The 54248-nt window shown below is 61.2% G+C and carries 60 protein-coding genes and 2 pseudogenes (1 of these 62 running past the window's edge); 17 read left to right on the forward strand and 45 right to left on the reverse strand.

Annotation, left to right across the window (positions count from 1 at the left end; translation table 11 throughout):
* Positions 1-192, forward strand: a pseudogene (locus ACM6IT_RS12800) (sel1 repeat family protein); the annotation flags it as partial.
* Between the two features lie 345 nt (positions 193-537).
* Here ACM6IT_RS12800 and ACM6IT_RS12805 read toward each other — a convergent pair.
* The 4 genes from ACM6IT_RS12805 to ACM6IT_RS12820 all read right to left on the reverse strand — a co-directional run bounded on the left by ACM6IT_RS12805 (position 538) and on the right by ACM6IT_RS12820 (position 4272).
* On the reverse strand, positions 538-1884 hold the full coding sequence (locus ACM6IT_RS12805; RefSeq protein ID WP_414918122.1) for a glutamine synthetase family protein: 1347 nt from the start codon (positions 1882-1884) through the stop codon (positions 538-540).
* A gap of 20 nt (positions 1885-1904) precedes the next feature.
* On the reverse strand, positions 1905-2459 hold the full coding sequence (locus tag ACM6IT_RS12810) for a helix-turn-helix domain-containing protein (RefSeq protein ID WP_007976194.1): 555 nt from the start codon (positions 2457-2459) through the stop codon (positions 1905-1907).
* 25 nt (positions 2460-2484) lie between these two features.
* Positions 2485-3774 (reverse strand): NAD(P)/FAD-dependent oxidoreductase, encoded by a 1290-nt coding sequence (locus ACM6IT_RS12815; protein WP_056723566.1) that lies wholly within the window; start codon positions 3772-3774, stop codon positions 2485-2487.
* Positions 3775-3936: 162 nt separating this feature from the next.
* The gene (locus ACM6IT_RS12820; protein WP_056723564.1) at positions 3937-4272 is read right to left on the reverse strand and encodes a hypothetical protein; all 336 of its coding nucleotides are present in this window, start codon (positions 4270-4272) and stop codon (positions 3937-3939) included.
* A gap of 252 nt (positions 4273-4524) precedes the next feature.
* Here ACM6IT_RS12820 and ACM6IT_RS12825 point away from each other — a divergent pair, with 252 nt between their 5' ends.
* Both ACM6IT_RS12825 and osmE read left to right on the forward strand, forming a co-directional pair.
* Positions 4525-4764 carry a hypothetical protein gene (locus ACM6IT_RS12825; protein ID WP_046043505.1) on the forward strand — a complete coding sequence of 80 codons (240 nt, stop codon included), beginning with the start codon at positions 4525-4527 and terminating at the stop codon, positions 4762-4764.
* Between the two features lie 13 nt (positions 4765-4777).
* On the forward strand, positions 4778-5128 hold the full coding sequence (osmE, locus tag ACM6IT_RS12830; RefSeq protein WP_414913652.1) for an osmotically-inducible lipoprotein OsmE: 351 nt from the start codon (positions 4778-4780) through the stop codon (positions 5126-5128).
* A 51-nt stretch (positions 5129-5179) separates the two neighbouring features.
* Here the strand turns inward: osmE and ACM6IT_RS12835 are convergent, their stop codons facing one another.
* Positions 5180-5380, reverse strand: coding sequence for an SPOR domain-containing protein (locus tag ACM6IT_RS12835; protein ID WP_414918123.1), 201 nt, complete (start codon positions 5378-5380; stop codon positions 5180-5182).
* A 219-nt stretch (positions 5381-5599) separates the two neighbouring features.
* Between ACM6IT_RS12835 and ACM6IT_RS12840 the strand changes: the two genes are divergently transcribed.
* A complete protein-coding gene (locus ACM6IT_RS12840) occupies positions 5600-5962 on the forward strand; it encodes an NUDIX hydrolase (RefSeq protein ID WP_414918124.1) in 363 nt (120 codons plus the stop codon).
* Between the two features lie 3 nt (positions 5963-5965).
* Here the strand turns inward: ACM6IT_RS12840 and ACM6IT_RS12845 are convergent, their stop codons facing one another.
* The 9 genes from ACM6IT_RS12845 to ACM6IT_RS12885 form a co-directional block, all read right to left on the reverse strand.
* Entirely contained in the window at positions 5966-6664 is a 699-nt protein-coding gene (locus ACM6IT_RS12845) for an alpha/beta hydrolase (RefSeq protein WP_223541495.1), read from the reverse strand.
* Positions 6665-6706: 42 nt separating this feature from the next.
* The gene (locus tag ACM6IT_RS12850; RefSeq protein ID WP_223541494.1) at positions 6707-7480 is read right to left on the reverse strand and encodes a 1,6-dihydroxycyclohexa-2,4-diene-1-carboxylate dehydrogenase; all 774 of its coding nucleotides are present in this window, start codon (positions 7478-7480) and stop codon (positions 6707-6709) included.
* A gap of 145 nt (positions 7481-7625) precedes the next feature.
* The gene (gene benC / locus ACM6IT_RS12855) at positions 7626-8639 is read right to left on the reverse strand and encodes a benzoate 1,2-dioxygenase electron transfer component BenC (protein WP_414918125.1); all 1014 of its coding nucleotides are present in this window, start codon (positions 8637-8639) and stop codon (positions 7626-7628) included.
* A 10-nt stretch (positions 8640-8649) separates the two neighbouring features.
* Positions 8650-9138, reverse strand: a complete 489-nt coding sequence (gene benB / locus ACM6IT_RS12860; RefSeq protein WP_414918126.1) for a benzoate 1,2-dioxygenase small subunit — start codon at positions 9136-9138, stop codon at positions 8650-8652.
* The gene (benA, locus tag ACM6IT_RS12865; protein WP_409079278.1) at positions 9135-10499 is read right to left on the reverse strand and encodes a benzoate 1,2-dioxygenase large subunit; all 1365 of its coding nucleotides are present in this window, start codon (positions 10497-10499) and stop codon (positions 9135-9137) included. Before benA ends, benB begins: the two co-directional genes overlap by 4 nt.
* A 204-nt stretch (positions 10500-10703) precedes the next feature.
* Entirely contained in the window at positions 10704-11663 is a 960-nt protein-coding gene (locus ACM6IT_RS12870; protein WP_414913657.1) for an AraC family transcriptional regulator, read from the reverse strand.
* A 195-nt stretch (positions 11664-11858) separates the two neighbouring features.
* Positions 11859-12788: a catechol 1,2-dioxygenase gene (catA, locus tag ACM6IT_RS12875; protein WP_414918127.1), complete on the reverse strand. Its 930-nt coding sequence runs from the start codon at positions 12786-12788 to the stop codon at positions 11859-11861.
* A 52-nt stretch (positions 12789-12840) separates the two neighbouring features.
* On the reverse strand, positions 12841-13131 hold the full coding sequence (gene catC, locus ACM6IT_RS12880; RefSeq protein ID WP_056723542.1) for a muconolactone Delta-isomerase: 291 nt from the start codon (positions 13129-13131) through the stop codon (positions 12841-12843).
* Positions 13132-13141: 10 nt separating this feature from the next.
* Entirely contained in the window at positions 13142-14281 is a 1140-nt protein-coding gene (locus tag ACM6IT_RS12885) for a muconate cycloisomerase family protein (RefSeq protein ID WP_056723540.1), read from the reverse strand.
* 124 nt (positions 14282-14405) lie between these two features.
* Here ACM6IT_RS12885 and ACM6IT_RS12890 point away from each other — a divergent pair, with 124 nt between their 5' ends.
* Positions 14406-15290, forward strand: a complete 885-nt coding sequence (locus ACM6IT_RS12890) for a LysR family transcriptional regulator (protein ID WP_414918128.1) — start codon at positions 14406-14408, stop codon at positions 15288-15290.
* Positions 15291-15296: 6 nt separating this feature from the next.
* Here ACM6IT_RS12890 and ACM6IT_RS12895 read toward each other — a convergent pair whose 3' ends face one another.
* Together ACM6IT_RS12895 and ACM6IT_RS12900 are read right to left on the reverse strand one after the other, a co-directional pair.
* Positions 15297-15536 carry a DUF1652 domain-containing protein gene (locus ACM6IT_RS12895; RefSeq protein WP_056723537.1) on the reverse strand — a complete coding sequence of 80 codons (240 nt, stop codon included), beginning with the start codon at positions 15534-15536 and terminating at the stop codon, positions 15297-15299.
* 119 nt (positions 15537-15655) lie between these two features.
* Positions 15656-16555 carry a polysaccharide deacetylase family protein gene (locus ACM6IT_RS12900; RefSeq protein WP_414918129.1) on the reverse strand — a complete coding sequence of 300 codons (900 nt, stop codon included), beginning with the start codon at positions 16553-16555 and terminating at the stop codon, positions 15656-15658.
* Positions 16556-16762: 207 nt separating this feature from the next.
* Between ACM6IT_RS12900 and ACM6IT_RS12905 the strand changes: the two genes are divergently transcribed.
* On the forward strand, positions 16763-17443 hold the full coding sequence (locus tag ACM6IT_RS12905) for an SOS response-associated peptidase family protein (protein ID WP_414918130.1): 681 nt from the start codon (positions 16763-16765) through the stop codon (positions 17441-17443).
* 239 nt (positions 17444-17682) lie between these two features.
* Here ACM6IT_RS12905 and ACM6IT_RS12910 read toward each other — a convergent pair whose 3' ends face one another.
* From ACM6IT_RS12910 to ACM6IT_RS12920, 3 genes are read right to left on the reverse strand one after another with little or no spacing between them, the layout of a single operon-like run.
* Positions 17683-17835: a hypothetical protein gene (locus tag ACM6IT_RS12910; protein ID WP_414913678.1), complete on the reverse strand. Its 153-nt coding sequence runs from the start codon at positions 17833-17835 to the stop codon at positions 17683-17685.
* A 58-nt stretch (positions 17836-17893) separates the two neighbouring features.
* Positions 17894-18205, reverse strand: coding sequence for an AzlD domain-containing protein (locus ACM6IT_RS12915; RefSeq protein ID WP_162252411.1), 312 nt, complete (start codon positions 18203-18205; stop codon positions 17894-17896).
* Complete coding sequence (locus tag ACM6IT_RS12920; protein WP_007978998.1) at positions 18205-18903, reverse strand: AzlC family ABC transporter permease; 699 nt, start codon at positions 18901-18903, stop codon at positions 18205-18207. The genes ACM6IT_RS12915 and ACM6IT_RS12920 overlap by 1 nt, the downstream gene beginning before the upstream one ends.
* Positions 18904-19070: 167 nt before the next feature.
* On the opposite strand from ACM6IT_RS12920, the gene ACM6IT_RS12925 reads away from it, so the two are divergent.
* The 3 genes from ACM6IT_RS12925 (at position 19071) to ACM6IT_RS12935 (ending at position 21590) form a co-directional block, all read left to right on the forward strand.
* Positions 19071-20006, forward strand: coding sequence for a diguanylate cyclase domain-containing protein (locus ACM6IT_RS12925; RefSeq protein WP_414918131.1), 936 nt, complete (start codon positions 19071-19073; stop codon positions 20004-20006).
* A 285-nt stretch (positions 20007-20291) separates the two neighbouring features.
* Positions 20292-21167 carry a 4-hydroxy-tetrahydrodipicolinate synthase gene (dapA, locus tag ACM6IT_RS12930; protein WP_414913659.1) on the forward strand — a complete coding sequence of 292 codons (876 nt, stop codon included), beginning with the start codon at positions 20292-20294 and terminating at the stop codon, positions 21165-21167.
* Between the two features lie 60 nt (positions 21168-21227).
* Positions 21228-21590: a DUF2784 domain-containing protein gene (locus ACM6IT_RS12935; RefSeq protein WP_414918132.1), complete on the forward strand. Its 363-nt coding sequence runs from the start codon at positions 21228-21230 to the stop codon at positions 21588-21590.
* Between the two features lie 78 nt (positions 21591-21668).
* On the opposite strand, the gene ACM6IT_RS12940 is transcribed toward ACM6IT_RS12935, so the two are convergent.
* On the reverse strand, positions 21669-23213 hold the full coding sequence (locus ACM6IT_RS12940) for a sensor domain-containing diguanylate cyclase (protein WP_056723521.1): 1545 nt from the start codon (positions 23211-23213) through the stop codon (positions 21669-21671).
* Positions 23214-23296: 83 nt separating this feature from the next.
* A complete protein-coding gene (locus tag ACM6IT_RS12945) occupies positions 23297-23824 on the reverse strand; it encodes a DUF3087 domain-containing protein (RefSeq protein WP_056723518.1) in 528 nt (175 codons plus the stop codon).
* Between the two features lie 226 nt (positions 23825-24050).
* Here ACM6IT_RS12945 and ppnN point away from each other — a divergent pair, with 226 nt between their 5' ends.
* Together ppnN and ACM6IT_RS12955 are read left to right on the forward strand one after the other, a co-directional pair.
* Positions 24051-25424 (forward strand): nucleotide 5'-monophosphate nucleosidase PpnN, encoded by a 1374-nt coding sequence (ppnN, locus tag ACM6IT_RS12950; protein ID WP_056723516.1) that lies wholly within the window; start codon positions 24051-24053, stop codon positions 25422-25424.
* Positions 25425-25512: 88 nt separating this feature from the next.
* Positions 25513-25953 carry an NUDIX hydrolase gene (locus tag ACM6IT_RS12955; RefSeq protein WP_414918133.1) on the forward strand — a complete coding sequence of 147 codons (441 nt, stop codon included), beginning with the start codon at positions 25513-25515 and terminating at the stop codon, positions 25951-25953.
* 800 nt (positions 25954-26753) lie between these two features.
* On the opposite strand, the gene ACM6IT_RS12960 is transcribed toward ACM6IT_RS12955, so the two are convergent.
* The 14 genes and pseudogenes from ACM6IT_RS12960 to ACM6IT_RS13025 all read right to left on the reverse strand — a co-directional run bounded on the left by ACM6IT_RS12960 (position 26754) and on the right by ACM6IT_RS13025 (position 38352).
* Positions 26754-27293, reverse strand: a complete 540-nt coding sequence (locus ACM6IT_RS12960; protein WP_056723512.1) for a type II secretion system protein — start codon at positions 27291-27293, stop codon at positions 26754-26756.
* Positions 27268-27642 carry a type II secretion system protein gene (locus tag ACM6IT_RS12965; RefSeq protein ID WP_056723510.1) on the reverse strand — a complete coding sequence of 125 codons (375 nt, stop codon included), beginning with the start codon at positions 27640-27642 and terminating at the stop codon, positions 27268-27270. Before ACM6IT_RS12965 ends, ACM6IT_RS12960 begins: the two co-directional genes overlap by 26 nt.
* 4 nt (positions 27643-27646) lie before the next feature.
* On the reverse strand, positions 27647-28120 hold the full coding sequence (locus ACM6IT_RS12970) for a type II secretion system protein (protein ID WP_056723508.1): 474 nt from the start codon (positions 28118-28120) through the stop codon (positions 27647-27649).
* 2 nt (positions 28121-28122) lie between these two features.
* Positions 28123-29949 (reverse strand): secretin N-terminal domain-containing protein, encoded by a 1827-nt coding sequence (locus tag ACM6IT_RS12975; protein WP_414913660.1) that lies wholly within the window; start codon positions 29947-29949, stop codon positions 28123-28125.
* Positions 29946-30464, reverse strand: coding sequence for a hypothetical protein (locus ACM6IT_RS12980; protein ID WP_414913661.1), 519 nt, complete (start codon positions 30462-30464; stop codon positions 29946-29948). The genes ACM6IT_RS12975 and ACM6IT_RS12980 overlap by 4 nt, the downstream gene beginning before the upstream one ends.
* On the reverse strand, positions 30464-31012 hold the full coding sequence (locus ACM6IT_RS12985) for a hypothetical protein (RefSeq protein WP_056723501.1): 549 nt from the start codon (positions 31010-31012) through the stop codon (positions 30464-30466). The genes ACM6IT_RS12980 and ACM6IT_RS12985 overlap by 1 nt, the downstream gene beginning before the upstream one ends.
* A complete protein-coding gene (locus ACM6IT_RS12990) occupies positions 30999-31544 on the reverse strand; it encodes a PilN domain-containing protein (protein ID WP_056723500.1) in 546 nt (181 codons plus the stop codon). The genes ACM6IT_RS12985 and ACM6IT_RS12990 overlap by 14 nt, the downstream gene beginning before the upstream one ends.
* A 1-nt stretch (position 31545) precedes the next feature.
* Positions 31546-32349 carry a hypothetical protein gene (locus ACM6IT_RS12995; RefSeq protein ID WP_414918134.1) on the reverse strand — a complete coding sequence of 268 codons (804 nt, stop codon included), beginning with the start codon at positions 32347-32349 and terminating at the stop codon, positions 31546-31548.
* On the reverse strand, positions 32330-34036 hold the full coding sequence (locus tag ACM6IT_RS13000; protein WP_056723496.1) for a GspE/PulE family protein: 1707 nt from the start codon (positions 34034-34036) through the stop codon (positions 32330-32332). Before ACM6IT_RS13000 ends, ACM6IT_RS12995 begins: the two co-directional genes overlap by 20 nt.
* 84 nt (positions 34037-34120) lie before the next feature.
* A complete protein-coding gene (locus ACM6IT_RS13005) occupies positions 34121-34654 on the reverse strand; it encodes a response regulator (protein ID WP_056723493.1) in 534 nt (177 codons plus the stop codon).
* A 364-nt stretch (positions 34655-35018) separates the two neighbouring features.
* Positions 35019-36569, reverse strand: coding sequence for an ABC transporter substrate-binding protein (locus ACM6IT_RS13010; RefSeq protein WP_223541485.1), 1551 nt, complete (start codon positions 36567-36569; stop codon positions 35019-35021).
* Positions 36566-36835, reverse strand: a pseudogene (locus tag ACM6IT_RS13015) (hypothetical protein); the annotation flags it as partial. The pseudogene ACM6IT_RS13015 and the gene ACM6IT_RS13010, both read right to left, overlap by 4 nt.
* Before the next feature lie 50 nt (positions 36836-36885).
* The gene (locus ACM6IT_RS13020; protein WP_414918135.1) at positions 36886-37542 is read right to left on the reverse strand and encodes an SCO family protein; all 657 of its coding nucleotides are present in this window, start codon (positions 37540-37542) and stop codon (positions 36886-36888) included.
* Positions 37543-37743: 201 nt separating this feature from the next.
* A complete protein-coding gene (locus ACM6IT_RS13025) occupies positions 37744-38352 on the reverse strand; it encodes a lytic transglycosylase domain-containing protein (RefSeq protein ID WP_056723487.1) in 609 nt (202 codons plus the stop codon).
* 196 nt (positions 38353-38548) lie between these two features.
* On the opposite strand from ACM6IT_RS13025, the gene gspG reads away from it, so the two are divergent.
* From gspG to ACM6IT_RS13040, 3 genes are all read left to right on the forward strand, one after another.
* The gene (gspG, locus tag ACM6IT_RS13030; protein ID WP_056723485.1) at positions 38549-38983 is read left to right on the forward strand and encodes a type II secretion system major pseudopilin GspG; all 435 of its coding nucleotides are present in this window, start codon (positions 38549-38551) and stop codon (positions 38981-38983) included.
* Positions 38984-38997: 14 nt separating this feature from the next.
* Positions 38998-40185: a type II secretion system F family protein gene (locus tag ACM6IT_RS13035; protein ID WP_223541484.1), complete on the forward strand. Its 1188-nt coding sequence runs from the start codon at positions 38998-39000 to the stop codon at positions 40183-40185.
* Between the two features lie 175 nt (positions 40186-40360).
* Positions 40361-40954 carry a hypothetical protein gene (locus ACM6IT_RS13040; RefSeq protein ID WP_414918136.1) on the forward strand — a complete coding sequence of 198 codons (594 nt, stop codon included), beginning with the start codon at positions 40361-40363 and terminating at the stop codon, positions 40952-40954.
* An 82-nt stretch (positions 40955-41036) separates the two neighbouring features.
* On the opposite strand, the gene ACM6IT_RS13045 is transcribed toward ACM6IT_RS13040, so the two are convergent.
* Positions 41037-41933, reverse strand: a complete 897-nt coding sequence (locus tag ACM6IT_RS13045) for a LysR family transcriptional regulator (protein WP_414918137.1) — start codon at positions 41931-41933, stop codon at positions 41037-41039.
* Between the two features lie 144 nt (positions 41934-42077).
* Between ACM6IT_RS13045 and ACM6IT_RS13050 the strand changes: the two genes are divergently transcribed.
* Entirely contained in the window at positions 42078-43505 is a 1428-nt protein-coding gene (locus ACM6IT_RS13050) for a mechanosensitive ion channel domain-containing protein (RefSeq protein WP_414918138.1), read from the forward strand.
* A gap of 114 nt (positions 43506-43619) precedes the next feature.
* On the opposite strand, the gene ycaC is transcribed toward ACM6IT_RS13050, so the two are convergent.
* The 7 genes from ycaC to ACM6IT_RS13085 form a co-directional block, all read right to left on the reverse strand.
* Positions 43620-44246 (reverse strand): isochorismate family cysteine hydrolase YcaC, encoded by a 627-nt coding sequence (gene ycaC, locus ACM6IT_RS13055; protein ID WP_056723476.1) that lies wholly within the window; start codon positions 44244-44246, stop codon positions 43620-43622.
* Positions 44247-44315: 69 nt separating this feature from the next.
* Positions 44316-46154, reverse strand: a complete 1839-nt coding sequence (locus ACM6IT_RS13060) for an amidohydrolase (RefSeq protein WP_414918139.1) — start codon at positions 46152-46154, stop codon at positions 44316-44318.
* Complete coding sequence (locus tag ACM6IT_RS13065) at positions 46154-46762, reverse strand: antibiotic biosynthesis monooxygenase (RefSeq protein WP_414918140.1); 609 nt, start codon at positions 46760-46762, stop codon at positions 46154-46156. The genes ACM6IT_RS13060 and ACM6IT_RS13065 overlap by 1 nt, the downstream gene beginning before the upstream one ends.
* Positions 46755-47171, reverse strand: a complete 417-nt coding sequence (locus tag ACM6IT_RS13070; RefSeq protein WP_414918141.1) for a DoxX family protein — start codon at positions 47169-47171, stop codon at positions 46755-46757. Before ACM6IT_RS13070 ends, ACM6IT_RS13065 begins: the two co-directional genes overlap by 8 nt.
* A gap of 292 nt (positions 47172-47463) precedes the next feature.
* Positions 47464-47823 carry a DUF6124 family protein gene (locus ACM6IT_RS13075; RefSeq protein ID WP_414913669.1) on the reverse strand — a complete coding sequence of 120 codons (360 nt, stop codon included), beginning with the start codon at positions 47821-47823 and terminating at the stop codon, positions 47464-47466.
* Between the two features lie 892 nt (positions 47824-48715).
* Positions 48716-49633, reverse strand: a complete 918-nt coding sequence (locus tag ACM6IT_RS13080; protein WP_056723466.1) for a LysR family transcriptional regulator — start codon at positions 49631-49633, stop codon at positions 48716-48718.
* Between the two features lie 47 nt (positions 49634-49680).
* Positions 49681-50670 carry an MBL fold metallo-hydrolase gene (locus ACM6IT_RS13085; RefSeq protein WP_056723464.1) on the reverse strand — a complete coding sequence of 330 codons (990 nt, stop codon included), beginning with the start codon at positions 50668-50670 and terminating at the stop codon, positions 49681-49683.
* A 262-nt stretch (positions 50671-50932) separates the two neighbouring features.
* Between ACM6IT_RS13085 and ACM6IT_RS13090 the strand changes: the two genes are divergently transcribed.
* Positions 50933-51388 (forward strand): helix-turn-helix domain-containing protein, encoded by a 456-nt coding sequence (locus tag ACM6IT_RS13090; protein WP_414918142.1) that lies wholly within the window; start codon positions 50933-50935, stop codon positions 51386-51388.
* Positions 51389-51425: 37 nt separating this feature from the next.
* Here the strand turns inward: ACM6IT_RS13090 and ACM6IT_RS13095 are convergent, their stop codons facing one another.
* A complete protein-coding gene (locus ACM6IT_RS13095) occupies positions 51426-52250 on the reverse strand; it encodes an alpha/beta fold hydrolase (protein WP_414913672.1) in 825 nt (274 codons plus the stop codon).
* Positions 52251-52263: 13 nt separating this feature from the next.
* The gene (locus ACM6IT_RS13100) at positions 52264-52860 is read right to left on the reverse strand and encodes a flavodoxin family protein (RefSeq protein ID WP_414918143.1); all 597 of its coding nucleotides are present in this window, start codon (positions 52858-52860) and stop codon (positions 52264-52266) included.
* A gap of 321 nt (positions 52861-53181) precedes the next feature.
* Between ACM6IT_RS13100 and ACM6IT_RS13105 the strand changes: the two genes are divergently transcribed.
* On the forward strand, positions 53182-54248 hold the beginning of the coding sequence (locus ACM6IT_RS13105) for an ATP-binding protein (RefSeq protein WP_414918144.1). The gene runs 1738 nt beyond the window's last position; the window shows 1067 of its 2805 coding nt (coding positions 1-1067); the start codon lies at positions 53182-53184; its stop codon lies beyond the right edge, outside the window.

Genomic DNA, 54248 nt, shown 5'->3' on the forward strand with positions numbered 1-54248 from the left:
GGTTATTGGCTGGCGGAAAGTATCGCCGGTCAATCCTGGTCGCGCCTGGAAAAAGGCGAGCCCCGGCGCTTCGAGAAGGGCGAGATCATGCCGACCCTGAATGTTCAGCATCGTCTTAGCCGCTTCTTGCTCGCCGACCGAATGACCGTCAAAGAGGAAAACATCGAATGGATATTGTTCGGTGAAGCCTGAGTATTTACTGATCTATATATTGGCCGCGGCCTTGATCGGCTGTGACACTTCCTCAGCCAATCGACCGGAGACGGCCAGTGGTCAAGTGCATTGAATCGAGACAAACCCCGCCTGTCCGGCCGCTCGGCTGATAGCCATGAGGGGGCGCCATTGCGGTCTCAAATCTCAGGCAAAAAAAATCCCAGGCAGCTGATGGACGCCCGGGATTTAAAAATGCATAAACCGTGGTGGTGAACGCGGCGCGGATATTACGGAATATTTCGGCCTGTAACAAGATATTTTTATTCACTATCCGGTTACTAATCCTTCTAACCCCTTCAATATCCACATATTTTTTAAGGGCGACTACAAGAACCAACGATACTCCCGCACACTGATGTCATGCAGAAATGCCAGATGATCCTGGCGCTTGTTTTCGCAATAGACGTCCACGAACTCCGCCCCCAAGCCTTCGCGCAGCGATGCATGATTTTGCATGGACTGCACGGCTTCAAGCATTTCCAACGGAAAATCGATGCCACTGCCACGGTCTTCGTTGAGCGGTGCAATCGGCTCGCACTCCCCTTCCAGGCCTTGCTCCAGCCCCACCAGAATCGCCGCCAACGCCAGATAGGGGTTGGCATCGGCGCCCGCCAGGCGATGTTCGATGCGCAGGTTCTTGATGTCCGACTCCGGAATACGCAAGCAGGCATCGCGATCCTCGAAGCCCCAACTGGCGCGGGACGCGACGTTCACCGTGCCGCTCAAGCGGCGCATGGCGTTGTGGTTCGGGGCAAAGATCGGCATGCAGTGCGGCAACACATCCAGGCAACCGGCCACCGCATGGCGCAGCGCCCGCTGGCCGTTCGCCGCCAGCAGGTTGTTGCCGGCCTGGTCATACAGGCTGACATGCACGTGCATGCCGCTGCCGGGGTGCTGCAAGTAGGGTTTGGCCATGAAGCTGGCGCGGTAGTTGTGCTTGAGCGCCACGCCCCGGGTGCTGCGACAGAACAGGGCAGCCCAGTCGGCGGCGCGCAGGCCGTCATCGCAATGGCCGAAGTTGATTTCGAACTGGCCCGGGCCGAGTTCGGCGGTGATCACCGTGGCATCGACGCCTTGGGCTCGCGCGGTCTCGACCATTTCATCGAGCACCGGGGCGAAGCGCGACAGGCGTTCGATGTGCATGTTCGGCTGATCGTCGGCATCGCCACTCAGCTCATCACGGGGAAATTGCGGCAAGCCGTCCTTCAAGCGACTGTCGAACAGGTAGAACTCCAGTTCGAAGGCCACCACCGGGAAAATGCCCTTGCGCTTGAGCCGCTCCAGCACCCGCGCCAGCACTTCGCGGGGTTCGAATTCGATGGGTTTTTCGGTGCCGTCGGAGGTGATCAGCATCTGGCCCAAGGGCTGCTTTTCCCAGCTCACCAACTTCAAGGTGCCAGGCACCAAACGGCGCAGTGCATCCGGGTCACCATCGTTGAAGCAGTAATCGCCGATCTTGAACAGTCCGCCCTGGGTGCCGAGCAGCACGCAGTTCTGCGGCAGCTTCAGGGCACTGCCGGCAGCGACTTTTTCCAGCATCTCGATCGGGTAGCGCTTGCCGTAGAAATGCCCCGGAATGTCCAGGGATATCAGGTCGACGTAACGCACTTCGGGGTTGCAGTGGCGGAAGTTGCGAACCTCGGCCAGCAGTTCAGAGCACACAGCATCCATCGTTTTGGTCCTTGTTGTTATCAGGTGTAAACCCAAAGCACGCGGGTCAGTTGGTCGGACAGGTTGCCGTAGCGGCAGTGCGCATGGCTGGCCAGTTGAAAGCTGTCACCGGGATGCAGGGTCACCGGTTCGTTGTCGTCGAGCCACAGGGTCAGTTGCCCTTCCAGGACATAACCGCCCTGCTCCGAGCTGTCCTTCATGTGCCGGTCGCCGCTGCTGGCGCCGGGTTCGAGCTGGCTTTCGAGCATCGAAAAGGACGCGCGCATCTTTGGCGAAACGAGGATGTCGGTGATGCCGTCGGCGTAGTACAGCGTGCGGCGTTCGTCCGGGCGGGTGACCCAGGACAAGGCCATGGGTTTGGGCAGGCTGTAGAAATAGGTGGTCGGCACCCCCAGGGTTTCGCTGATGGCGGTCAGGTCCGCCACGGTCGGGCGCGACAGGCCACGCTCGACCTGGGATAGAAACCCCACGGAACGACCGATTTTGTCCGCCAGTTCCTTGAGGGTGTATTTCTTGTGCTTGCGCAGGTCCTGGATCAGGATCGCCAGCGCCGAGATTTCTTCTTGCATGTCCATCTAGAGGCTTCCAGAAAGTGTCGCTTCAAATGCTGTCGCGCAGTCGATACCAGGCCTTGCCGATGGCTTCCAGTGGCGCGGCCAGGTATTTGCCGCCGGGAAAACTGCCGTTGTTCAGGCCCTGGTACAGGGATAATTCGTCGGGCTGGCCGAGTACCGCGTCGGACACCGCCCGCGCCGCGGCGAGTGTCGGCAGCACGCCATGCCCGGAATACCCCTGCATCCAGTACAGATCGCCACGCCGGCCGATATCCGGCGTGCGCTTGAGGGTCAGGTCGATGTGGCCGCCCCAGGCAAACTCCAGATCGACGCCGGTGAGTTGCGGGAACACGCGCTCCAGGAACGGCCGGGTCGCGGCGGCGATGTCCTTGGGCATGCCGCCCAGGTAAGTGCAACCACCGCCGAACAGCAGGCGGTTATCCGGGGTGCGACGGAAATAATCGAGTACGAACTGGTTGTCGGTCACGCACACGTTGCTTGGCAGCAGCGCGGTGGCTTGCTCCTTGGAGAGCGGCGCGGTCGCGACTTGATAGGTCCCGACCGGCAACACGCAACTGGCCAGTTGCGGATCGAGTCGATCGAGGTAAGCGTTGCACGCCAGCACCAGCACATCGGCGCGAATACGACCACGCTCGGTGGTCACCACAAACCCGTCGCCCTCCTCGCCATAGCTCAGCGCCTTGCTTAGCTCATGGATGCGGCCACCGGCACGCTCGATCGCATCGGCCAGGCCCAGGGCCAGTTTCAGCGGATTCAAATGCCCGCCTTCGGGATCGAACAGGCCGGCCTGATAACGCTCGCTGGCAACCCACCGGGGCAATTCGCTGCGCTCGATAAATTGCAGTTTGTCGTGGCCCCACTTGTGGCTGGCCTCGTGTTGCCATTCGGTCAGCAGGCCTACCCGACGGGGCATTACCGAGGTCCACAGATGACCGGCGCGGTAGTCGCAATCGAACTCATGGCGGCCAGGCAAGTCACGCAATTCCCGCGCGGCCCAGCGCATGCCGTCCCACAGGCGCCGCGCCCGTTCGTAACCCAGTGCCGCTTCCAGCGGTGGCATGTCGCACGACCAACCAAGAATCGCCTGCCCGCCATTACGCCCGGACGCGGCCCAGGCCACCCGGCTGGCTTCGAGCAAGGTCACGCGCTTGCCGGCCAGCGCCAGGCGCAAAGCCGTGTGCAATCCGCTGAAGCCGGCCCCGATGATCAGCACTTCGGTGTCTTGCTCACCTTCCAGTGCGGCTCGATCGACCAGACGATCGGCGCAGGTATGGGCGTAGTAACTGGCGACATGCCGGGTGGATTGCTGAAACATACGGCCTCGTGAAATTTTGTATTTTTAATTTCATGAAAAAATACACGGTAAATTTCACACAGGCAAATGGCACGCAAAAAAAAACCGGATGCACGCCAGGCATCCGGTTTTTTCTCAATTGAGTCGAAAAACGGTCGGTGACCGATTTTCACCCTCCCGCGCTTACAAACAGTCGCGCACGATTTTGCGCAGGTCGCCTGACTTGGCCCAAGGTGGCCCCTGATAGAGCGAAACCCGGCTGCCGTCCTTGTATTTCACGATATCCAGCACTTCGTCGGCCGTGATCACGCTGGGCGCCGTGATGCGGTATCCATTGGATATCGAAACCTGAGTGGTATTCGATACTTCCTTTTTCCAGGCAGGCAACACACACGCCGCATACTCTTTTGGCGTTTTTTCGCTCTGCTTGCTGACATTTGGCTCGCCCGGTACCAGCGACGCCGGCAACGAACACCCGGCCAGTAATGCCAGCGCGACCCCTCCCATCAACATCCGCATGCTGCTTCCTTTAATTCGAAAAAAGAAAATGTAGCTCGCCATCGTCCCTACAGCCATCCCCAACGATTCGGCGACTTTCATTGATATCACTTTGCCCGTTTAGTTCCTTGCTTTCAGATAAAGCAGGAAAGCGTACTGTCATGTTCACGCTTATTTCCCCGACCAAAGGAAAACCCGCTCAATCAGACGAACATAACATCCGGCCCGGTAAACAGGTCTAGAATTCCTGAATGAAGCACTCAGGAGGTCATTATGTGGCTTAACGAATCGGAACAGGAACTTCGGCGCGATCTGCAGGGGCTTGCGTCAGATTTGCGCTGGTCGGCCGTGGAGCTGTTGCGCATCGAGCAGCAATTGCGCCTGCTTGGCAATGACATCGACGCGCAAGCCGTTCAGAAGCTGTGCGCCTTGTTTCAGGGCGATGAAGCAAAACTGTCCGGCTACGCCGAGGAAGTGAAAGCCAAGGTTATTAGCCGCAACAAGGCTCAATAGCGGGAGCGCTGCCATGAACAGGCCTCTAATTACGCTGGTCGTCGTACTGACCGCGTTGGCAGGCTGCAGCACCAACTCGATCTACCAGGACCAGCCTCTGGTCGCGAAAGTCGACACCGGCATGACCCAGGAGCAAGTCCGTCAAATCGGCGGCCAGCCCCTGACGGTCAGCGACCGTACCGCCGAACCCGGCACGTGCTTTGACTACAGGCTGACTCAGTCCGGCCATCAACAAGCGTTCAATGTCAGCTTCGACGGCCGGGGCATGGTCGACCACAAGAGTTTCATGACCTGCGCGCAATGGAGCAATACGCAGCTTAAGGCCCGGGAGCCCTCCCGCGCCGGTGGAGGTGGTGGCTACTAGCGTCGTAGCATCATGAAAAAGCCCCGGAGAACCGGGGCTTCTGGCCTGATTTCATTTTGTCTGATGGCTGCCCGCAGGCTTGCCAGTACTCGCCCTGTAGCCGGGCAACGAAGCGGCAAACGCCAGTGCTTCTTCTCGACTGGCAAACGAGCCCAGTCGGTCGCCCTGGGTGCACACCCGCCAGGGGCCGTGGTTCACACTGAGTACGTCGTAACCGTTCATGTGCATTTTGTTCAGCATCGGAACACTCATAGTCACCTCCTTTTGGGCAGTGATATCAGGTTGACTTGCTAACCTTACACCCACCCTTGTCCAAAATACCGACCAGCCGTCGCCATGGAAATTCCTTCTTTCGGTTGCACTTTTCGTCGCGTCGGCCGCTCAAATTACCCAGATAGCAGCACAATCGCGGCCCTGGCCCGAATGCTGCATTTGCATGCCTTTTCCATGACAACGGACATCGGGTAATCCATGAAAGTACGCGCAACGATCATCTGCGAGCAAGACAGGCATGTACTGCTGGTACGCAAGCGTGGGGGACGCTGGACGTTGCCCGGCGGCAAGCTTGAACGGGGTGAAAGCGCCGCCGATGCCGCCGTTCGCGAGCTGCTGGAGGAAACCGGCTTGCGGGTCGACGAGTTGGTGTACGTGCTGGAGCTGGAATCGGACGACACCCGACATCACGTATTCGAGGTGTCGGTGCTGAACCTTGAGCAATTGCGGCCGCTGAACGAAATCACCGATTGCATCTGGCACCCTCTGGATGCGGTCCACAACCTGAACATCAGCGACACCATGCGCAGTATTGTCGGCACCTTTGTGCGCCGCCTGTAGGCCCTAGCCTTTGGCCAACGCCGTCGCGGCCCTGTCGATCAAGGCCGCCACTTCGGCGGGCATCGAAGCCAATGATGCGTGGCTGGCATGCAAGGTCAGAATCTCCCGGGCGTTGAGCCGCGCCGCCATCCATTGCTGGTTCTGAGGCGCGATCATCCGGTCTGCGGTCGAAACCTGATACCACGATGGCTTGTTCTTCCAGGCCACCGTGCCAATGGTGTCGCCAAAGGTGCTCGCCAGCGGTGCTTTCTGGGTGAGGCCCATGACCAACCCTTCGGTCGCCGGCAGGTCCTGGCAGAAGCTCTCGTGGTAGAGCTCGGGCTTGACCCACAGGTAACCATCGCTATCCGGGGTCAGGTTTGCCGCTGCCGCAGGCGGGTGCCGTTGCGTGATGCCGCCGGGACTTTCGCCAGCGTCCGGGGCGAACGCGGCGATGTACACCAACCCGACCACGTTCGGCAAATCACCCGCTTCAGTGATGACCGCGCCGCCATAGGAATGCCCCACCAGCAGCACCGGACCGGGCACCTGGGCAACCATCTTGCGCGTGCGCTCGGCATCCTCGGCCAGGGACGTCAGCGGTAACTCGACGGCACGAATGTGCGTGTCACCCCGGCTGAGCAACTTGACGATGACCTTGTTCCAGTGGGCGGCACCGCCCCAGAAACCATGGACCAGCACGATCGTGGGTTTGTCACTCATCACCATGACTCCGTTCGCCGAAGGGGTTGTTCGCCGCTCGCCTCAGCCCTGATCGCCACCGCCCACGGGCATGACCATGCCGGTGATATAGGACGCATCGTCGCTGGCCAGAAACAGAATAGCCCCCGCTTGCTCATCCAGGGTGCCGTAGCGTTTCATCAGACTGCTGTCGAGGGTCTGGTCGACGATCTGCTGGTACCAGAGTTTTTCCTGCTCACTCTGCTCGGCACCGTTGCGGGGTATGCGTCGCGGCGGCGCTTCGGTGCCGCCCGGCGCCGTGGCATTGACACGCACGCCGCGACCGGCGGTTTCGAACGCCAGACAAGCGGTCAAGGCATTGACCCCACCCTTTGCCGCACCGTAGGGCACACGGTTGAGGCTACGGGTGGCGATGGAGGATACGTTGACGATCGCACCACTGCCCTGCTCCAGCATGAACGGCAGCGCGGCATGGCAACACCACAAGGTCGGGAACAGTGAACGACGAACCTCGGCCTCGATCTGCGACGCTTCATAGTGCTCGAACGGCTTGGCCCAGATCGTCCCGCCGACGTTATTGACCAGTACATCGAGGCGACCGAAGCGCTCGACGGCGGCTTGCATCACCCGGCTGCATTCCTCGTATTGCTCGAGGTCGGCGGTCAGGGCCAGTACCTGGGTGGTTGACGCCAACTGCTGCTGGGCTTCGAACACCAGGTCGGAGCGATCCACCAGGATCAGCTTCGCCCCTTCGGCGGCCATGCGCTCGGCCACCCGCCGCCCGATGCCTTGGGCGGCGCCGGTGATCAGTGCGACTTTTTCGTGAAATCGGTTCATGGTCATCCTCGTGCTCACGCCAACGCCTCCCTCTGTAGGAGCTGCCGAAGGCTGCGATCTTTTGATCCTGGATTTTGAAAAGCACAATCAAAAGATCGCAGCCTCGTTTCACTCGGCAGCTCCTACAGGGATCAGCGAAATACGGTTATGCCGCGCTGGCGGCGAATTTCTCGAAGTAGAAGTTGGCCGGCGCGATGCCCTGTTCGCGAATGAACTGGCTGACCGCCTCGACCATCGGCGGCGGGCCGCACAGGTAGACGTCGACGTCGCCATCGTTCAGGTGCTTCGGCTCGATGTGCTGGGTCACATAGCCCTTGAGCGGGTGTTGGCTCTCGGGGCTGGCGACGCAGGCGCTGAAGGTGAAGTTGGGGATGCGCGCGGCAAAGGCTTCGAGGCGGTCGATTTCCACCAGGTCGAAATCGTGGGTCACGCCGTAGATCAAATGCAGCGGGTGATCGCTGCCCTGCTCGGCGATCTTTTCCAGCATCGCGGTGAACGGCGCCAGCCCGGTGCCACCGGCCAGCAGCAACAGCGGCCGACGGATGTCGCGCAGGTAGAAGCTGCCCAAGGGACCGGCCAGGCTCATGCAGTCGCCGGCCTTGGCCATGCCGGTCAGGAAGCTGCTCATCAGGCCGCCGGGCACGTTGCGAATCAGGAAGCTGACCTCGCCATCGCGCTGCAACGAGCTGAACGAATAGGCACGAGTCTGCTCGCTACCAGGAATCCCCAGGTTCACATATTGCCCCGGCAGGAACGCCAGCTTGCTCAGGGCTTCGCCCTTGATCGACAGCGCGATGGTGCTGTCGGACAGCTGGCGCACGGCGCTGATGGTGGCGTCGTAGCTGGCCTGACGGGTGCGGCAGACCTCGGAGGACGTCGGCACCCGCACCACGCAATCGCTCTGCGCACGCATCTGGCAAGTCAGGACAAAACCCTGCGCGGCCTCTTCCGGGCTGAGGGCGTCGTCGATGTACTCCTCGCCCAGATCGTATTGACCGGCTTCGGCAAAACACTTGCAGGTGCCGCAAGCGCCGTCGCGGCAGTCCAGCGGGATGTTGATGCCCTGGCGGTACGCGGCATCGGCCACGGTTTCGCCGACGTTGGCGTCGATGAACCGGGTGACGCCGTCTTCAAAGTTGAACGCAATGGAATGGGTCATGACGGCAGTCTCACAAGTGATAAACATCGATGACCTGGCGAACGTAGTCGTTCTTCAGGATCACTTTCTTGGCCAAGATCCGCGGGTTCTCACCGCGCACATCGAGGGTGTAGAAACTGCTGCCGAAATAGCTGTCGACGGTCTTGTAGCGAAAACTCAAGGTGTGCCAGTTGAAGCGCACCTTGCACACGCCGTCGGCCTGTTCGAGCAGCTCGATGTTGCTGATGTTGTGGGAGGTGCGGGTGTCCGGCACGCTGGCGCTGGAGCGCTCGGTCTTGATGCGGAAGATGCGGTCTTCCAGGCCGGTGCGGTTGCCGTACCAGATCAGCGAGATTTCCCGTTGTGGGTCTTCGGTCAATTCATCGTTGTCGTCCCAGGACGGCATCCAGTACGTCGCGTCGGGGGCGTACATTTCCAGCCATTCGTCCCACTGGCGGTCATCGAGGTAGCGTGCTTCTCGGTAGAGAAAGTCGCGCACGGCATCAAAGGAAATACTCATTGCACGTCCTCCACGGCGATCAGTTTCGACTGCTCGGCCGCCAGGGCCTTGAGCATGGTCTGCTGCCAGTATTTGTGTTGCAGCACGAACAGGCCCTCGTCTTCGGTGCGCACGCCACTGAGCAGCGGATGCAGGTCAATCTCTTTCGCGGCCTCGTCAGCGCCTTCGATCCAGTGCTCGGCACCCCGGGACATGTCGTTCCAGGTGGTGACGCTGCCCTGGTAGCTGGTCTGGCAGGAGCGGAATTCCTCCAGGTCGTCCGGCGTGGCCATGCCGCTGACGTTGAAGAAATCTTCGTACTGGCGAATCCGGCTGGAACGGGCGTGGTCGCTCTCGCCTTTGGGGGCGATGCAGTAGATGGTGATTTCCGTGCGGTTGACCGAGATCGGCCGGGCGATGCGGATCTGCGAGCTGAACTGGTCCATCAGGTACACGTTCGGGTACAGGCACAGGTTGCGCGAATTCTCGATCATCCAGTCGGCGCGGGCCTTGCCGAAGTCTTGCGCCAGTTCATCGCGGCGCTCGTACAGCGGACGGTCCTCGGGGTTGGCCCAACGGGTCCAGAGCAGCATGTGGCCCTTGTCGAAGGAATAGAAACCACCGCCCTGCTTGGCCCAGCTGCCGGCGCTCATGGTCGGATTGCTGTCGCCGGCCTCGCGCTGCTTGCGCTGGTTCTGGGTGGCCGCGTAGTTCCAGTGCACGGAGCTGACGTGGTAGCCGTCGGCGCCATTCTCGGCGGTGAGCTTCCAGTTGCCTTCGTAGATGTAGCTGGAGGAACCGCGCAGCACTTCCAGGCCATCGGCGGACTGGTCGACGATCATGTCGATGATCTTCGCCGATTCGCCCAGGTGCTCGACCAGCGGCAAAACATCAGCCTTGAGACTGCCAAACAGGAAACCGCGATAGGACTCGAAACGCGCGACGCGGGTCAGGTCGTGGGAGCCTTCGCAGTTGAAGCTCGACGGGTAACCGGCGTTGGCCGGATCCTTGACCTTGAGCAGCTTGCCGGAGTTGTTGAAGGTCCAGCCGTGGAACGGGCAGGTGTAGGAGCTCTTGTTGCCGGACTTGTGCCGGCACAAGGTCGCGCCACGGTGGCTGCAGGCGTTGATGAAAGCGTTGAGCACACCGTCCTTGTTGCGCGCGATGAAGACCGACTGGCGCCCCATGGTGGTGGTGTAGAAGTCGTTGATGTTGGGGATCTGGCTTTCGTGGGCCAGGTACAACCAGTTGCCCTCGAAGATGTGTTCCATCTCCAGATCGAACAACCGGGGATCGGTGAACATCTCGCGTTTGCAGCGATAGAGGCCCTGCTCGGGATCGTCTTCAAGCAGGGAATGCACGTATTCGGGTCGCAGGGTCATGGCCACCGCCTCCATTGTTATTGTTCAGGCAGGGGTCATGCTAGGACGGGGAGGCAGGCTGGAATATCCGCGGGGTGCAGACCTTTATCCGTTTTGTGCAGATAAGCCCGTAGGAGCTGCCCAAGGCTGCGATCCGTTGATCTTGTCTTAAAAAACAAAATCAAAAGATCGCAGCCTTCGGCAGCTCCTACAGGGAATATTGATTCAGTGACGGCGCTTGAGGGTATCGGACGGCAATTCGCCGAACTGCTTGCGGTAGCTGTCGGAGAACCGCCCCAAGTGCAGGAAGCCGTAGTCCATCGCCACTTCGGTGACGTTGCGCACGTTGCAGGTCGGGTCGCTCAGGCAGGCGTTGATGCGTTCCAGGCGTTTCTGGCGCAGGTAGTTTTTCGGCGTAAGGCCGGCATTGCGCTCGAACAGGCCATACAGCGAGCGCAGGCTCATGTGCGCCTGGCGCGCCAGCTCTTCGCTGTCGATGTCCTGCTTGAGGTTATTGGCGATGTAATCGGCAATCGCTTCGAACGTGGCCGTCTGCGAGCCCAGTTCCAGGCGAGAGACATTGGTTTTCATCAGGCTGAGCATCTTGCTGACGATGATCTGCGTGTAATGCTCCTGCACCCTGGGGATCTGCTCGGTGGACTCGGCCTCTTGGCAAATCATCCCCAACAGGTTGACGAAACCTTCCAGTTCATTGAGCTGATAACGGTTTTCCAGAAACCGCACGCCCTGCCCCGGATAGCGCCAGCGCTGCTCATCGCAGACCGATTCAAACAAACGGGTCGGGACCTTGAGGATGAATTTTTCGCAATCGTCGGAGTACGTCAGGTCCACCGGATCGTCGGGATTGATCAGCAGCAACTCGCCGGGGGCGAAGTAATGCTCCTGGCCGTGGCCGCGCCACAGGCAATTGCCGCGCAGCAGCACTTGCAGGTGATAAATGCTGTCCAGCGCACCGGACGTCACGCGCACACTGGCACCGTAGCTGATGCGGCACAGGTCGAGGCTGGCGAACTTGCGATGATCGAGACTGGCCAGCGGGCTGCCGGCGCGAGGCATGAGAATGCAGTGGTTACCGACATGCTGATTGACGTAGCCCGACACCGCGTACGGGTCGGCATGGTCGAATACTCTGCTGCGCTGACTCAACAGTTGAGCTTGCATCATCGGGTCACTCTCATTGTTGTTATAGGTTGCGTCGGGGCATTCTAGAACAGTGCGTCAGTCCCTTGAGGTTTTCCAGACAGTTAACCAAAACCCCTTGTGGGAGCGGGCTTGCTCGCGAAGGGGGCGTCCGATTCAACATCAACGTTGACTGACACTCCGCTTTCGCGAGCAAGCTGCTCCCACATGGATTTGCGATTAATCCTCGAGTGCGCGAACCCGCTCGTGGCGCTGCTGTTCTTCAGGCTGGGCCGAGGACTGCAGGGTGAAATCGAATTCTATTTCGGCAAAGCGCCCGCTCACACCGTGGGCCGCCGCACGCTGCTGATCATCGCTGAAGGTGATCTTGGCGATCAGCTCATCACGGGTGGCGTAGGCGAAATCGTCATGCAGATACTTCTCGCCATCCAGGTTGATCTGGGTGGTCAGGTGGCGATGATCCGGCGCGGAAATGAAGAAGTGTACGTGCGCCGGGCGCTGGCCATGACGGCCCAGTTGATCGAGCAGTTGCTGGGTCGGACCGTCCGGTGGGCAGCCGTAGCCCGACGGCACGATGCTGCGAAAACGGTAGCGGCCTTCGGCGTCGGTAACGATGCGGCGACGCAGGTTGAATTCCGACTGCGTGGTATCGAAGTACGAGTAGGTACCGCCTGTGTTGGCGTGCCAGACGTCTACCACGGCGCCGGCCAAAGGTTCGCCAGCGGTGTTGAATACGCGGCCTTGCATGAACAGGGTCACACCCGGATCGACGCCGTCATCCAGACGTGCTTCGCCTTCCGACAGCGGCGCGCTCGCCACATACAGTGGACCTTCGATGGTACGCGGCGTGCCGCCGGACTTGCCGGCCTGCTCGTCTTCGGCGTCCATCAGCAGGTCGAGGTAGTGCTCCAGACCGAGACCGGCCACCACCAGCCCGGCTTCCTGGCGCGCGCCCAGCACGTTGAGGTAGTTGACGGCTTTCCAGAACTCTTCCGGGGTCACCGCCAGGTCTTCGATGATGTTCACCGAATCACGCAGGATGCGGTAGACCAGTGCCTTGGTCCGTGGGTCGCCGGCGTCGTTGAGCAGGCCGCTGGCCTCTTCGAGAAATTTCTGGACTTCGGCAGTGTGGGAAATCTTGACGTTCATTCTGGGTTCCTCATCTTGTAATTATTAGCGTAGCGCGCTGAACAGGCTGGGCTCAGCGGTCATCGTCACGGATGGAAGAAGGATGCCGGCACATCGCATCGATCTCGATGGCCATGTACGGAAACAGTGGCAATTGCATCAGCAGGTCATGCAGTTCCTGAACGCTGTCGACATCGAACACGCTGTAGTTGGCGTAATGCCCGGCGATGCGCCACAGGTGGCGCCACTTGCCCTGCTCTTGCAGACGCTGGGCCAGGGCTTTTTCGTCAGCCTTGAGTTTGGTTGCCGCTTCGGGATTCATGTCGACCGGCAGGTTCACGGTCATTTTTACGTGGAACAGCATAATGCTCTCCTCAGGCTTGATGAATGGTCTTGTCGCGGCGGAAGAACGCCAGGCGCTCTTCATCCAGGCTCAGGCCCAGACCCGGGGTGTTCGGCACGTGCAGTTCAAAATCGCGATACACCAGCGGTTCGCTGAGAATGTCTTCGGTCAGCAACAGCGGGCCGAACAGTTCGGTGTCCCACGCCAGTTTGTTCAGGGTGACGAAGGCATGAGCCGAGGCCATGGTGCCCAGGCCGCCTTCAAGCATGGTGCCGCCATACAGGGCGATGCCGGCCGCTTCGGCGATCGAGGCGGTGCGCAATACGGCACGGGGGCCACCATTCTTGGCGATCTTCAGGGCGAACACCGAAGCCGCGCCTTCGCGGGCCAGGTTGAACGCATCTTCCACGCATTCGATGGATTCGTCGGCCATGATCGGCGCCGGGCTCATGGCGTTGAGGCGAGCCATGCCGGCGCGGTTGTTGCGCGAGATCGGTTGTTCGATCAGGTCGATGCCGTTGGTGCCGAGAATCCGGCAGGCCCGCAGCGCGACCGCTTCGTCCCAGGCCTGATTGACGTCAACCCGCACACTGGCGCGGTCACCCAAGGCTTTCTTGATGGCGATGACGTGGGCCAGGTCGCGGTTGACCTCACCGGCACCGATCTTCAGTTTGAAGATGCGGTGGCGACGCAGGTCGAGCATTTTTTCCGCTTCGGCGATGTCTTTTTCGGTGTCGCCGCTGGCCAGGGTCCAGGCCACCGGCAGTGCATCACGAACACGGCCGCCGAGCAATTCGCTGACCGGCAGACCGAGGCGTTTGCCCAAGGCATCGAGCAGTGCGGTTTCGATACCGGATTTGGCGAAGGTGTTGCCGCGAATGCTGCGCTCCAGGCGCAACATGGCCGCGTTGACGTTGTTGCTGTCCTGGCCGATCAACAGCGGTGCGAAATGCGTGTCGATGTTGGTCTTGATGCTGTCCGGGCTTTCATTGCCGTAGGCCAGGCCACCGATGGTGGTGGATTCGCCGATGCCTTCGATGCCGTCGGCGCAACGCACGCGGATGATCACCAGGGTCTGGTTCTGCATGGTGTGCATCGCCAGCTTGTGTGGGCGGATGGTCGGCAGATCGACGATGATCGTCTCGATCGACTCAATGGCTGTTGCAAGCATTTCGATACCCGTCAGGTTCTTGAAGTTCTGGAATCGATTCTCGTACGGCTTTTTTCCTGAAGCCAATATAGAATTGGTCTGACTTGATACCTTAAAGGTATGCAACTGATTGGCTGGAGGCTCCATGGAACTGCGGCACCTGCGTTACTTCCAGGTATTGGCTCAAACCCTCAACTTCACCCGCGCGGCCGAGTTGCTGCACATCGCCCAGCCGCCCTTGAGCCGGCAGATCCAGCAGCTGGAGGACGAATTGGGGGTGATGCTGCTCGAGCGCGGCCGGCCGCTGAAGCTGACCGACGCCGGGCGGTTTTTCCATGAACACTCCACCGCCCTGCTCGAACAACTGAACAAGGTCTGCGACAACACACGCCGCATCGGGTTGGGTGAGAAAACCTGGCTGGGTATCGGTTTTGCGCCGTCGACACTGTATGGCGTGCTGCCGGAACTGATCCGGCGGTTACGCAGTGGCGAACCGCTGGAGCTGGAGCTGGGGCTTTCGGAAATGACCACCCTGCAACAGGTGCAGGCGTTGAAGGCCGGGCGCATCGACATCGGTTTCGGCCGGATCCGTATTGACGACCCGGCCATCATCCAGACCGTGCTCACCGAGGACCGCCTGGTCGCCGCCCTGCCCGCCGGTCATCCATTACTTGCAGGGCCCATCAGCCTGCGGGATCTGGCCAGGGAACCCTTTGTGCTGTACCCCGGCAATCCACGGCCGAGTTACGCCGACCATGTGATTGCCCTGTTCGAATCCTACGGCGTGAGCATCCACGTCGCGCAATGGACCAACGAACTGCAAACGGCGATCGGGCTGGTGGGGGCAGGAATCGGGGTCACGCTGGTACCGGCCTCGGTGCAGTTGCTGCACCGCGACGACATCGGCTTCACCCCGCTGCTGGAGGACAACGCCACCTCGCCGATCATTCTCAGCCAACGGGTGGGCGATGTCTCGCCGGGGTTGAACCATTGTTTGCGGATGATTGATGAGCTGCTACCGCGAAGCTGACAACAATCAGCCGGCAAACGCCCGGCGCCCCGCCTTCATCTCGGTACGCAATTCGCCGACAAAGTCAGAAATGGCGCGCACGCTGGTCAGCTCCGCCGTCGAAACGCCGCTGATCAACAGCTCCACTCGCTTGGTGACGGGGTCACAGACTTCGATGCGCAGCAGTCCGAGATTCTCCGTGCACTCGCACGACAGCGGCTCAAAACCGGACTCTACGATGTTGCAAAGCACTGAAATCGGAAGCATGGCCGGTCCCTCGGGCGACAGTCAATTCGATTGGAGCCGTTTCAGCATAGTTACACTTTGCCGATTTTGCGCCAGTAAATTGCCGTCAATTTTGTTATACCCCTCGCATTTCCGGCCTTTCAGTGGGAATTACCCCCCCAGATCCAGTTCCAGAACCCTGGCAATTCGACCGGCTGCGAACCGTCGCGCACGGTTCGTGCCATGGCCGCCCGCTGTAGCGCGGCCTGATCGTCGTAAAACGGCTTGTCGGCGGTTTTCACCCCGGTCTCCCGGGCGCTGTCGAGCAGAATCTGCAGGTACTCACGGGTATGCCGGGCGGTATAGCGGTTGAGGTCGTGGAAGGTCACCACCACCGGAATCACGCCATCGACCACCGGCAATTCACCGCGGGCAATGCGTTCGCGAACTTCGGACATCGAACGCAGCATGTGCGACCGGCGCCGGGGGCTGGCGTTGAAGCCCCAGATCTTGCCGTCATTGGCGCTCAAATCTGTGAGCAGTACATGCAGGCCATGCTGCTGATAAGCGGCGAAGGTACGCTTGTCGTAGTTCCAGAATGGCGGGCGCAGCAGGGTTGGCCGGGCGCCGGTAATCGCGGCGATGTCGGCGCTGCCATCGGTGAGGGCCTGCTCCAACGCTGGCGGATCAAGGGAGCGATGATTGGTGTGCCAGGGTGTCGCCGTGTGAAAGCCCAGGATATGACCTTCGGCATGTTCACGACGCATGATGTCCCGGCCCAATTCGCTGCCACCGGCTCGCGGAGCGCGGGTTTGCACGAAGAACACGGCCTTGATGTCCGGCTGCTGCGGATTTCGCGCCAGGCTCTCCAATACCGTGACGGTCGGGTTCCACCAGCTCGATGCACTGGGACCGTCATCGAAGGTCAGCAGAAACCGGATGGGGGGTTGCACCTGCAAACGCTGTTCGGTCCGGGGAGTCATTTCGATCGGTGCGGCGATACAGCCCAGCAGACCCACTGCCAGGGCACACACCGTTAAACACTTGAACAATGGTTTCATCTTTTGCCTTGGGCCAGACCATCACGGTCGATACTTCAAAGGGCAAGGATCCTTCGATCGCTCATCCGTCGTCGGCCCGTATCGAGACGACCGGCCGAGGTTGGATAGGGTACACAGGGTTTGGTTCCGGTGCTTGCCAGGCCCGTTTCGTCACGAGCTACTAAACTCAAAGCTTCGGTCGGAGCGTCTTAACCGGAGTGTCAGGCCATGTGCGGACGACTGTCGCAATACCGTGGAATCCACGACTTCGTAGCGGTGCTGAGCATCCCCGACGCGCTGATCAATCACGTCGGCAACGAACCCCTGGGGCACTATAACGCCGCCCCCACCACGCAACTCGCCCTGCTGCACCTGGAGAACGAGCGGCTGCACGCTGACGCCGTGCGCTGGGGTTGGCGACCGCACTGGGCAACGGATCGCACGGGGCCGGTCAATGCCCGGGTCGAGAAAGTCGCCCACGGCCCGTACTTCCGGGCGATCTGGCCCCATCGCGCGATCTGCCCGATTGATAACTGGTTCGAATGGGTCGACGCCGGCGACGGCAACAAACAACCGTGGTTGATTCGACGACGCAATCGCGCCCCGGCTTTCTGCGCGGCCATCGGCCAGTACCCCATCGGCGGAGCGCCTCACAGGGAGCACGACGGTTTCGTCATCCTGACGGCCGACAGCGCAGGCGGCCTGCTTGACGTGCATGACCGCCGACCGGTGGTGTTCTCGCCCGAGCTGGCGCGGGAATGGCTGGACCCTGCCACGCCCAAGGAACGAGCCGAGGAAATGGCGTTATCCCAGGGCGAGGTCAGTGATGTGTTCGAGTGGTACAAGGTTGACAGGGCCGTTGGCAATGTCAGGAACCAGGGCGCCGCGCTGATCAAGGAAGTTCCATGAACCTGTCAATAACGACAAAGCCCCGCTCAATGGCGTAATGCTGCTCACTTAAGAGATAGAGCAAACAATAAGCAACCTGTGGCGAGGGAGCTTGCTCCCGTTGGACTGCGCAGCAGTCCTATTTTTATGGCCGCTTCGCGCCCCAGCGGGAGCAAGCTCCCTCGCCACAGATACAGTGTTCGTCCTTAAGTGAGCAGCATTACGCTCAATGGCGGGGCTTCATTGTATTCCCGTGCCGGTCAGAACTTGCGATCAGGCTCTGACAGTTCCTTACCGTCGTCAGGATGCTTCCAGTCCGGTATCGAACGCTTCTGTTGCTCAATCTCTTCTTCCGTGGGTTCGTCCTCGTCTTCTTCCAGGTCCGGTTGCTTGGGTTCATTGGCCATGTTCACCTCTCTTCCTGAAGGGATCGGTCATCAACTTAAGCTTAGATCAGTTCCCCTGCCCCGCTCAAAGCCACCAGCGCAGCAAAAAGAAGAAGCCCATGCTCAACAGCATGCTGAGCAACGTATTACGGGTGTAGAGCACCAGGACGACAGCCACCAGCGAGCTGATCAGATAGGGATTGTCCCAGTGCAGATTCAGCTGTTTTTCCGGCATGAACACAATCGGCCCGCAGATGGCGGTCAACATGCCCGGTACGGCAAACCCCAGGAACTGCCGGGCATTGCTACTCAAGCGTAGCGGCAGTCGCGGTTCCAGAAAAACATAGCGGTTGAGGAACACCAACACGCCCATTCCGATAATCACTGCCCAGACCATCATGTGCGGCCACCGTAGAATTTATTGCAGACAAACCCGGCGGTCATGCCCGCCAGTCCCGACAGCACCAGCGCCGAGCCCCATTGCCAGTAGCTGAACAGTACCGAACAGAACAGCGACACCGCCACACACACCACGGTCGGCACATTGCGCACCACCGGGGTGATCAGGGCGATGAAGGTCGCCGCGATGGAGAAGTCCAGGCCCAGGTGTTCAAGGCCGGGAATACTGCTGCCAAGCACAATGCCCGCCAGGGTGAACAGGTTCCAGGCGATGTAGAACGTCAGGCCCACACCCAGGGCGTACCAGCGGTTGAACTGCTGTTTGTCGTGCTGGCTGGTCAGGGCGAACAACTCATCGGTGAGCAAGAACCCCAGGCCCGCGCGCCAGCGCCCCGGCAAGGGCGAAATGACCGAGCGCATGCTCATTCCGTAGAGCAAATGCTGCGAAGTCAGCAGCAACGTGGTCAGCAGGATCGAAAAGATCCCGGCCCCGCCCTTGAGCATGCCGATGGCCACCAGTTGCGCCGCACCGGCAAACACAATGCTCGACAGGCCCTGGCCTTGCAGGGGCGTGAGATTGGCTTCGATGGCCATGGAACCGGCCAGCAAACCCCAGGGCGCGGTGGCCAGGGACAACGGCATGATCGCCGCTGCGCCACGCAAAAATGCACTGCGCGGCATGATTGAGTTGGACATAACATTCTACAGACAGGGAAAGACCCCGGACTGTGCCAGCAGTCGCTGCCGAAGGCTTGAACAATCTTGCTCACTGATACGCGGCGTGCCATTCATCGGCTGCCCGCTTGATTCGCCAAAGTGCTAGCAACATGATGGCCCTGCATTTTCCTCGAGGCAGGCCCTTCATGAGTTCAGTGGAAACCGACAGCGACGTTTATAAAACCCTGCTGGAGTCAACCCGGGCGATTCCCTGGCGCATCGACTGGAAAACCATGACGTTCAGCTACATCGGGCCACAGATCGAAGAGCTGCTGGGCTGGAAGCAGCACAGCTGGGCCTCGGTCAATGACTGGGTCGAGCGCATGCACCCGGATGACCGCGACTACGTGATGGACTTCTGTGTCTCGCAGTCGCGCGCCGGTATCGATCACGAGGCCGACTATCGCGCACTCACCGAAAGCGGCGAGTACGTCTGGATCCGCGATGTGGTGCATGTGGTGCGCAAGGACGGCGAAGTCGAGGCGCTGGTGGGTTTCATGTTCGATATCAGCGAGCGCAAGAAAACCGAAGAGCACCTGATCCGCCTGCAAAAGCAGCTTGAGGAGTACTCCTTCCAGGACGGCCTGACCGGCATCGCCAACCGGCGCATGTTCGACACAGTGCTCGAGCGCGAGTGGAACACGGCCCAGCGCACCGGCTTGCCGTTGTCGGTGATCGTGCTGGATATCGACTACTTCAAGCAGTACAACGACCATTACGGCCACATCAAGGGCGACGAATGCCTGCGCCGCGTCGCGCAAACCTTGTCCCTGGCGGCCAACCGGCCACGGGACTTCATCGCGCGGATCGGCGGTGAAGAATTTGTCTGGCTGCTGCCGGAAACCGATGCCGAGTCTGCGCGGCTGGTGGCGCACAAATGCCTGCACCTGATTCGCCAGCAACAGATCCCCCATGAATTCTCGAACGTGTCGAAGCTGCTGAGTATCAGCCTCGGCGTCGGCACCACCCTGGCGTCGATGCATGCGACGGCCCTGGAATTCGTCGAACAGGTCGATCATCTGCTCTACAGGGCCAAGCACAATGGCCGGATGCGCGCCGAGTACGCTGATTTTCGTGATTGACAAATGGCGCTCCGGCTTTTAAAACTGGGCGCCTCACTCAGGGTGTAAGCAAGTATGTCCGCAACCTTCAATCTCGACTCTTCCGTCATTGGCTTGATTGCCAAGGCGCAAGGTTGCGTTGCGCACGCCCTCAAATCGAAGAAACAGTCGCTCATGTGACCGGGGCGCGCTGTCCCGTCAGATGAGCTGACAGGACATTGAGCGCGACGGACCACCCTCCCCTTGCTTACTCTCCTTCCATGCCCCTGACGGTGACGAAATCGGTCAACCATCAGGAGAAAGTGCATGTCAGCGTTTCAAGGTATCTGGGTTCCACTGGTCACCCCCTTTCACAACGGCGCCATCGATTTCGTCGGCTTGCGCCGGCTGGTCAGCCATCTGCTGGAAAAAGGCGTCGACGGCCTCATCGTTTGTGGCACCACCGGCGAACCGGCGGCGATGGGCAAGCATGAGCAACTGGCCGTGCTCGATGCGGTGCTGGAGCTGGTGCCGGCGCAACAGGTGGTCATGGGCCTGGCCGGTAACAACCTGACCGAGTTGTTGCAGTTCCAGAGCGAGATCCTCAAGCGCCCGGTGGCTGGCCTGCTGGTGCCGGCGCCGTATTACATCCGCCCCTCCCAGGCCGGCCTCGAGGCGTTTTTCCGCACGGTCGCCGATGCCTCCAGCGTTGCGCTGATTCTCTACGACATCCCCTACCGCACCGGCGTGGCCTTCGAACAGGCGACCCTGCTCAACATCGTCGCCCACGAACGGATCGTCGCCATCAAGGATTGCGGCGGCAATTTTTCGAACACCCTCGCCCTGCTCAAAAGCGGCCTTGTCGACGTGCTGTGCGGCGAAGACAACCAGATCTTCAACGCCCTGTGCCTGGGCGCCAAAGGCGCGATTGCCGCGTCGGCGCATGTCCATCCGGAACTGTTCGTGCAGTTGTACCGGCAGATCCGCGACAACCAATTGGCTGAGGGCCGCGCCACGTTTTTCCGTTTGCTGGCGCTGATCAATAGCCTGTTCCTGGAGCCCAACCCGGCCCCGGTGAAAACCGCCCTGGCCCTGCAAGGCTTGATCGGAGACGAACTGCGCGCGCCCATGCAACGCAGCAGTGAATCGATGACCGAGCATTTGAAGGACGTGCTCAGGGCATTGGATCGCGACCATCGATAGAGCGCCGGCCTGCGGCCCGAGTACCATGGAACGATTCGTTCAGCCTTCAGGGGCACCGACATGCTGTACAGAATCGCCGCCGATGGGCTGATGCTGTTCCACTTGCTGTTCATTGTGTTCGTGTTGTTCGGCGGGTTGCTGGTGCTCAAATGGCGCCACCTGATCTGGTGGCATCCGCCCGCTGCGTTGTGGGGTATGGCGGTGGAATTCTTCCACCTGCCCTGCCCGCTGACCGACTGGGAAAACCACATGCGCCATGAAGCCGGGCAAACCGGCTATGGCGGTGGGTTCGTCGAGCATTACATTTGGCCGGTGATTTACCCGGCGGGACTGACCCCCGACATTCAGTTGGGATTGGGCGCCGTGGTGTTGCTGATCAATATGCTGGTCTATCTTCGATTGATCAAGCGATGGGCCGCCTGAATCTTCAACCACCCGACGGTCGCGTCCTGGGCTGGTGGCTGGTCCAGGGAACGGACCGGTTTGACTGGCGCCCGCCCCTCAGTTGGCAATCACGCTCATGTTGCGCCCACTGGCCTTGGCCACATACAGCGCCTTGTCTGCCGCACCGATCAGGTCTTCGGGGCGGATCTGGGACGCGGCATTGCTGGCACATACGCCGACGCTGACGGTTACGCTGCCTTCCGGGCTGTCACTGTGGGCAATATCGGCCTGCAGTACCGCGCGGCGGATTTTCTCCGCCACCAGAAATGCCCCCACGTAGTCGGTGCCGGGCAGCACCACGGCGAACTCTTCGCCACCATAGCGGGCGGCCAGGTCACCGGGGCGCTTGATGTTTTCCGTGATGATCGCACTGACCTTGCGCAGACACTCATCACCGACCAGGTGGCCGTAGCGGTCGTTGAAGGGTTTGAAATGATCGACATCAATCATCAGCAAAGCCAATTCGGACTGGTTGCGTCGGGCACGGCCCATTTCGGCATCGATGAAAGCGTCGAGCTGACGACGGTTGGCCAGCCCCGTCAGTGCGTCCTTGAGGGCCAGGCCTTCGAGGTTGCGATTGACCTCCAGCAGCTTGTCCTGGGTGTCCAGCAACTCGACCTGCACCAGGTTCTGCTGCCTCATCAGCTTGATCAGCCGAAACCCCAGTACCCCGATAAAACCCAGCAACAGCGTGACGATGCCGGTGCTGAGCAGCGTCTCCTTGCGCCAGCTGCCGAGCACTTCATCCTTGTTCAACGCGGTAAAAACGATCAGCGGATAACCCTCGACCCGGCGATACCCTATTACCCGCTCGACACCGTCGATGATCGACTTGATCGTGGCCGTACCCGCGTCGCCCTTTGGCAACAACTGGGTGAACAACGGACTTTTGGCGAGGCTGGTGCCGATGTCCGCCTCCTTGAAGGGTCGGCGAATGACAACGCTGGCATTGTCGGCGATCAGGTTGATCACGCCGTTACTGCCCATGTCGATGCTGTCGTAGAGCTGCAGGAAATGGCTGAGGTAGATTGACGCCAGCGCCACCCCGGCAAAGCTGCCGTCGGGATGATTGACCCGGCGCGAAACCGTCACGATCCATTCACCGCTCGAACGGCTCTTGATCGACGGCCCGATGTGCGGCCCCCGGCTGGGGTTATCGCGATGGAAGATGAAGTATTCGCGGTCGGAATTGTTGACACCGGTCTGGCCGGCGCCATTGGAATTGGCGACCCACTGCCCATTTTCGTCGAAAACAAAGACACCATGGAGTTGGCTCAACTCACTGCGCTGGGCGTTGAGCAATAGCGGCAGCCGGGATTTATCCACGCCGTCGTGTTCCAGACGATCAACCAGGGTGAACAGCAGCGTGTCGGCCTGCTTGATCGTGGCCTGCGCTTGCGATGCCAGGGTCTGCGCAAGGTTGGACATCGCCACTTCCTTGTCATGCAGGCGGTACTGGCGAGAGCTCCAGGCTTCCCAGATCACGATAACCACCATCGACAGGCACACCGCCACCAGCAGGATCACCGCCGAGCGGACCTTGAGACGGGGCACGACTGGCCGGAGCATTTCAATATGATCGTGGATCGATGGTTGTCCCATGTTGCTCCCTGAGGGTCTATGACGGGCGAGCCTTCCTGATCGCCGCGTTTGCTTACTATGCCTGATCCAGGCTCGTCATGATGTTAGCCCCTGGCCGGCTTTACCGCCTCCAGCCATGCCGGATCCAGGCGCGTCTGTTCGGTATCGATACCCAGCGCTTGCATTCGTTCCCTGTGCTGATCCATTTCGCGGAGCAGCTGGCCATGGTCGCTGGAGTTGCCATCGAGCTGATGCATCTGGTTCAACCCCAAATGGTAGAAACGCAACAGCTTCATCGCCACCGGATCACCCTTTTCCACGGCCGCCGTTACATGATGCATGACATTGGTAACGCTCATCAGGCTACGCTTGAGTTGCCAACTGTAGACCGCCGGCGCCATCCACTCCTGGCGCCAGAACACTTTGCGCATCAACGCCGCCATTGCCAGCACCGCAACAAACACGCCACCAATGTTGAAGCGCAGGTTGTCGCCCCCCGGCGTGCCGAACAGGGCCACCGCCGCCGTGGACAGCACCATCGCCAGCGCCAGAAAGATCAGGGCAATGATGAGCGTGCTACGCCGTGTCTGTTGCCGGTAGGTCTGGGCGTTCATCGGCTGGATTTCGAACATTGCGTCGGGTTTCCTGAGCTTGAAAGGGGTCTGAGGCAAAAAGACAGCGGGCCATTATCGCCTCTGCGCGGGATTTAGCTATGCTGGGGCGCCTTTTCATCTTTTCATCGTCAAGCGGGGGACGTGGCAAGACCGCGCAGTTCGTGCCATCTTCTTTCATGAATACACATTATTCGGATGCCATTCGTAGTTGCTGTGTGAATGACATCGTTTTAAGGATCATTGAATGACCCAACGCCAAGTTATCAACGCCTCCGTCAGTCCCAAAGGCAGCCTGGAAACGCTCTCGCAACGGGAAGTCCAGCAATTGAGCGAAGCCGGTTCCGGCAGCACCTACACCCTCTTCCGCCAGTGCGCCCTGGCCATCCTCAACACCGGCGCCCATGTCGACAACGCCAAGACCATCCTTGAAGCCTACAAGGATTTTGAAATCCGCATTCACCAGCAGGACCGCGGCGTGCGCCTGGAATTGCTGAACGCCCCGGCCGACGCCTTCGTCGACGGCGAAATGATCGCCAGCACCCGGGAAATGCTGTTCAGCGCCCTGCGCGACATCGTCTACACCGAAAATGAACTCGACAGCCAACGCATCGATTTGAGCACCTCCCAGGGCATCAGCGACTACGTCTTCCACCTGCTGCGCAACGCCCGCACCCTGCGTCCCGGGGTCGAGCCGAGGATCGTGGTGTGCTGGGGCGGGCACTCGATCAACACCGAAGAATACAAATACACCAAGAAAGTCGGCCACGAACTGGGCCTGCGCAGCCTGGACATCTGCACCGGTTGCGGCCCCGGCGTGATGAAAGGCCCGATGAAAGGCGCGACCATCGCCCACGCCAAGCAACGCATCCACGGCGGCCGCTACCTGGGCCTGACGGAACCCGGGATCATCGCCGCCGAAGCGCCGAACCCGATCGTCAACGAACTGGTGATCCTGCCGGACATCGAAAAGCGCCTGGAAGCCTTCGTCCGCGTCGGCCACGGCATCATCATCTTCCCCGGCGGCGCTGGTACGGCCGAAGAGTTCCTGTACCTGCTGGGCATCCTGATGCATCCGGGCAATGAAGGCCTGCCCTTCCCGGTCATCCTCACCGGGCCGAAACACGCTGCGCCGTACCTGGAACAACTGGACGCGTTCGTCGGTGCGACCCTGGGCGACGCCGCCAAGCAGCACTACCAGATCATCATCGATGACCCGGCCGAAGTGGCGCGGCAGATGACCCAGGGCCTCAAGGCGGTCAAGCAGTTCCGGCGCGAGCGCAACGATGCGTTCCACTTCAACTGGCTGCTGAAAATCGACGAAGGCTTCCAGCGCCCGTTCGACCCGACCCACGAAAACATGGCCAACCTGAAACTGAGCCTCGACCTGCCCGCCCACGAACTGGCGGCCAACCTGCGCCGTGCGTTCTCCGGCATCGTCGCCGGTAACGTCAAGGACAAGGGCATCCGCCTGATCGAAGACCACGGGCCGTACCAGATCCGTGGCGACGCGGCGATCATGCAACCGCTGGACCTGCTGCTCAAAGCCTTCGTCGCCCAGCACCGCATGAAACTGCCGGGCGGCGCGGCTTATGTGCCGTGTTATCGAGTCGTTGCGTAACTAATTCGGTGTAGAAATGCCGACATGAGCTTTACCGTCGCGAACCGCAGTGAAAGCTGCGATTCGCGGCACTCTATGGAAAGAAAAAATGCGCCAGCGCAATTCCGCCAGACTGCTGGTGATCAATCCCTCGCAACAGGTTCTGCTGTTTCACTTCCAACACAAAAACGATGCCCTCGCTGGCCAAAGCCACTGGGCGACACCCGGTGGAGGTCTTGAGCAAGGAGAATCCTTCGAGGCTGCGGCGGTTCGTGAACTGTTTGAAGAAACCGGACTGAATGTCGCTGCCGTGGGAGCCAGCGTTGCAGAGCGGCGTTTTCCGATGATGCTGCCCAGTGGTGAAACGGTGCTGTCGGTTGAACGGTATTTTGTGGTTCATACCGACAGTGAACGCCTGTCCCGTGAGGGATGGACGGCTAACGAAGTCCGGGTAATGGCGGACCATAAATGGTGGTCCGTAGCCGAACTGCGAGAGACCCGAGAAACGGTGTGGCCGGAGCAGTTGATCACGATGCTGAAAAACGCCTGAAGGGCGTACACAAATCCTGTGGCGAGGGAGCTTGCTCCCGCTGGGCTGCGAAGCGGCCCCGAGATCAGACAGTGCGGTTTGCGAGTCAGCCCCCGCTGAATGGATTTGCGACTGCTGCGCAGCCGAGCGGGAGCAAGCTCCCTCGCCACATTGGTGGTATGAACCAAAGGATTATCATTGGTTGTAAGGCCGCCATCGCGAGCAAGCTCGCTCCCACAGTTGATCCGGGTATGACTGCAAGAGGTTGGTCGGCTGTCAGGCCGCCTTCGTCGGAACGCCGCCCGGACCAAGCTCGGTCCCACAGAAGAGCAAAGGCAGAGCGGCGTACACCACGCTTTTCACCACTCATCAGGCCGAGCGTTAGCTCGCCTGCAGCTCTTGATCTTGATCCACCCGCCCCCTCGGAAGGCTGAGTGGAGGTGTTTATCCGGGGATTGGCGCGCAGCGCCGTTCGACGCAGTCGAACTCATTGCATGTAGGTCGAAGCGAAGCCGACCGGAGGGCAATGCCCCCGGATGAATACCGCAGCGAAGGAACCCCGAGCCTTAGCGAGGGGCCGTACGTTCGGGGCGAGCGTTTTTTTGGTTACTTTTTTAGGCGCTTGTAAAAAAAGTGACTCGCCGTAAGGGCGAAACCATAAGCCGCCGTTACCGCAGCAATGGATATGTACACGGTCAACAAAAGACAGGTCGGCTGTCAGGCCGCCTTCGTCGGAACGCCGCCCGGAGCAAGCCCGCTCCCACAATTGGACCGGGTACATTTGGCGGAAATGTGTTGCCTGTCAAACCCGCTCCCGAGGTTCAAGGCTGCAACGCCTGGGGCCCCGTGGACTGTTCTTTCGGCGGCCCGTCGGTGCCATCGAGAACGACTTTCTCGGCCACGAACTGCCAGTCCTTGTAACTGGCCATGCCCTTGAAGTCCGCCCACTGGCTGGGAAAGTTCTCTTGCTTGAGCGGCTTCTGCTCGGACGGGCAATACACACCGCTGATCCGCCCGTCCAAATCGCGCATCAGCTCCCACTCGCCACCCGTCATCGGCTCCGGGTACAACTGCCGCAGGTGATGCCTGGCCGTCGGGAAACGCTCGTCCTGCAACAGGTCCTTGAGCTCTTTCGGATACTGGGCCATACCGGGCGAACTGCGGTGATAGCTGCGCAACGCCTGGGCATACTGCGTACCGGCCCAGAGCAACTGCATTTCCCGATCACGGCGAGAAGCGGTGGCCCACAACTCGCCGGCACTGGCCAGGCCCATGCCCAGCACGACGATCAGAAACAGCACACCCAGGTAGGTAAAGCCATCCTGGTTCGCAGGTTTACCACTCGGAATAAAGGCTGCCATCGCGCGCCCTCCCGCTGGCCCCACTCTTGATATCGGACACCCCGCCCGCCACGCCATCCGGTGGCGCGACCATGACCCAGGTGTCCTTGCGCTCGGCAATCGGATCCAGCGGCTGGTTGCGCAGGTAGCGCAGTTCGACCAGCTGTTCGATGGAGTCGGGATAACGCCCGGTGTCCCCGTAATAGTGATCCAGTGCCTCGCGCATGGACGACAGACTCTGGCGCAGGGTGGTCTCCTTGGAGGCCTCCAGGCTGCCGAAGTAGCGTGGCAAGGCGATCGTCATCAAGGTCGCGATGATCGCCATGACCACCATCAGTTCAATCAGGGTAAAGCCCTTTTGCCGACGCATATGCTCACCACTCTCGGTAGGCGATGCCATTGAGACCCTTGCCGCGTGCCTTGGAGTAAACGTCAAAGACGTCCTGGCCCTCCCGCGGGTTCTCAGCCGAACTGTCATAAGAACGCAGGCCCCAGCCGCCCTCGTCGTCACGCTTGACGACTGCCAGCGGGTCACGGGGGATGCGCCGCAGGAAGTAGAACTTGGCGCCCTTGGGGCTGCGCGTGTCACGCACACCCTCGACCAACACTTGCAGGTTCGGCGGGTAGCCGCTGCTGTCGATCGACTTCTCGATGTAGCCGGCGTCGAAGGCCTGCTTGTAAGCATCGATGGCATCGCGGATCTGGTACAGCGCGGTTCGCAGGTCCTGCTCTTTGCCCCGGCGCACCACGGTCTCGGTCAGCGGTGCGGCCATGCCGGCCAGCAGGCCGACCAAGGCGAGCGTCACCACCACTTCGACCAGGGTAAAACCGCGTTGCGAGGCGTTCATGATCAAGGCTTCCCAACGGTAACGGTGGTGGCGATCGGTGCGTTCATGGGGTTGGTCTGAACCGTCGTGCTCATCGAACGGTCCGGTGCCTGGATGTGCATGCTGGTTTCGGTACCGGTCTGGAATTCCATGTCCGACGGGCTCTGGTACGGCAGGTTGCGCACGATCCGTGGGGTGATCGACAACACCAGTTCGGATTTGCTGACGTCGTCCTTGTTGCTGCCGAACAGGCGACCCAGGCCGGGAATGTCACCCAGGCCGGGGATCTTGTTGCCGGTGCTGCCATGGTCGTTGCGCACCAGCCCGGCGAGGATCTGGGTTTCTCCGTCATGCAGGCGCAGAGTGGTCTGGGCGTTGCGGGTATCGACCTGGACCGGAATGGTGCCCTGAGCGGTCGGCGTCAGCGGCGTGGCGTTACTGACTTCCAGCGCGATCTTGATCGCCACTTCGTTGTTCAGGTGCACGATGGGTTGCACTTCGAGCTTCAGACCGACGTCGAGGTAGGTCACGCTTTCGGTGATCACCGGGCCCTGGGTCGAAGGCACCGAGGTGGCGCTGATGATCGGCACGCGCTGACCGATGTGGATGCGCGCCTGTTCGCGGTTGCTGACCCGGATCACAGGGCTGGCCAGGGTGTTGATGTCCTTGTCCTGGGCATTGATCTTGGCCTGGGGCGATGGCGAGATCGTGATGCGGCCGGAGTTGATGCCCTTGAGCTGATCGAGAAGGGTCACCGCCGAGCCGTCGCTGTTGACCACGCCAAAGGTGTTGGGCCATTGCAGGCCAAGGTCGAGAATGCGCTGGCGGGCGACTTCCATCACTTCCACTTCCAGCACCACTTCCGGGTTGGACTGGTCCTGCGATTGCAGGAGTTTTTCCGCCATGCGCACCGCGTCGCCGGTATCGCGCATGGTCAGGGTGTTGAGGCGCTCATCGACGAACACGTCGCGGGTCTTGAGCATGGTCTTGATCATGTTCAACGCCGTGTTGGCATCGATGCTGGTCAGGTAGAAGGTACGCATCACCAGTTCCTGGTAATCCTTGATCTTCTGCGGCGAGTCCGGGTAGATCAGCACGGTGTTTTCATTCACCACTTTCTGATGCAGCTGGTTCTGTTGCAGCAGCAGATCCACGGCGTCTTCGATACGCACGTCACGTACGAAGATCGTGGCTTTCATGTCCGGGCGCAGGTCCTTGTCGAAGATGAAGTTCAGGCCGGCGACCTGGGACAGCACTTCGAAAATGGTCTTGAGGTTGGCATCGCGAAATTCCAGGGTCACCGGCCGGTCAAGGCGCGTACGCAGTTGCGGGTACTGCACCACGTTGCGGCTCTGCACCAGGCGGATGCTGTCTTGCAGTTCCAGGGCGCCTTCGTTCTTCGGGTCCAGTTCGAGAATCTGCTTGACCTGGCGGTCGGCACCGTAGATGTCACCGCGACGCAGGTCGCCACGGGCCAGTTCGAGTTTCTCATCCATGCTGCGCAGGTAGTCGAGCTGGCGCAGGGAGTCCTGGGCGCGACGGTTGTTCGGCTCGATATTCAAGACCCGGCTGTAAGTCATGCGGGCCCCGGCGAAATTACGCTGGGCGCGGTCCATGTCGGCCTGGCTCAGCAGCGACTTCACGGCGAGGGCCCGTCCGTTGTTGAGGGCCATGTGCAAATCGGTATCGCGAGGGTTTTCCCGCAATCCCTCTTCGATGCGGGCCAGACCGGCTTCGTACTGGCCCGATTCGATCAGGGCCGAAGCTTCATCCTTGGCGAGCTGCGCGGAACTGCATGCGGCCAGCCCAGCGCAGAGACAAAGGCTCATCAACAAACGGGATTTGTTCATTCCGTACTCCCCACAGACAAAGTCTGCGCCAAACGCAGAGGCAGGTAGACCAGGCTCAGTTCCTTCTCGGAAATCCGCTCGATCCGCCAGGTTTCGTCGATGACATCCCCCTTGCGCACGACGTATATTTTTTCGCCGCTCTGCAAGAACACCTGCAGATCGGAATGGTCATGCAGCCTGCCGACAAACTGGAAGGGCAACGGTGGTGCCGTGGGGACTTGCACCACCGGAGTAACGACTACCGGTTGTTCAGTGACGGTGCCAGGGGCCGGCGCCGCTATCCAGCTGCGGGCGGCGAACAGGTCGCCTGCCGGGCTCAGGTCCTTGATCGGCGCCAGCGCAGCGGCACTCGATGCAGCCGTCGGTGCGCCCGGGGTCTTGCCCTTGACTGGGGTAGCCACGGTGGCCACCGCAAGGTCGCTGTCGTCGGCCTGATTGAAGTATTCGGGGAGCCAGGCGAGCGCTGCCGCTACACCGAAGAACGCCACCCAACCCGCCACGCGTTTGGTATTCATCATGACCTCGACAGGTAAAGGGTCATGCGGATCCGCCCGGTCAGGTCGGTATCGGCGATATTCTTGCGCGAAAGCTCCACATCCTCGAGCACCACTGCTGGCAACTGGCCGAGCAAGGCGTGCAGGAAACGCCGCAGTTGCGGGTAGCTGCCACGTACCGGCAGCAGAATCTGATAACGGGCCAGGTGCGTCTTGGGGTCCACGCCCAGGGAGTATTCACCCCGGGACAAGGTGATGCGCTCCTGGGCGGCCAGGGCATAGATCTTGTCGATGGCCACGGTCGCCTGGGGCTGGGATGGCAACTTGCTGCGGAAGTCGTCGAGCTGGCGCTGCGGCACCACCGGTGCGGCCACGCTGCCGTCTTCGACCTTGGCCAGGTACTCGGTGGCTTCGCGAGTCTGCTGGCTGAGACTTTGCAGCGACTCCCAGTCCGGCAGCAAACCTACCAGGCCATAGCTCAGCGCCAGCACCAGCATGGTCATCCCCGCCAGCCCCGGAACGCCCAGGCCTTGCAGGTATTCGTGGACGATCAATTTATGGATTTGCATCGCCGATCTCCCAGGTAGCCGACAGGTTGAACTGCACCGGGTGTTCCGGCACGTTGGCGACAATTTCGTGGCTCAGCAGCGACACGTCGGACAGCTCGTCGCTGGCTTCGAGGCGACGGTGGAAATCGAGCATGGCTTCCAGGTCCAGCGCCTCGGCGCTGATACGCACCTGGCCCTTGCGGGCGTCCGGGGTCAGGGTCAGCAGCGCAATGTTGTCCCGCGGCATGGCTTCAAGGGTGGCGAACAGGCGCTCCCAGGGGCGGCGCAACTGCTGGGAGACCTTGCGCATTTCCGCCAGGTTATGCGCCTGCTCGCGAATTTGCGCCGGGGTCAGGCTGAGTTTGCTGCCGGTATCGCCGGTGAGCACTCGCTGCGTGGTTTGCAGATGCCCCTGCTGCTGTTCGGCCTCGTTGCTCAGGTGCTGTTGCACCATCAGGCAAGTCAATGTCAGCACCACGCCACCGGCCAGCAGGCTCCAGCCCAAGGGGCCTGCACGGCGGCGCGGCTGAAAGTCGAGCATCAGGGGGCGCATGTCAGGCCACCGCCCGAGACATGAGGTACAGGCAATCGCGTGCGGCTGTCCGGTCTTCTTCGAGGCTGCGCAGCTGCACGCCGGGCACGTCGGGAGGCGAATCGATGCGCGCCGGTGCATGCAGGTAGACATTCAACGGCCGTTCGCTGGTGGAAGCCTGCAACTGGTTTTCACGACCGATCAGCGCGGTCAGCGCGGCATCGCTGTCGCTGCTGCCCACCGAACGCACCGAGGTCCAGCGTCCTTCCCGGGCCAGCAGCAACACGCTGCGCACCGGTTCGGCGACCACGAACAGGAAGTCCCCGGCTTCAAAGCTTTTATCGAAATGGTTGAACGCCGCCATCAGATACGGCTGCACCGAACGCAGGCGCAAACCGCGAGCACGGACCAGGGCGCGCAGGCGTTCGAGCAAGTCCTGTGGCAGCGCGGTGGCGATGCGATCGTAACCGGCGGGTTCGGCCGAGAGCACCAGGCTCCAGGGCTGCGTCGGGGCACCGTAGAGGTCTTCGAAACACAGGTGGGCGAAGCCGAGCAATTCGGCCGGGCTGCTGATCTGCTCACTCCAGGGCACCAGGCAATAGCGGCTGAAGTGCCCGGAGATCACCACGGTCAGTTCCGCCCTGGCAACGCTGTGTTCGGCCAGCAAGCGGTCAAGGGTATCGAGGGCCACCGTCCAGGCCTGGAAGCCTTCGTCGATGTAGCCGACGCTGCCCAGCCAGTGGGTTGCAGCACCCTGCCGTTGCCCCAGGCCAACACCGTTGGCGCCGAGCACGGCGACAAATTGCTCACGAGATGAAAGTGACACGATTGATCTCCTCGAGCGTCGTCCGGCCTTGTTCCACCATCTCCAGCGCCGACTCGCGCAACAGTCGCAAGCCACGCTTGCAGGCGTGCGCCTTGATTTTCGAAATGGGCTGGCGCTCGACGATCATTTGCCGCAATTCGTCGTCCAGATGCAGCAATTCGGCAATCGCGCTACGCCCGCGATAACCGGTGCCCCGGCAATGCCCGCAGCCCTTGCCGTGGACGAACTGGTAGTGAGCGACCTTTTGCGGATCGAGCCCCGAGACCTCCAGTTCTTCTTGGGTCGGGCTGTAGGGGCTGCTGCAGCTGGTGCAGACCAGGCGGATCAAACGCTGGGCCAGCACGGCATTGAGAGCCGAGACCAGGCTGTAGGGATCGATTTCCATCTGGGTGAAACGGCCGATCACGTCGAACACGTTGTTGGCATGAATGGTGGTGAACACCAGGTGACCGGTGAGCGCCGATTGCACGGCGATCTGTGCGGTGTCCGGGTCGCGGATTTCACCGACCATGATCTTGTCCGGGTCATGGCGCAGGATCGAGCGCAGGCCCCGGGCAAAGGTCAGGCCTTTCTTCTCGTTGACGGGGATCTGCAGCACGCCCGGCAGTTGATACTCCACCGGGTCTTCAATGGTGATGATCTTGTCCACGCCGTGGTTGATCTCGGTGATCATCGCGTACAGGGTGGTGGTCTTGCCGCTACCGGTCGGCCCGGTCACCAGCACCATGCCATAGGGTTCGGCGGCCAGCCGTCGCAACTGGCGCAAGGTTTCTTCTTCAAAACCCAGGGCCTGCAATTGCACACCGCAGACCTTGTCCGCCAGGTCCTGTTTATCGAGGACCCGCAGCACCGCGTCTTCCCCAAAAATGCTCGGCATGATCGACACCCGGAAGTCGATCTGCCGGCCGCTGATGCCGATCTTGAAGCGGCCATCCTGAGGCACGCGTTTTTCGCCGATGTCCAGTTCGGCCATGACCTTGACCCGGGAAATCACTTGTTCGGCGAATTCGTTGCCCTGGATCTTGCTGATGTTGTTGAGCACACCGTCGATCCGGTACTTGATCACCAGGCCGCTGCCGGTGGTGCCGAGGTGGATGTCGCTGGCGTGCATTTTCAGCGCGTCGTACAGGGTCGAGTTGACCAGTTTGACGACAACGCTGGAATCTTCGCTGATGCTGGTCAGGGACAGGCTTTGCAGGTTATCGATCTCGGCGCCGGCGTCGCTCTGGGCGTTGAGCGACTCCACCGCATGGAAGCTTTCTTCGTGACGCGCCAGGTAGGCCTTCAGGTCATCGGCATGCACCAGATACAGCGGCGCGCCTTGCAGGCATTCATCGATCCAGGCCAGGCGCGCACTGTCGAAAGGGTCGGCGAACACACCGATGACCGCATCGTTATGACGCAGCAGAGTGAATTCGCGCTTGAGGCATTGGGCCAGGGTGACCCGGTCGAACACCGGGGTGGAATTGAACAGGCTATCGGTGTCGAGCACCGGGTAGTGCAGGGTTACGCCGAGGCATTGAATGAAGGGCATGGGAGCCAGTTCGCACAGTCCCCCCAGGGCGTCCAGCATCCGCTCGCCGGAACTGGTGGCAAGGGCCCGGGCCTGGGCCAGTTGCTCACTGCTGAAACGAGTCGGTGCACATTCCGGTTGCGCCGGTTCTACGGCAAGGGATAGACGGTCCATGGCTTGCTCTCCAACGCCCGGGGCTTTGGGCCCTGTCGGCGCGGCGAGCCATTTCGGCGCAGGCCGAAACGTCTTGTCGCGCCACTACTCCCCGGTGAGCAATTGTTCGTCGTCTGGAGCCTTGGTGGCCGATGTACTTTTTCGGCGATCTGCCAGCACCCAACTACCGTCGTACAACTGCAACGGGAAACTCTCGGTCCTGCTCTGGCGTCGTTCGACAAAGCCTTCGCAAGTGCTCACTCCCGCTTTGGGTTCGCGTTGCCTGCCCAGAAGATCAAGCACTGCACGGGCCAATTCCGCCAATGGAAACGGCTTGAACAGGATATGGCTGACGCCCAGTTGCCGGGCCCGCTCACAAACTTCCGCGGTGGGGTGCCCTGTGATCAGCACGAAATGACACTTCCTGTTCTGGCGGACGGCATCGAGCAACTGAAAGCCTTCCATATCGGGCAAGCGGTAATCGAACACCATCACATCGGGCGCGAAATCGTCAGCTTCAGCGATTCCTTGCGCACCGTCGTGGGCAATCCGGACTTCCAGTGCTTGCGCCTGCAGGTAACCCTGGAGGTTCTCCGCCAGCAACTGTTCGTCATCAACAACCAGTACTTTGTTTAACAAGGTGGACTCCTTGAAACCGCAGGTCCGGGATTTGAACCTGACGGAGTGCGCGCCCTGACAGGACTAACGCATACTTCATGCCAGGCTGGGCGCCGGTAATTTTAGGACTTCATGTCCTTGAATTTAAAAAACAATGCCTTTTCGTACCGTAACTCCATCCCCCAGAAACGGGGAAAGCGACCTGATTGGCACTGATTTATTTCCCCCACTGTTGGGGAAACCCCCTATTGATCGTCAATCCGTTCGATTCGATTGCGCGAGCGCAATGGCGCCGACGCCCTCTTCCCGGTTAAGCGTAGCCCTGCGATTTCGACAGTGAAAGCGTCTGCACCGGGTGGTATCGAGTTTCATGATCGGCCTCCGGTCAGGGCTTGGCAGCAATGGGTTTATAGGGCGCGACCAGGAAGAAACGCTGATCCGGCAGATCCACCGTGACGATATGGGCACCGCTCAGGCCCAGGCGTCGGCCCGGGCCAAAGCTCATCAGTGGCGTCAGCCCGGTATCGAAGTCACGCAGGCCTTCCAGAGCACTGACCAGCTTCTCGCGACTGGCATTGCGCCCGGCCTGCTTCATGCCTTCACTGAGCAGCATCATCGAACTGAACGCGCCCACTTGCAGCACCGCGTGCTGGCCACCGAGGCCCTGATGTTCGCGCAGTTGGGTCAGGGCCAGGCGCCCGGCCAGGGTCCAGTCGCTGGGCACGAACGGATAGGCCAGGAACACCCGCCGGGAAAATCCGCTGGGCATCTGCGTCAGATTGCCCGCCACCTGGTTCGAGGCTGCGAACAGGTAAGGCACCTGTCCCGCTGTTTGCAAGCGCTCGGCCAGGCGACTGAAGCCGCTGCTGCTGCCCAGGTAAAATACCGAGCGCGACCCCAAGGGAAAATCATCCCCGGCCGGGTCGTAGGCTTGCAGGCTGACCTTTTGCCAGGCGTGCCCCTGCAAGTATTTGCTGAGGTCTTGCGCCGCCAGACGTTGGCCGGGTTCGTCCGGGTAGGCGATCAGCGTCGGCCCCTGAAGCACCCGCAGGCTGGCCCTGGCGTAGTCGGCCAGGGCGATCAATTGCTCGCGAAGGCCCGGCAGCGGTTCGAATATCTGCGGGCTGGTATAGGGCGTGCCTTGCAAGGACAGCGGCCCGATCAGGGGAATGCCGGCCCGTTCCAGACGTACGGCGAAGCTCCCGTCCAATGCCGGCGCCAGCGGTGCGATCAGGGCAAACACCTGCTCTTCGTCGATCAACCGATCCAGCGCCTTTTCGGCACTGGCGCGGTCGGCACCGGGGTCGAGGATGGTCAGGCGCAACTGCCGGCCATGAATTCCGCCCGCCTCGTTGATGCGCGCCACGCAGCCGTTGAGCACCGCCGCCACCGTGATGCCCTCCTCGCCCAAGGGTCCGGAACCCGGCAACAACGTGCCCAGGTGCAGACTGTCTGGGGCCAGGCCCGGGTCGCTGTCGGCGGCCAGGTGCTTGAGGTACGCCGTGAGGTTGCGTTGATCGATCATCGACAACACGAACCGTGGCATCGTTGGATCGAGCTGGTTGTTGCCCGGATCGCGCCCCTCCTGCACCGCCCGCGCCAGGGTGGTTTCACTGTAGGCCGGGTAACTGCGGCCGTTGATGTGCTGTTGGCCCTGGCTGCTGGCCAGTCTCGACCAGCGCAGGTCTGGCGGGCGCACCTCGCCTTCCGGGCGCCCGAGGCCATCTTCACCATGACAACTGGCGCACGGCAGGCGGCTGGCCGGCAGCAGCATGCCCGCTGCGCCGACCCGGACCATGACCGGATCGCCGTTGGCCGACACGCCTTCGTGGTACAACCGTTTCCCGGCACTTTCGCTGAGGCTCAGCGGCAGTGCCTGGGCGGTGAACGCGATGCCGCCGAAGAGCAGCAGGCCAAGGACGAGGGCAGTATTCATGGCCGTGGCTCCGCGACCGGGGCAACGGGACGGATTTTGCTCCAGCGTCTGTTCGCCGCGTCACCGACGATCCACCGGGTGGAGTGTTGCGCGGGGGTCGGCAGGATCTGGTCGATGCGCCCCCATACAAGGTCCATTTGCACCTTGTCTTCGGTAAGAAAAAACCAGTGGGGCCCATCGATGCCCTGTTTCAAGGTGCAAGCCTTGAGTACCGCCGCAGTGTTACGCAGCGGATCACTGGCAAGGGAGATAAAGGTGCTGCCGTTCTGGCCCTGCAAGGGTGTGCAGGGCAAGCAGGTTTTCCTGTCGAGGGCGCTCATGGCTGATGCTCCATGGCGATGGCGGTGTGCTTGGCGTGGGCGTTTCGTTCGCCTCTGAGCCTCTCGACGGCCCGGGCCAGCTCCGTCGGGTCGGTGAGACCGTAGTAGCGGGTCCAGGAACGGTTGTTGCCGTCCCCCACCAGAATCAGCGGCGAGTGGTTCTCGAAGCCACCGCTGTAGGCGCCAAGGCCCTTGAGGGTGGCATCGACCGACTGCGGCGAACCGGTCAGCCAGCTCCAGCCTGGCCCCTTCTGGAAGGTGCGGGCGTAGTCATTCAGCCGTTGGGGATCATCACGCTGCGGGTCGATGCTGATCGACACCAGTTGCACCTCGGTGCCGACCCGCGCGCCCAACTGTTTTTGCACCCTGCCCATGATCGAGGACACCACCGGGCAGACCGTGGTGCAGTTGGTGTAGATGAAACCCATGACCACGATCTTGTTGCTCACCAGGTCTTTTTCCAGGCTGACGACCTTGCCGTTCTGGTCCAGCAGGGTCACGTCGGCAAACCTGATCCGGGCGGTCTGCGGGTTGGCGGTGCTGGCCGACATATCGTGCCCGGTGTGCTCGTCCACCGAGTGTGCCGGCGCCTGGTCGATACCGAAGACCAACAGGCAGAACGTCAGCAGGCCGCGATGCGCGAATCGGTCCATGTCTGTTTCCTCTTGGTGGTGTATCGCGACTTCTCGACAAATCGACCGGAGCAATCCGCATGCCACAAAAAAATACGTTATTAATCAGCTTGTTATAATTACGACTTGATAGGTCGGGGGATTTACCCCACCCAATCCCCCCACTTTTTCGCCGGGGCCATCATTCCCCACTATTGGGGAAAAATCCCCCGGGGGTTTCGATCACAGCGGCGCATCCGCGGGCAACCCCTGCAAACGCCGATACTGGTTCAGCACGCTGGGCACATAACGCTGGGTCTCGGCGAACGGAGGGACCACGTTGCCCCGGCTGAGCACCGCTTGCGGGCCGGCGTTATAGGCCGCCACGGCGAGGCGGATATCGTTGTCGAACATCGTCATCAGGCGCTTGAGATAGCGGGCGCCGCCCTGGATGTTGGCCTTGGGGTCGTAGACATTGGTCACACCCATTTCGCGGGCAGTGTCGGGCATCAACTGCATAAGCCCGCGAGCACCCTTGGGTGAGGTGGCGCGGGCGTTGTAGCTCGATTCGGTCTTGATCACTGCGTGAATCAGCGCCGCCGGCAGTTCGTTGGCCGTGGCTGCCGCCGCCACCAGCTCGGCATAGGGTTGCGCGGCGATCATCTGCGGTTGCTGATCGAGGCTGACCACCGCCGCATCGGGCTCACGAATCACCCGTTCATAGTGGCGTCCGGGGCGGTGGACGTTGGACAGGACGTAGCTGCCATTGGCGTCCACGGAAACAAACACATCGGCCTGTGCGGCGCCGGCCAGTACAAGCAGACCCAGTAATCCGGTAGTGAGTGTTTTCATTGTTATACCTCCCCTTCCGGCCCCGAAAATTGGGGCAATTGCCCCAATGGCCAGTCGTGCACCAGCCATACGCAAGCACTGTGCCGTAAGCGAGAAGGCCCGTAGTACGGGGGGGGCGCGCCAGGGTCAGCAATCGTGAGCATGGCAATTGCATGCAACTACATGGCAACTCTGCTGCCGACTGAGTGAGGTCATCATGAATCAGCGACTGTCTTATGCCCGGCGACCCCAAGGCGGGTTCACCTTGCTCGAACTGTTGGTAGTGCTGGTGGTACTGGGGCTGTTGGCCGGCATCGTGGCGCCGAAGTATTTCGCCCAACTGGGCCGTTCCGAAGTGAAAGTGGCCAAGGCGCAAATAGAGGGCTTGAGCAAAGCCCTGGACCTTTACCGCCTGGAAGTCGGCCATTACCCATCGACCGAACAAGGCTTGCAGGCGCTGGTCACCGCCCCCGCCGACGAACCGCGCTGGACCGGCCCGTACCTGCAGAAAAAACTCCCGCAAGACCCCTGGGGCCGCAACTACGCCTATCGCTATCCCGGTGAAAACAGCGAGTACGACCTGTTGTCCATGGGCAAGGACGGGCAGCCCGGTGGCGAAGGCGAGAACGCCGAAGTCACCAACTGGAACTGACGGGAATGGCGACCATGCGCTTTCATCTCAAGGCCGTTGGCAAGGCCGGTGTCGTCTCGATGACCGTCGAAGCACCGGGGCACAGCGAAGCCAGGCGCATCGTCGAAGACCAGGGCCTGCGGGTGGTCAGCCTGCACGCCGAGCGACATTGGCGCGCGTTGCGCCTGCACAAGCGCGAGACGTTCAACCTGGTGTTGTTCAGCCAGGAACTGACCACCCTGCTCAACGCAGGCCTGCCGTTGATCGATGCACTGGAAAGCCTGGCGGAAAAGGAAAACGCGCCACAGGCTCGCAAGACCTTGAACGAGTTGGTTCGCCTGCTTTACGAGGGTAAATCGTTTTCCCAGGCCCTGAGCCAGTTGTCGGCGGTTTTTCCTCCGCTGTACGTGGCGCTGGTGCAGTCCAGCGAGAAGACCGGCGCCGTGGGCGATGCCCTGGGCCGCTATGTCAGCTATCGCCAGCGCATGGACGAGGTTCGCCAGAAGATCATCAGCGCTTCGATCTACCCCTTGCTGTTGCTGGTGGTGGGCGGTGGCGTGGTTTTGTTTTTGATGGGGTATGTCGTACCGCGCTTCAGCCTGGTGTTTGAAGGGCTGGGGTCGAACCTGCCGTGGATGTCGCAGATCCTGATGAGCAGCGGCATGTTCCTGCACGCCCACCAGGGTGAATTCTTCGGTGGCTTGCTGGCCATCATCGTCGCCCTCACCCTGCTCCAGCGCCAGCCGGCGTTTCGTCGGGGGCTGGACCGACTGATCGAAAAACTCCCCGCGGTGCACCAGCGCATCTTCATGTATGAACTGGCGCGCTTCTACCGTTCGCTGGGGATTCTGCTACAAGGTGGCATCCCTCTGGTCACTGCCATGGGCATGGTCCGTGGCCTGCTCAGCGTCGCCTCCCGCACGCGCCTGGATCAGGCCTGCGACCGGGTGCGCGAAGGGCAATCACTCTCTGCCGCGCTGGAACTCAATCACCTGGTGACCCCCGTGTCCCTGCGCCTGCTGCGTGCCGGCGAACAGTCCGGCAACCTCGGGCAAATGATGGAGCGCAGCGCCGACTTCTACGACGAAGAAATCAGCCGCTGGATCGAATGGTTCGTGCGGCTGTTCGAACCCTTGCTGATGACCTTCATCGGCCTGCTGATCGGGGTGATCGTGATCCTGATGTACATCCCGATTTTCGAACTGGCCTCGAGCATTCACTGACCCTTTGGAGTTGACCCTTTAGAAGCAGGTCCGGCCGTGCATCGCATTCTTTTTCAACGTTCCAGCCGAATAAATCGGTGCGTTGAACTGTTCATCTAGTTCCCATGGGGAAAAAAGGCAGCACATTGCAATGTTCATCAACGTTCCAATCTGAATAAAAAAGACGGAGAACGACATGCTCATCAATAAGCTTTTACTGGCAGTAGCTATTGGCGCGGTTCTGTCGGCGTCTACCGTATTGATTCCGGACAGCCTGTCCGGAGTTTCCAGTGCTCAGGCCAAGGATGGGGGGGGTAGTGGCGGCGGCGGTGGTGGTGGCGGAAGTGGTGGTGGTGGCGGAGGAAGTGGTGGTGGCGGTGGAGGCGGCAGTGGTGGTGGCGGCGGCGGCAGTGGCGGTGGTGGCGGCGGCAGTGGTGGTGGCGGTAGTCACGGTGGAAGCGGCAGTGGCGGCAACAGCGGCAGCGGCCACAGTGGCGATCATGGCAGCAACAGCGGCCATGGCAGTGCCAACAGCGGTTCGAGTCACTCCGGAACGGCCTCGTCCTCAGGTCGCAGCGGCACCCATGATGAGCCCGGCGATGACCATGGGGTTCATGCCAATGGCGAGCCCGGTGATGACCGTGGCGTGCATGCCAATGGCGAGCCCGGTGATGACCGTGGCGTGCATGCCAATGGCGAGCCCGGTGATGACCGTGGCGTGCATGCCAATGGCGAGCCCGGCGATGACCGCGGTGTCCATGCCGAACCCGGTGATGACAAAAGGAGCTGATCCCAGCTGATTCCCATACAACACAAAACCCTGTGGGAGCGCCGCACCGCCGCTCCCACAATAGATTGTGTGAACCATCTCATTACAACCCACCCTCAGACTGATCCAGTTCCTCGCGCAAGAACTCAACCAGCGCCTGCACCGGCCGCGAACTCTGCCGGTGTTGCGGATAGACCGCCGATAACGTCAGCGGCTCGGGGCGCAAATCCTCCAGCACCTCCACCAGTCGCCCATCCTTCAACGCCGAGCCGACAATGAACGTAGGCAAATACGTGATCCCCAGCCCGGCGATCGCCGCATCCTTGAGCAGTTCACCGTTGTTGACGCGCATCCGCCCGCTGACATTGACACTCAATGATTTGCCCTGCCCCGCAAACCGCCATTGCACCTGTCGACCATGGCCATACGGCAGGCAGTCGTGACCGTGCAAGTCTTCAGGCTTGAGCGGTGTACCGCGCTCGGCCAGGTACGCCGGGCTTGCGCAGTACACCCGCTCAATGGAGGCAATGCGACGGGCGATCAGTGTCGAGTCCTCCAGTGTGCCGATGCGCAGCGCGAGGTCGTAGCCCTCACCGAGCAAATCCACGGGGCGATCGCTCAAATCCATCTCCACCGTCACGTCGCGATAGCGCTGCAAAAACACTGGCAACAGGCAGCCCAGATGGGCCAGTGCGAACGACAGCGGCGCACTCACCCGAATGGTCCCGCGTGGCTCGGTGGTCTGGCCGGCGATGCCCTGCTCCACTTGTTCGACTTCGCTGAGCAGGCGCAAGGCTGATTCGTAATAGCTCTGCCCCAGGGGTGTAACGTCCAGGCGCCGGGTCGAGCGATTGAGCAAGCGCACGCCCAGGCGCTCTTCGAGTTGCATCAAGCGGCGGCTGACAAACTGCTTGGACAGCCCCAATTGATCGGCGGCCGCCGTGAAGCTGCCGGAGTCCATGACCTGGCAAAAAATGCGCATATCTTCGAAGGGGTTCATTGTCACTTCCCGGTTGACAGTCAAACACTTTATAGCCGCTTTTTCCCTTCATGGCACACCATTAATCTTCGTTCACCGCACTGAAATCACCTTCCCCGAAGGATCTGCGATCTGTTTGCCGCAAGCATTTAAATGGAGTTCCCCATGTCCTTGCTCCTTGAGCATTTGCTTTCCCTGAGCGCACTGCTGTTGGTAGTCGACGCCCTGCTCTGGCACCTCGCGCCATTCAAGCATCGCGTCAGCCGGGTCGGTGTGCGCCTGGCGCTGTTTGTGCTGTTCAGCGCGGTGCTCATCAACGCCGGTGTCAGCCCGTTGCAGGCACCCTTGTTTGCCGAAGATCCCGTGGCACAACTGGGGGCCACGGCACTGGGGATTCTCTGGTGGCTGTACGCCGCGCGGGTGCTCACCGAAGTGATCGGCCTGGCCCTGATGCAGCGCATCGGCCACAGCGGCCGGCTGTTGCAGGATGTCATCGGCGCACTGGTGTTCCTGATTGCCGTGGTGGCCGCCGCCGGCTACGTGCTGGAGTTGCCGGTGAAAGGCTTGATGGCGACCTCCGGCGTCGTCGCCATCGTGGTGGGCCTGGCATTGCAGAGCACCTTGAGCGACGTGTTCTCCGGCATCGTGCTCAACACCACCAAGCCGTATCAGGTCGATGACCGGGTTTCCATCGACGGAATTGAAGGCAAGGTGCTGGACATCGACTGGCGTGCCACCCACCTGCTGACCAGCGCCGGCAGCACCGCGGTGGTGCCGAACTCGGTGGCGGCCAAGGCGAAGATCGTCAACCTCAGCCGCCCGTTCAACCTGCACGGCGTGTCCATCAGCATTCAAGTGCCCAACCACATCCGCCCGCGTCGGGTACTCGACGCCCTGGACCGCACTCTGCAAGGCAGCAGCAGCCTGCTGCTCGATCCGGCGCCGAAAGCCGTGCTCAAGGAAGCCGGCGAAACCATGTCCGAATACGTGGCCAGCGGCTTTATCGCCGAGTTGGGCAAAAAAGGTGAAGTGCGCAATCAACTGTTCGACCTGGCCCATCGGCACCTCGAAGCGGCAGGCATTTCCCGGCAACCCGATGGCGTGATCGAACCGTCGACCCGCGCACGGGCTTTGCTCGATGAAGTGAAAATCTTCCGTTCCCTGAGCGCCGAGGAGCGTGATCGCTTGGCCCAGAACATGGTGGCGCAACAATACACGGCCGGTGAAGTGGTGCTGGATCTGGAAGAAGTACCGGACAGCCTGTTCGTCATCGCCACTGGCGTGGTCAGCGCCACCGTCCCCGACGGCAGCACGCAGATCGAAGCCGGGCGCATGGGGCCGAGCGAAGTCATGGGCGAACAAAGCATCCTCGCCGACACGCCATCCCAGGCACGGTTCACCGCCATGACTTCAAGCATCATTTACCGCCTCGACAAATCCCTGACCCGCAGTTGCATGGCGCAACGACGGGAAGTCGACCGGGCGTTGAACAAGCTGCAAGCAGTGCGCCAGCAGAACAGCCGGATGGCGTTGATGACCAAGCCGGTGGCGGTCAGGAAAGGTGGGTTTTTGAGTTGGCTACAAAACCGTTGAAAGAAAAAAGATCGCAGCCTTCGGCAGCTCCTACAGGGAAACACATTCCGAAGTAGGAGCTGCCGAAGGCTGCGATCTTTTAAAGGCTGCTGGCCAAGCCAGCAGCCACAACCATTACTGCGCAGTAAATTTCATGTAGCTGTTGATCAGGTTGCGATAGTTCGGCAGGCGCTCGGACAGCAGGTTGGCCAGGCCTTCCATGTCGTTGCGCCAGTCGCCTTGCAGCTCGCAGGCGACCGAGAACCAGTTCAGCAGGTGCGCACCGGCAGCCGACATGCGTGCCCAGGCCGCTTGTTGCACGGTGGTGTTGAAGGTGCCGGAAGCGTCGGTCACCACAAACACCTCAAAGCCCTCGGCAATGGCCGACAGGGTCGGGAACGCCACGCACACGTCGGTCACCACACCGGCGATGATCAGTTGCTTGCGACCGGTGGCCTTGATCGCCTTGACGAAGTCTTCGTTGTCCCAGGCGTTGATCTGGCCCGGGCGAGCAATGAACGGCGCGTCCGGGAACTGCGCCTTGAGCTCCGGCACGATCGGGCCGTTCGGACCGCTGTCGAAACTGGTGGTGAGGATGGTCGGCAGCTTGAAGAACCTGGCGATGTCGCCCAGCGCCAGCACGTTGTTCTTGAACTCGTTGGGCGAGAAATCCTGTACCAGCGAGATCAGACCGGTCTGGTGGTCGACCAGCAAAACCACGGCATCGTCTTTGTTCAGGCGTTTGTACGGAACGTTGCTCATTGGAAACTCCTTGATGGATGGTTGTCGCAGTCAGCGCCGACCTGTTGGGCCGGCGCTTTTTTAAAAGAGTCAGAAGGCAAAACACGAGCAGCCAAAGGCGCCCCAGAAACCGGCAAAATCGCTGACCGGCGCGTTCGACAGGCGCGCCCGTTCATGACTGTGGGAATGCACCGCGCACGGGCCGCTGCAATGGTGAACCTGGGCCTGCATCGGCGACGTCGGGCGCCAGTGACCGGGCACCTTCACCACCGGCGACCAGTCCGGCAGTACCGGCACGCTGGCCGGCCCGAGTTTCTCGAAGTCACCGGCGCCGTAGACCACCTTGCCGCCGACCACGGTCAACACCGACTCGATCCACTTGATCGCCTCTTCATCGACGCTGAAAAAATCCGCGCTGAGGGCGGCGACATCGGCCAGTTGCCCGACCTTGATCTGGCCCTTCTTGCCTTGCTCCGACGAGAACCAGGCGCTGCCGTGGGTGAACAGTTCCAGCGCCGTCAGGCGTGAAAGGCCTTCGGCGTGCAACTCCATACCGCCGACGGTGCGGCCGCTGACCATCCAGTACAGCGAGGTCCACGGGTTGTAGCTCGACACCCGCGTCGCGTCGGTACCGGCGCCGACCGGCACACCTTCGGCCAGCATGCGTTTGATCGGTGGCGTGGCTTCGGCCGCTTTCGCGCCGTAACGCTCGACGAAATATTCACCCTGGAACGCCATGCGATCCTGGATCGCAATGCCGCCACCCAGCGCCCTCACCCGCTCGATGTTCTGCGGGGTGATGGTTTCGGCGTGGTCGAAAAACCACGGCAAGCCATTGAACGGAATGTCGCGATTGACCTTCTCGAACACATCGAGCATGCGGCTGATGGATTCGTTGTAGGTGGCGTGCAAACGGAACGGCCAGCGTTGCTCGACGAGGTGGCGCACCACCGGCTCCAGCTCGGCTTCCATGGTTTGCGGCAGGTCCGGGCGCGGTTCGAGGAAGTCTTCGAAGTCCGCCGCCGAGAACACCAGCATTTCCCCGGCGCCGTTGTGCCGCAGGAAATCGTCGCCCTGGTGCAGCTTCACGCTGCCGGTCCAGTTCTTGAAATCGGCCAACTCTTCCTTGGGCTTCTGGGTGAAGAGGTTGTAGGCGATGCGCACGGTCAGTTGCTCGTCCTTCGCCAACTGCTCGATCACCTGGTAATCATCCGGGTAATTCTGGAAACCGCCGCCGGCATCGATGGCGCTGGTCAGGCCCAGGCGATTGAGCTCGCGCATGAACTGGCGGGTCGAGTTGACCTGATACTCCAGCGGCAACTTCGGCCCCTTGGCCAGGGTCGAGTATAGAATCATCGCGTTGGGCCGCGCCACCAGCATGCCGGTCGGCTCGCCGTTGGCGTCACGCACGATCTCGCCCCCCGGCGGGTTCGGTGTGTCGCGGGTATAACCGGCGACGCGCAACGCGGCACGGTTGAGCAAGGCGCGGTCGTACAGGTGCAGCACAAACACCGGCGTATCCGGTGCCGCCTGATTGAGCTCCGCCAAGGTCGGCATGCGCTTCTCGGCGAACTGGAATTCGTTCCAGCCACCGACCACCCGCACCCATTGCGGCGTCGGCGTACGGTCGGCCTGCTCCTTGAGCATGCGCAAGGCATCGGCCAGGGACGGCACACCTTCCCAGCGCAGTTCCAGGTTGTAGTTCAAGCCGCCACGGATCAGGTGCAAGTGCGAGTCGTTGAGCCCGGGGATCACGCAGCGGCCCTTGAGGTCGATCACTTGTGTGCCCGAACCACGCAGGGCCATGGCTTGGGCATCGCTGCCGACCGCGACAAAACGCCCGTCGCTGATCGCCACGGCGCTGGCGAGCGGTTTCTCACGGTCAACGGTATGGAATTGACCATTGAACAGAATCAGATCGGCGTTCATCACGGTTCCTCGTGCAAAGTAGCGGGAGACAGCCAGGGCGCGAACAGACGCGTCGCCATGGGCATGAAGAGGTAAACCACCGACAGCACGATGGTCAGGGTGATCAGGAACGTGGCCACCACGTAGTTGGAGAGCAAGGCGTTGAGCCGTAGCAGCGGCCCCCAGAGCAGCGGTACCAGCAGGGTGTGCGGCAGGATCACCAGCAGCGTTACCACGGCCTGCTTCCAGCGCGGCGGTGGCGTACCGGCCTCGGCCTGGGGCGAGAACCAGAACTCGTTGACCGGATTGACCTCGGTCTGGTCGCCATCGGCCAGCATCGGCGCGGCTTCGTTGACCAGTTCCTGGCGTTGCGGTGAATCGAGCCAGCTCTGCATTGCCTCGGTCGAGCAAAAGCGCAGCACGCAGGTGTAGGTATCGAGGCCGGCATTCTTGCCGCGCACCACATCCACGCCCAGATGCCCGACGTTCTGCGCGGCCACCTTGACGATATTGCGCAGCCAGGCTTCATAAGGCACTTCGAAACCGGCCTTGACCCGGTGCTTGACGATCAGGGTCACCACCTCATCAGGTCCGGGACTGGCCGGCTCACGGCGATTGAGATCAGACATAACGCAAGGCTCCGACGAAACGGACATTGAGCGCCAGCCGTCCCGGCCCGGCGATGAAAATACTGGTGAACACGATCAACAACAGCCAGCCGAACTGGCCTTCGAAGAGGGTCCACTCTGGATGCACGATCAACATCGACACCCACAGCAAAAACAGAATAGGCAAACACGCCATACGCGCCAGCAACCCGGCAACGATCAGCAGCGGGCACACGACCTCGGCGAAAATCGCCAGCAGCAGCGTCAGGTTCGCGCCCAGATGGAAAGGGTCTTCAATGTTTTGCAGCTCGGCACTGTAGTGAAACAGCTTGGGCAAACCGTGTACCCACAACAGGAACAACCCGCCGCTGACCCGCAGGAACAGCAGCCCCCAGTCTTGCGCCCGATCATCGCGTCGCGAAGCGTCCATGGCCTACCCGCACAAATAAAAAACCACCGGCGTCGATACGCCGGGACAGGACTTGATAGTGCCGGGACGGGGGGAGGAAAAATTGAATGTACGTGCTCTGTTTGCGGGTGCGACAAAGATGCGCAATTCACCTGCAAAGCGCAGTCCCTGTGGCGAGGGGGCTTGCCCCCGCTGGGCTGCGAAGCGGCCCTAAATCCAGCAACCGTGATGCTTCAGGCAAACCGTGTTAACCGGTTCTACGACTGCTGCGCAGCCGAACGGGGGCAAGCCCCCTCGCCACAGGGATCAGTGGTTAGTCTTGCGGGTCGATATTATCCAGCGCCCGGTTCACCGCCAGCTCACCCAACATGATGATCTGCGCAATTCCCAGCAGTGAATTGCGATGAGGGCTTTGCAGAAATCCCGCAAGGTCGCTGGCCATGATGCTGGCCGAGGCCAGGGATTCGCAGGCGTGGGCCAATAGCGTTTCGGTGTTGATGTCGGGGGCGATGACAAACATCGTGCTGGGTTTATGCGATGGAGCCGGATCTTTTGCGGGGTTGAGGTAGTGATCCAGTGCGCGGTCGGCGGCTTCGTGGAGTTTTCTGGAGTCGAGCGAATCGTAGGGGGAAACGTCGTCGGATTGCGGGGGATTCGGGGTTGGTTTGAACATGGCGGAGCTCCTTTATACCTGGTGAAACCACCAAAACCCGTCGCTAAACAAGTAAGGGTGGCAGCTGTACGCAGGTTAGCGAACCGGGAGGTATAAGACCCGGCAGACCCGAAGGCCTCCCGCGCACAGCCACCATGTCGAAAATTGCAAACACACGAATATGTGCAATAGAGACTGGAGCCTTGTTGCGCTTATACCTGGTCGGGTCGCTAAACCCGGCCGCTGAATTTGCAGCGACAGGTAAACGATAAAGACCGGGTACAAGACTCACAAGCCGGCGGATTCTGGCGTAGTTGTAGGCAACGACGCAAGGCGGTGTGGCTTTCAGGAATAGAGGCTGACGGCTTTTAAACAGGGCTGTCAGAACACTGCATATTCCCTGTGTGCGAGCTTGCTCGCGATGGCGGCATTACATCCGGCATTGGTGTTGACTGATCCACCGCTATCGCGAGCAGGCTCGCTCCCACAGAAAAGCAAAGGCAGAGCGGCGTACACCCACGCTTCTCACCACTCATCAGGCCGAGCGTTAGCTCGCCTGCAGCTCTTGATCTTGATCCACCCGCCCCCTCGGAAGGCTGAGCGCAGGTGTTTAACCGGGGATGGGCGCGCAGCGCCGTTCGACGCAGTCGAACACATTGCATGTAGGTCGAAGCGAAGCCGACCGGAGGGCAATGCCCCCGGATGAATGCCGGAGCGAAGGAACCCCGAGCCTTAGCGAGGGGCCGTACGTAAGGGGCGAGACCTTTGGTTACTTTGGGCTGGGCCGGCACTCCGGCGTTTGCCAAAGTGACCCGCTGTAAGAGCGGAACCATAAGTGGCCGTGACCGCAGAAACGGATATGTACTCAATCACCCAAGAACCTGGTCGGCCCAGAGGCCGCCAAGGTCAACAACTAGGGAATATCCAAAGCCAAAGACATGAACTGACCAATCCGCGACCGCAACCACCGCTCCGCCGGATCATTGTCATGCACCCCGCTCCAGGCCATCGACAACTGCGCCGCCTCAATCTCGAACGGCGGATCCTCAGCCCGCAACCCACACCCCTCGACCAAAGCACACGCCGCATAATCCGGCACAGTGGCAATCATCTCGGTCCCGGCAAGCAATGCCCGCAACCCACTGAACTGCGGCACCCCCAGCACCACACGACGACTGCGCCCGACCTTCGCCAGATCCAGGTCGATATTGCCGCTCAAATCCCCCGAGAACGACACCATCGCATGGGGCCGCTCGCAGTACTCATCCAGGGTCAGCGTCCCGGGACGGGTGTCACCGCGCAGCACCTTGCAGGGAATATCGCGCAGCTTCTTGCGCTTGGCATTGGCCGGCAGATCCGTGGTGTAACTCACGCCCACCGAGATTTCCCCCGACGCCAGCAGCGTCGGCATCAACAGGTAATTGGCCCGCCGCACGACCACGACGATGCCCGGCGCTTCCTCCTGCAACTGACGCAGCAACGGCGGAAACAAACCGAACTCGGCATCGTCCGACAGCCCAATGCGAAACACATCGCAACTGGTCGCCGGATCGAACTCCTTGGCCCGGCTGACCGCACCGGAAATGGTGTCCATCGCCGGTTGCAACTCCTTGAGAATCGCCAGCGCCCGCGCCGTCGGCTCCATGCCACGACCGTTGCGCAGCAGCAACGGGTCGTCGAACAGGTCGCGCAAACGCCCCAGCGCGGCGCTCACCGCCGGCTGCCCCATGAACAGTTTTTCCGCGACGCGGGTCAGGTTCTTTTCGAACATCAGGGCCTCGAAAATCACCAGCAGGTTCATGTCGACGCGACGCAGATCGTTACGGTTCATAGGCTCGGGTTCCTTGTATGTTCGGCCAGGCGCGAGAGCTGTCGACTTTACTCGATCAACGGTACGTTTGCCGCTCGTTTGTACGGCCCGTACTCCACCGGCACCCACTGGAAATGCTTGCCTTCGGCGGTGATATGACCGATACCGGGAAATGGCAGGTGCGCCGCCGTCACCCAGGTCTTGCTGGCGGCAGCGGCACTGAACACCTGGTTGCGGCTTTTGATCGCATGCTGGCTGTCGACGTCGAAACCGATCGATACCTCAGGATGCAGGAACTGCACGGCGAGGTTGTGCACCAGGTCGCCCATGAACAGAATGCTTTGCCCTTGAGACGTGAAACGGTACGTGGTGCTGCCCGGCGTGTGCCCGGCTTCCAGTTGCGCCTCGACCACGCCCGGTAGCGGTGACTGGCCGGGGGTGAAGGTCTTGAAACGGCCGGCGGCCACGTAAGGCGCGGTGGAATCCTGGGCGATTTTGAAGTAGCCCTTGGCCGCTTCCGGTGCCTTGGCCAATGCCTGCGGATCGAGCCAGTAGTCGGCCTCGGCCTTGGCGGCATACACCGTGGCGTTGGCGAACAGCGGTTGCTGTTGGCCGTCCACCAGGCCGCAGACATGATCAAGGTGCAGGTGGGTGATCAGGATGGCGTCCACTTGCTCCGGTTTGTAGCCGGCCGCTTGCAGGTTGGCCGGCAACTGGCCGGCGGTAGGGCCGATGCACTGCCCTGCCCCAGTGTCGATCAGGATCAGCTGTTTACCGGTGTTGACCAGAAAGGCGTTGAAGGCGGTCTGTACCCCCGGGGTTTCAATCGAACGACGGGCCAGCAGTGCGCGGATCCGGTCCTGGCTCATGCCCTGCAACAGCTTGGGCGACAGATCGTTGTAGCCGTCGAACAGCGCCGTCACTTCGTAATCCCCCAGCGCCAGGCGGAAGTATCCGGGTACTTGCGTGCCCACCTGCGCGGGCGCCTGGGCCTGTGCGCCGGCAGATATCAGCGCCAGGCCGATGGCGCCGAGCGTTCCCTGCAATGTCCGTTTCATCTGATTACCTTTCCAGGCCAAGCGGCGGTCCGTTATAGCCCGCTCCATTGTGCGCATCTTGTGCCAATCGCCGCTGCCCGCACTTGCAACGATGTGCTGTGTTCACACCCTCGGGCATGGAATTAACAACGTTTAACTCGTCAGCCGCATCGGCCGCCTCCAACAATGAAGCCCTCAGCGCAGAACTGTTTTTTTCCAGAGTAACGGTGCTGATCGCTCGAACCGGGCGCCAGCGCTTTTCCTCCCCGACCGGACAATGGCCATGGCTTACCCACAGCACACCACCGCCCGCGCACCTGCCAGCGAACCGCGCAAGCCCCACACCGGCGGCCTCAGCCCACAACGCGAAAAACTGGTTAAACAACTGATCCTCGAGCGTCTGGGCGACAGCCTGGAAGTCACTGAACTGGCACAGGCTTGCGCCCTGTCGCGCAGTCACTTCTCGCGCGCGTTCAAGTGCAGCACAGGCCTCTCGCCACAGGACTGGATTCGTCAGCAGCGCATTTCCCTGGCCAAGCAATTGATCCAATACACCGGCCTGAGCCTCACGCAGATCAGTCTCGAATGCGGTTTCTGCGATCAGGCGCACTTCTGCCACATCTTCACCCGCAGCGAAGGCATCAATCCGTTTGCCTGGCGCTGTCAGGTGGTGCATGGCCTTAAAAGCAAAAGATCGCAGCCTTCGGCAGCTCCTACGGGTATACACGCTGGCGTGTAGGCGCTGGCGAAGCCTGCGATCTCTTGATCTGTGCTTTTTAACCTTTCAAGAACGCCAACAGGTCAGCATTGAGCTGGTCCTTGTGGGTGTCCGTCAAACCGTGAGGGGCGCCCGGGTAAATCTTCAGGGTCGAGCCCTTCACCAGCCTGGCGGAGGAGACGCCCGCCGCTTCGTACGGCACAACCTGATCCGCGTCGCCATGCACCACCAGGGTCGGCACGTCGAACTTCTTCAAATCTTCGGTGAAGTCGGTTTCCGAGAACGCCTTGATGCAGTCATAGGCGTTCTTGTGGCCGGCCATCATGCCTTGCATCCAGAACCAGTCGATCATGCCCTGGGACGGTTTCGCGTCGGGTTTGTTGAAACCGAAGAACGGGCCGCTGGCGAGGTCGATGTACAGCTGCGAGCGGTCGGCCAGCGAGGCCTGGCGAATGCCGTCGAACACTTCCAGCGGCAGGCCGTCGGGGTTGGCTTCGGTCTTGAGCATCTGCGGCGGTACCGCGGAAATCAGCCCGGCCTTGGCCACGCGGCCGGTGCCATGGCGACCGATGTAACGCGCCACCTCGCCACCGCCGGTGGAGAAGCCGAACAGCACGGCGTTTTGCAGGTCCAGCAGTTCGATCAACTGCGCCAGGTCGTCGGCGTAATGGTCCATGTCATTGCCCGACCACGGCTGGCTGGAGCGCCCATGACCACGACGGTCGTGGGCGATGACCCGGAAGCCTTTGGAGGCCAGGAAGATCATCTGCGATTCCCAGCTGTCGGCGTTGAGCGGCCAGCCGTGACTAAAGATAATCGGCTGACCGGTGCCCCAGTCCTTGTAGTAGATCTCGACGCCGTCGCGGGTAGTGAAGGTGCTCATGGGTGATGCCTCCTTAACGAGGGTTGGGGGTGAAACAAACCGGTAACAGGTTCATGCGATCGGCCAGGCGCGCCACCCGCTCGCCCAGGTGCGCGGCGGTGCAGCGATCCTCGGGGGGTGGCGCATCGTCTGGGGATTGCTCGACATTCGACTGGGCCATGGCGCCCAGCGAGCTGCCCAGGCGATTGAGTTGGCCGTTGAACGCGCCGGTGCTGGAGCGTGCCGGCAGCAGGTCGAGGCCGACCCAGATCATCGAGTGCTGGGCGGCGAACACCGCCATTTGCAGCAAGGTGTTGAGCTTGTCGCCGCACAGGCTGCCGGAATTGGTGAAGCCCGCCGCGAGTTTGTCGCGCCAGGGCTGGGTCAGGTAGAACGCCGCCGTGGCCTCCATGAACGCCTTGAAGGCCGCCGAGGCGCTGCCCATGTAGGTCGGCGCGCCGAAGATGATGGCGTCGGCGCTGTGCAGCCGCGCCCAGTGCCCGTCCACTTCCTCGACCGGGATCAACTGGCAGGTGCTGCCCAGGTGCCGCTCCACGCCCGCGGCAACGGCTTCGGCCATGACCCGGGTGTGCCCGTAGCCACTGTGATAGACCACCACCACGTTGCTCATTGCTGTGTCCTTAGTGGGAGCGGCTCGCGGCTGACTGACATTTCATCCCTGCCTTCAGTGGAAGTTGAAGAAGGAGAGTTTTGGACGCAGAGCGGACGCAGGACGAGTTAAACGTTGTTAATTTTCCTTGGCGCGCAAAAAGCCCCGGCACGTCCTGCCCATCTGTCGCACCCAATGTTTTCGGGACCGACAGCCACTGGCCGATACGCTAGAGTCAATGCCTGCCCCTTCAGTCACCCGGGCGGCGCATTGCGCTCTGTAACAAACCTGAGGAATATGCTCGAAAACCGCGTACTAGACGGATGCAGCAGGAGCGACTCGTTGACCCTTTCCCCCGAACAGGCTGTGCATTTCGGTCCCTACCGGGTCTACCCCGACCAACGCCTGGTGATGGAGGCCGACCAGCCTTTACGCCTGGGCCGACGCGCCATGGACATCCTGTTGATCCTGCTTGAGCACGCCGGCAACGTGGTCAGCAAGCAGCAACTGATCGCTCGGGTCTGGCCCAACAGCGTGGTCGAAGACATCAACCTGCGGGTCCACATGGCCGCGTTGCGCAAGGCGCTCGGCGACGGTCAGGCCGGCCAGCGCTACATCGTCACCGTGGCCCAGCGCGGGTACAGCTTCGTCGCACCGCACTCACTGGACCAGGCCGAGCAACTGTCGGCGCCCACCGCCCCCACGCCGGGCCGGCATAACCTGCCGGTGCGTCGCACGCGCATGATCGGCCGGCGGACGCTGGTCGACAATCTGGTGGTGCAACTGCCACGCCAGCGCTTCATCACCCTCGTCGGCCCCGGCGGCATCGGCAAGACCACCGTGGCCTTGCGAGTCGCCGAGCAAATGATCGGTCGCTACCCGGACGGCATTCGCCTGCTGGACCTGGCCCCGATTAACTGCCCGCTGATGATCGACGGCCACCTGGCGACATTGCTCGAACTGGCCCTGCACGACGACCAGCCCCTGGGCGGTCTTGCCGACTGTCTGCGCGACAGGCGAATGCTGTTGGTCATCGACAACTGCGAACACCTGGTCGACGCCATCGCCCAGCTCTGCGAAAACATTCTGCGCAGTGCGCCGCACGTGCATATTCTCGCCACCAGCCGCGAGAGCCTGCGGGCCGAAGGGGAATTCGTCCAGCGCCTGGAATCACTCGACTGCCCGCCGCCCATCGCCGTCCTCGACCGCGCCCAGGCCATGACCTTTTCCGCCCTGCAACTGTTTGTCGAGCGGGCCATGGCCAGCCATGACAGCTTTGAACTGACGGACGATGAGCTGCCGCTGTTGATCGAGATCTGCCACCGACTGGATGGCATTCCACTGGCCATCGAACTGGCGGCGGCGCAGGTGGGCAACTTCGGATTGCCCGGCTTGCTGGCGCAACTGCA

It is taken from the genome of Pseudomonas sp. IT-P4 (assembly GCF_949767755.1).
GTDB lineage: Bacteria > Pseudomonadota > Gammaproteobacteria > Pseudomonadales > Pseudomonadaceae > Aquipseudomonas > Aquipseudomonas monachiensis.

Bases quoted from the DNA above. Each gene is read 5' to 3' on its own strand.
- ACM6IT_RS12805 (WP_414918122.1), bottom strand. From the start codon at position 1,884: ATGGATGCTGTGTGCTCTGAACTGCTGGCCGAGGTTCGCAACTTCCGC.
- ACM6IT_RS12810 (WP_007976194.1), bottom strand. From the start codon at position 2,459: ATGGACATGCAAGAAGAAATCTCGGCGCTGGCGATCCTGATCCAGGAC.
- ACM6IT_RS12815 (WP_056723566.1), bottom strand. From the start codon at position 3,774: ATGTTTCAGCAATCCACCCGGCATGTCGCCAGTTACTACGCCCATACC.
- ACM6IT_RS12820 (WP_056723564.1), bottom strand. From the start codon at position 4,272: ATGCGGATGTTGATGGGAGGGGTCGCGCTGGCATTACTGGCCGGGTGT.
- ACM6IT_RS12825 (WP_046043505.1), top strand. From the start codon at position 4,525: ATGTGGCTTAACGAATCGGAACAGGAACTTCGGCGCGATCTGCAGGGG.
- osmE (WP_414913652.1), top strand. From the start codon at position 4,778: ATGAACAGGCCTCTAATTACGCTGGTCGTCGTACTGACCGCGTTGGCA.
- ACM6IT_RS12835 (WP_414918123.1), bottom strand. From the start codon at position 5,380: ATGAGTGTTCCGATGCTGAACAAAATGCACATGAACGGTTACGACGTA.
- ACM6IT_RS12840 (WP_414918124.1), top strand. From the start codon at position 5,600: ATGAAAGTACGCGCAACGATCATCTGCGAGCAAGACAGGCATGTACTG.
- ACM6IT_RS12845 (WP_223541495.1), bottom strand. From the start codon at position 6,664: ATGAGTGACAAACCCACGATCGTGCTGGTCCATGGTTTCTGGGGCGGT.
- ACM6IT_RS12850 (WP_223541494.1), bottom strand. From the start codon at position 7,480: ATGAACCGATTTCACGAAAAAGTCGCACTGATCACCGGCGCCGCCCAA.
- benC (WP_414918125.1), bottom strand. From the start codon at position 8,639: ATGACCCATTCCATTGCGTTCAACTTTGAAGACGGCGTCACCCGGTTC.
- benB (WP_414918126.1), bottom strand. From the start codon at position 9,138: ATGAGTATTTCCTTTGATGCCGTGCGCGACTTTCTCTACCGAGAAGCA.
- benA (WP_409079278.1), bottom strand. From the start codon at position 10,499: ATGACCCTGCGACCCGAATACGTGCATTCCCTGCTTGAAGACGATCCC.
- ACM6IT_RS12870 (WP_414913657.1), bottom strand. From the start codon at position 11,663: ATGATGCAAGCTCAACTGTTGAGTCAGCGCAGCAGAGTATTCGACCAT.
- catA (WP_414918127.1), bottom strand. From the start codon at position 12,788: ATGAACGTCAAGATTTCCCACACTGCCGAAGTCCAGAAATTTCTCGAA.
- catC (WP_056723542.1), bottom strand. From the start codon at position 13,131: ATGCTGTTCCACGTAAAAATGACCGTGAACCTGCCGGTCGACATGAAT.
- ACM6IT_RS12885 (WP_056723540.1), bottom strand. From the start codon at position 14,281: ATGCTTGCAACAGCCATTGAGTCGATCGAGACGATCATCGTCGATCTG.
- ACM6IT_RS12890 (WP_414918128.1), top strand. From the start codon at position 14,406: ATGGAACTGCGGCACCTGCGTTACTTCCAGGTATTGGCTCAAACCCTC.
- ACM6IT_RS12895 (WP_056723537.1), bottom strand. From the start codon at position 15,536: ATGCTTCCGATTTCAGTGCTTTGCAACATCGTAGAGTCCGGTTTTGAG.
- ACM6IT_RS12900 (WP_414918129.1), bottom strand. From the start codon at position 16,555: ATGAAACCATTGTTCAAGTGTTTAACGGTGTGTGCCCTGGCAGTGGGT.
- ACM6IT_RS12905 (WP_414918130.1), top strand. From the start codon at position 16,763: ATGTGCGGACGACTGTCGCAATACCGTGGAATCCACGACTTCGTAGCG.
- ACM6IT_RS12915 (WP_162252411.1), bottom strand. From the start codon at position 18,205: ATGGTCTGGGCAGTGATTATCGGAATGGGCGTGTTGGTGTTCCTCAAC.
- ACM6IT_RS12920 (WP_007978998.1), bottom strand. From the start codon at position 18,903: ATGTCCAACTCAATCATGCCGCGCAGTGCATTTTTGCGTGGCGCAGCG.
- ACM6IT_RS12925 (WP_414918131.1), top strand. From the start codon at position 19,071: ATGAGTTCAGTGGAAACCGACAGCGACGTTTATAAAACCCTGCTGGAG.
- dapA (WP_414913659.1), top strand. From the start codon at position 20,292: ATGTCAGCGTTTCAAGGTATCTGGGTTCCACTGGTCACCCCCTTTCAC.
- ACM6IT_RS12935 (WP_414918132.1), top strand. From the start codon at position 21,228: ATGCTGTACAGAATCGCCGCCGATGGGCTGATGCTGTTCCACTTGCTG.
- ACM6IT_RS12940 (WP_056723521.1), bottom strand. From the start codon at position 23,213: ATGGGACAACCATCGATCCACGATCATATTGAAATGCTCCGGCCAGTC.
- ACM6IT_RS12945 (WP_056723518.1), bottom strand. From the start codon at position 23,824: ATGTTCGAAATCCAGCCGATGAACGCCCAGACCTACCGGCAACAGACA.
- ppnN (WP_056723516.1), top strand. From the start codon at position 24,051: ATGACCCAACGCCAAGTTATCAACGCCTCCGTCAGTCCCAAAGGCAGC.
- ACM6IT_RS12955 (WP_414918133.1), top strand. From the start codon at position 25,513: ATGCGCCAGCGCAATTCCGCCAGACTGCTGGTGATCAATCCCTCGCAA.
- ACM6IT_RS12960 (WP_056723512.1), bottom strand. From the start codon at position 27,293: ATGGCAGCCTTTATTCCGAGTGGTAAACCTGCGAACCAGGATGGCTTT.
- ACM6IT_RS12965 (WP_056723510.1), bottom strand. From the start codon at position 27,642: ATGCGTCGGCAAAAGGGCTTTACCCTGATTGAACTGATGGTGGTCATG.
- ACM6IT_RS12970 (WP_056723508.1), bottom strand. From the start codon at position 28,120: ATGAACGCCTCGCAACGCGGTTTTACCCTGGTCGAAGTGGTGGTGACG.
- ACM6IT_RS12975 (WP_414913660.1), bottom strand. From the start codon at position 29,949: ATGAACAAATCCCGTTTGTTGATGAGCCTTTGTCTCTGCGCTGGGCTG.
- ACM6IT_RS12980 (WP_414913661.1), bottom strand. From the start codon at position 30,464: ATGAATACCAAACGCGTGGCGGGTTGGGTGGCGTTCTTCGGTGTAGCG.
- ACM6IT_RS12985 (WP_056723501.1), bottom strand. From the start codon at position 31,012: ATGCAAATCCATAAATTGATCGTCCACGAATACCTGCAAGGCCTGGGC.
- ACM6IT_RS12990 (WP_056723500.1), bottom strand. From the start codon at position 31,544: ATGCGCCCCCTGATGCTCGACTTTCAGCCGCGCCGCCGTGCAGGCCCC.
- ACM6IT_RS13000 (WP_056723496.1), bottom strand. From the start codon at position 34,036: ATGGACCGTCTATCCCTTGCCGTAGAACCGGCGCAACCGGAATGTGCA.
- ACM6IT_RS13010 (WP_223541485.1), bottom strand. From the start codon at position 36,569: ATGAATACTGCCCTCGTCCTTGGCCTGCTGCTCTTCGGCGGCATCGCG.
- ACM6IT_RS13020 (WP_414918135.1), bottom strand. From the start codon at position 37,542: ATGGACCGATTCGCGCATCGCGGCCTGCTGACGTTCTGCCTGTTGGTC.
- ACM6IT_RS13025 (WP_056723487.1), bottom strand. From the start codon at position 38,352: ATGAAAACACTCACTACCGGATTACTGGGTCTGCTTGTACTGGCCGGC.
- gspG (WP_056723485.1), top strand. From the start codon at position 38,549: ATGAATCAGCGACTGTCTTATGCCCGGCGACCCCAAGGCGGGTTCACC.
- ACM6IT_RS13035 (WP_223541484.1), top strand. From the start codon at position 38,998: ATGCGCTTTCATCTCAAGGCCGTTGGCAAGGCCGGTGTCGTCTCGATG.
- ACM6IT_RS13040 (WP_414918136.1), top strand. From the start codon at position 40,361: ATGCTCATCAATAAGCTTTTACTGGCAGTAGCTATTGGCGCGGTTCTG.
- ACM6IT_RS13045 (WP_414918137.1), bottom strand. From the start codon at position 41,933: ATGAACCCCTTCGAAGATATGCGCATTTTTTGCCAGGTCATGGACTCC.
- ACM6IT_RS13050 (WP_414918138.1), top strand. From the start codon at position 42,078: ATGTCCTTGCTCCTTGAGCATTTGCTTTCCCTGAGCGCACTGCTGTTG.
- ycaC (WP_056723476.1), bottom strand. From the start codon at position 44,246: ATGAGCAACGTTCCGTACAAACGCCTGAACAAAGACGATGCCGTGGTT.
- ACM6IT_RS13060 (WP_414918139.1), bottom strand. From the start codon at position 46,154: ATGAACGCCGATCTGATTCTGTTCAATGGTCAATTCCATACCGTTGAC.
- ACM6IT_RS13065 (WP_414918140.1), bottom strand. From the start codon at position 46,762: ATGTCTGATCTCAATCGCCGTGAGCCGGCCAGTCCCGGACCTGATGAG.
- ACM6IT_RS13070 (WP_414918141.1), bottom strand. From the start codon at position 47,171: ATGGACGCTTCGCGACGCGATGATCGGGCGCAAGACTGGGGGCTGCTG.
- ACM6IT_RS13075 (WP_414913669.1), bottom strand. From the start codon at position 47,823: ATGTTCAAACCAACCCCGAATCCCCCGCAATCCGACGACGTTTCCCCC.
- ACM6IT_RS13080 (WP_056723466.1), bottom strand. From the start codon at position 49,633: ATGAACCGTAACGATCTGCGTCGCGTCGACATGAACCTGCTGGTGATT.
- ACM6IT_RS13085 (WP_056723464.1), bottom strand. From the start codon at position 50,670: ATGAAACGGACATTGCAGGGAACGCTCGGCGCCATCGGCCTGGCGCTG.
- ACM6IT_RS13090 (WP_414918142.1), top strand. From the start codon at position 50,933: ATGGCTTACCCACAGCACACCACCGCCCGCGCACCTGCCAGCGAACCG.
- ACM6IT_RS13095 (WP_414913672.1), bottom strand. From the start codon at position 52,250: ATGAGCACCTTCACTACCCGCGACGGCGTCGAGATCTACTACAAGGAC.
- ACM6IT_RS13100 (WP_414918143.1), bottom strand. From the start codon at position 52,860: ATGAGCAACGTGGTGGTGGTCTATCACAGTGGCTACGGGCACACCCGG.